This window comes from Lonsdalea quercina subsp. quercina, assembly GCF_000688695.1.
Lineage (GTDB): Bacteria > Pseudomonadota > Gammaproteobacteria > Enterobacterales > Enterobacteriaceae > Lonsdalea > Lonsdalea quercina_D.
On sequence record NZ_JIBQ01000005.1, the window covers coordinates 402,136 to 459,806 of the forward strand.

The 57,671-nt window shown below is 58.4% G+C and carries 36 protein-coding genes, 4 tRNA genes and 1 pseudogene (2 of these 41 only partly in view); 27 read left to right on the top strand and 14 right to left on the bottom strand.

Annotated features, from left to right (window positions below; genetic code table 11):
* From deoA to deoD, 3 genes and pseudogenes are all read left to right on the top strand, one after another.
* Positions 1-432 (top strand): annotated as a pseudogene (deoA, locus tag SB13_RS06925) (thymidine phosphorylase); its annotated part reaches 885 nt to the left of the window's first position; the annotation flags it as partial.
* Between the two features lie 71 nt (positions 433-503).
* The gene (deoB, locus tag SB13_RS06930) at positions 504-1,727 is read left to right on the top strand and encodes a phosphopentomutase (protein WP_026739655.1); all 1,224 of its coding nucleotides are present in this window, start codon (positions 504-506) and stop codon (positions 1,725-1,727) included.
* Positions 1,728-1,783: 56 nt separating this feature from the next.
* Positions 1,784-2,503: a purine-nucleoside phosphorylase gene (deoD, locus tag SB13_RS06935; protein WP_026739656.1), complete on the top strand. Its 720-nt coding sequence runs from the start codon at positions 1,784-1,786 to the stop codon at positions 2,501-2,503.
* Between the two features lie 133 nt (positions 2,504-2,636).
* Here the strand turns inward: deoD and SB13_RS06940 are convergent, their stop codons facing one another.
* From SB13_RS06940 to SB13_RS06970, 7 genes are all read right to left on the bottom strand, one after another.
* Positions 2,637-3,557: a DMT family transporter gene (locus SB13_RS06940; protein WP_026739657.1), complete on the bottom strand. Its 921-nt coding sequence runs from the start codon at positions 3,555-3,557 to the stop codon at positions 2,637-2,639.
* A 250-nt stretch (positions 3,558-3,807) separates the two neighbouring features.
* Positions 3,808-5,481, bottom strand: a complete 1,674-nt coding sequence (locus tag SB13_RS06945; RefSeq protein WP_026739658.1) for an ABC transporter ATP-binding protein/permease — start codon at positions 5,479-5,481, stop codon at positions 3,808-3,810.
* A 36-nt stretch (positions 5,482-5,517) separates the two neighbouring features.
* Positions 5,518-7,944 (bottom strand): TonB-dependent siderophore receptor, encoded by a 2,427-nt coding sequence (locus tag SB13_RS06950; RefSeq protein WP_036149984.1) that lies wholly within the window; start codon positions 7,942-7,944, stop codon positions 5,518-5,520.
* 98 nt (positions 7,945-8,042) lie between these two features.
* Entirely contained in the window at positions 8,043-9,032 is a 990-nt protein-coding gene (locus SB13_RS06955) for a FecR domain-containing protein (RefSeq protein WP_026739660.1), read from the bottom strand.
* A gap of 20 nt (positions 9,033-9,052) precedes the next feature.
* Positions 9,053-9,595, bottom strand: coding sequence for a sigma-70 family RNA polymerase sigma factor (locus tag SB13_RS06960; RefSeq protein WP_026739661.1), 543 nt, complete (start codon positions 9,593-9,595; stop codon positions 9,053-9,055).
* A 137-nt stretch (positions 9,596-9,732) separates the two neighbouring features.
* A complete protein-coding gene (rimI, locus tag SB13_RS06965; protein ID WP_026739662.1) occupies positions 9,733-10,176 on the bottom strand; it encodes a ribosomal protein S18-alanine N-acetyltransferase in 444 nt (147 codons plus the stop codon).
* A complete protein-coding gene (locus SB13_RS06970; RefSeq protein WP_026739663.1) occupies positions 10,121-10,558 on the bottom strand; it encodes a DNA polymerase III subunit psi in 438 nt (145 codons plus the stop codon). Before SB13_RS06970 ends, rimI begins: the two co-directional genes overlap by 56 nt.
* Positions 10,559-10,670: 112 nt before the next feature.
* Here SB13_RS06970 and rsmC point away from each other — a divergent pair, with 112 nt between their 5' ends.
* Positions 10,671-11,711 carry a 16S rRNA (guanine(1207)-N(2))-methyltransferase RsmC gene (gene rsmC, locus SB13_RS06975; protein WP_026739664.1) on the top strand — a complete coding sequence of 347 codons (1,041 nt, stop codon included), beginning with the start codon at positions 10,671-10,673 and terminating at the stop codon, positions 11,709-11,711.
* 50 nt (positions 11,712-11,761) lie between these two features.
* On the opposite strand, the gene SB13_RS06980 is transcribed toward rsmC, so the two are convergent.
* Positions 11,762-12,757 (bottom strand): aldo/keto reductase, encoded by a 996-nt coding sequence (locus tag SB13_RS06980; RefSeq protein WP_026739665.1) that lies wholly within the window; start codon positions 12,755-12,757, stop codon positions 11,762-11,764.
* A gap of 116 nt (positions 12,758-12,873) precedes the next feature.
* On the opposite strand from SB13_RS06980, the gene SB13_RS06985 reads away from it, so the two are divergent.
* From SB13_RS06985 to SB13_RS07000, 4 genes are all read left to right on the top strand, one after another.
* Positions 12,874-13,776 (top strand): LysR family transcriptional regulator, encoded by a 903-nt coding sequence (locus SB13_RS06985; RefSeq protein ID WP_026739666.1) that lies wholly within the window; start codon positions 12,874-12,876, stop codon positions 13,774-13,776.
* A 115-nt stretch (positions 13,777-13,891) separates the two neighbouring features.
* Positions 13,892-13,978 (top strand) — tRNA-Leu (locus SB13_RS06990).
* A gap of 33 nt (positions 13,979-14,011) precedes the next feature.
* A tRNA-Leu gene (locus SB13_RS06995) sits at positions 14,012-14,098 on the top strand.
* Positions 14,099-14,147: 49 nt separating this feature from the next.
* Positions 14,148-14,234, top strand: a tRNA-Leu gene (locus SB13_RS07000).
* 83 nt (positions 14,235-14,317) lie between these two features.
* On the opposite strand, the gene SB13_RS07005 is transcribed toward SB13_RS07000, so the two are convergent.
* Positions 14,318-14,602, bottom strand: a complete 285-nt coding sequence (locus SB13_RS07005; protein ID WP_026739667.1) for a DUF1435 domain-containing protein — start codon at positions 14,600-14,602, stop codon at positions 14,318-14,320.
* Between the two features lie 331 nt (positions 14,603-14,933).
* Here SB13_RS07005 and SB13_RS07010 point away from each other — a divergent pair, with 331 nt between their 5' ends.
* Positions 14,934-17,051: a TonB-dependent siderophore receptor gene (locus SB13_RS07010; RefSeq protein ID WP_026739668.1), complete on the top strand. Its 2,118-nt coding sequence runs from the start codon at positions 14,934-14,936 to the stop codon at positions 17,049-17,051.
* 82 nt (positions 17,052-17,133) lie between these two features.
* Here SB13_RS07010 and SB13_RS07015 read toward each other — a convergent pair whose 3' ends face one another.
* Positions 17,134-18,027, bottom strand: a complete 894-nt coding sequence (locus tag SB13_RS07015; RefSeq protein WP_026739669.1) for a LysR family transcriptional regulator — start codon at positions 18,025-18,027, stop codon at positions 17,134-17,136.
* A 147-nt stretch (positions 18,028-18,174) separates the two neighbouring features.
* On the opposite strand from SB13_RS07015, the gene budA reads away from it, so the two are divergent.
* The 6 genes from budA (at position 18,175) to SB13_RS07045 (ending at position 27,603) form a co-directional block, all read left to right on the top strand.
* A complete protein-coding gene (gene budA, locus SB13_RS07020) occupies positions 18,175-18,927 on the top strand; it encodes an acetolactate decarboxylase (protein WP_394296367.1) in 753 nt (250 codons plus the stop codon).
* Between the two features lie 51 nt (positions 18,928-18,978).
* Positions 18,979-20,658: an acetolactate synthase AlsS gene (alsS, locus tag SB13_RS07025; RefSeq protein ID WP_026739671.1), complete on the top strand. Its 1,680-nt coding sequence runs from the start codon at positions 18,979-18,981 to the stop codon at positions 20,656-20,658.
* Positions 20,659-21,215: 557 nt separating this feature from the next.
* Positions 21,216-22,316 carry a glycine cleavage system aminomethyltransferase GcvT gene (gene gcvT, locus SB13_RS07030; protein WP_026739672.1) on the top strand — a complete coding sequence of 367 codons (1,101 nt, stop codon included), beginning with the start codon at positions 21,216-21,218 and terminating at the stop codon, positions 22,314-22,316.
* A gap of 28 nt (positions 22,317-22,344) precedes the next feature.
* On the top strand, positions 22,345-22,746 hold the full coding sequence (gene gcvH, locus SB13_RS07035) for a glycine cleavage system protein GcvH (protein ID WP_026739673.1): 402 nt from the start codon (positions 22,345-22,347) through the stop codon (positions 22,744-22,746).
* An 83-nt stretch (positions 22,747-22,829) separates the two neighbouring features.
* Positions 22,830-25,703 (top strand): aminomethyl-transferring glycine dehydrogenase, encoded by a 2,874-nt coding sequence (gene gcvP, locus SB13_RS07040; RefSeq protein ID WP_026739674.1) that lies wholly within the window; start codon positions 22,830-22,832, stop codon positions 25,701-25,703.
* 577 nt (positions 25,704-26,280) lie between these two features.
* Positions 26,281-27,603, top strand: coding sequence for an MFS transporter (locus tag SB13_RS07045; RefSeq protein WP_026739675.1), 1,323 nt, complete (start codon positions 26,281-26,283; stop codon positions 27,601-27,603).
* Positions 27,604-27,662: 59 nt separating this feature from the next.
* On the opposite strand, the gene SB13_RS07050 is transcribed toward SB13_RS07045, so the two are convergent.
* A complete protein-coding gene (locus tag SB13_RS07050) occupies positions 27,663-28,265 on the bottom strand; it encodes an HD domain-containing protein (RefSeq protein WP_026739676.1) in 603 nt (200 codons plus the stop codon).
* A gap of 234 nt (positions 28,266-28,499) precedes the next feature.
* On the opposite strand from SB13_RS07050, the gene trhA reads away from it, so the two are divergent.
* On the top strand, positions 28,500-29,147 hold the full coding sequence (gene trhA, locus SB13_RS07055; protein WP_394296364.1) for a PAQR family membrane homeostasis protein TrhA: 648 nt from the start codon (positions 28,500-28,502) through the stop codon (positions 29,145-29,147).
* Between the two features lie 300 nt (positions 29,148-29,447).
* Here trhA and ygfZ read toward each other — a convergent pair whose 3' ends face one another.
* On the bottom strand, positions 29,448-30,428 hold the full coding sequence (gene ygfZ / locus SB13_RS07060; protein ID WP_026739678.1) for a tRNA-modifying protein YgfZ: 981 nt from the start codon (positions 30,426-30,428) through the stop codon (positions 29,448-29,450).
* Between the two features lie 232 nt (positions 30,429-30,660).
* Between ygfZ and sdhE the strand changes: the two genes are divergently transcribed.
* From sdhE to rlmF, 3 genes are all read left to right on the top strand, one after another.
* Positions 30,661-30,927: an FAD assembly factor SdhE gene (gene sdhE / locus SB13_RS07065; protein WP_026739679.1), complete on the top strand. Its 267-nt coding sequence runs from the start codon at positions 30,661-30,663 to the stop codon at positions 30,925-30,927.
* Complete coding sequence (locus SB13_RS07070) at positions 30,908-31,324, top strand: protein YgfX (protein WP_026739680.1); 417 nt, start codon at positions 30,908-30,910, stop codon at positions 31,322-31,324. Before sdhE ends, SB13_RS07070 begins: the two co-directional genes overlap by 20 nt.
* 291 nt (positions 31,325-31,615) lie before the next feature.
* Positions 31,616-32,569: a 23S rRNA (adenine(1618)-N(6))-methyltransferase RlmF gene (rlmF, locus tag SB13_RS07075; RefSeq protein ID WP_026739681.1), complete on the top strand. Its 954-nt coding sequence runs from the start codon at positions 31,616-31,618 to the stop codon at positions 32,567-32,569.
* 60 nt (positions 32,570-32,629) lie between these two features.
* Here rlmF and fldB read toward each other — a convergent pair whose 3' ends face one another.
* Both fldB and SB13_RS07085 read right to left on the bottom strand, forming a co-directional pair.
* Complete coding sequence (fldB, locus tag SB13_RS07080) at positions 32,630-33,163, bottom strand: flavodoxin FldB (protein WP_026739682.1); 534 nt, start codon at positions 33,161-33,163, stop codon at positions 32,630-32,632.
* A gap of 157 nt (positions 33,164-33,320) precedes the next feature.
* Positions 33,321-34,649 (bottom strand): MFS transporter, encoded by a 1,329-nt coding sequence (locus SB13_RS07085; RefSeq protein WP_026739683.1) that lies wholly within the window; start codon positions 34,647-34,649, stop codon positions 33,321-33,323.
* Between the two features lie 252 nt (positions 34,650-34,901).
* On the opposite strand from SB13_RS07085, the gene xerD reads away from it, so the two are divergent.
* The 8 genes from xerD to SB13_RS07130 all read left to right on the top strand — a co-directional run.
* Positions 34,902-35,801 (top strand): site-specific tyrosine recombinase XerD, encoded by a 900-nt coding sequence (gene xerD, locus SB13_RS07090; protein ID WP_026739684.1) that lies wholly within the window; start codon positions 34,902-34,904, stop codon positions 35,799-35,801.
* Positions 35,802-35,881: 80 nt separating this feature from the next.
* Entirely contained in the window at positions 35,882-36,592 is a 711-nt protein-coding gene (gene dsbC, locus SB13_RS07095; RefSeq protein WP_026739685.1) for a bifunctional protein-disulfide isomerase/oxidoreductase DsbC, read from the top strand.
* A gap of 7 nt (positions 36,593-36,599) precedes the next feature.
* Positions 36,600-38,333, top strand: coding sequence for a single-stranded-DNA-specific exonuclease RecJ (recJ, locus tag SB13_RS07100; protein ID WP_026739686.1), 1,734 nt, complete (start codon positions 36,600-36,602; stop codon positions 38,331-38,333).
* Positions 38,334-38,494: 161 nt separating this feature from the next.
* A protein-coding gene (gene prfB, locus SB13_RS07110; RefSeq protein ID WP_152545926.1) for a peptide chain release factor 2 occupies positions 38,495-39,593 on the top strand; the annotation gives its coding sequence in 2 pieces (ribosomal slippage) (positions 38,495-38,569 and positions 38,571-39,593; 1,098 coding nt in all).
* A 9-nt stretch (positions 39,594-39,602) separates the two neighbouring features.
* Positions 39,603-41,120, top strand: coding sequence for a lysine--tRNA ligase (lysS, locus tag SB13_RS07115; RefSeq protein ID WP_026739689.1), 1,518 nt, complete (start codon positions 39,603-39,605; stop codon positions 41,118-41,120).
* Between the two features lie 389 nt (positions 41,121-41,509).
* Positions 41,510-41,583, top strand: a tRNA-Gly gene (locus SB13_RS07120).
* A 1,453-nt stretch (positions 41,584-43,036) separates the two neighbouring features.
* On the top strand, positions 43,037-52,561 hold the full coding sequence (locus tag SB13_RS07125) for a non-ribosomal peptide synthetase (protein WP_463605547.1): 9,525 nt from the start codon (positions 43,037-43,039) through the stop codon (positions 52,559-52,561).
* Between the two features lie 152 nt (positions 52,562-52,713).
* Positions 52,714-57,671 carry the beginning of a non-ribosomal peptide synthetase gene (locus SB13_RS07130; protein ID WP_463605548.1) on the top strand. It continues 6,085 nt past the right edge of the window, so the window shows 4,958 of its 11,043 coding nt (coding positions 1-4,958); it begins with the start codon at positions 52,714-52,716; its stop codon lies beyond the right edge, outside the window.

Here is a 57,671-nt window from a genome sequence, read left to right on the forward strand (position 1 = left end):
GCCCGGCGCCAGCTCATGGCCGTACTGGAAAACGGCCGGGCGGCGGAGGTCTTCGGCCGCATGGTCGCAGCACAAGGTGGCCCGACCGATTTCGTTGAACACTATGAGCGCTACTTGCTACCCGCCACGCTCAGTAAACCCGTTTTCGCCGAACGTGAGGGTGTGATTGCCTCCATGGACACCCGCGCTATAGGTATGGCGGTGGTATCCCTGGGTGGTGGTCGCCTGCGGCCAGATGATACTATTGACCACAGCGTGGGATTGAGCGACATGGTTAGCCTGGGAGAACAGGTGGATTCTCAGCGTCCACTGGCCATTATTCATGCCAATACCGAAGTGCAATGGCAGCAGGCCGCACAGCAAATTCAGGCGGCGGTGACGGTGAGCGACCGGGCATCGGAGGCGCACCCGATGATTTATCGCCGGTTGAACATCTCTGATGTCGACGCTGCCGAAGCGTGTGTGGAGCATGGCCCCCAGAAAAGAACGCAGGAGAGAGTGAAATGAAACGTGCATTTATTATGGTGCTGGATTCGTTTGGTATCGGCAGCGCCGCCGACGCCGAGCGGTTCGGAGACGTCGGCTCGGATACGTTGGGCCACATCGCGCAGGCCTGTGCGGAAGGCCGCGCCGATCAAGGACGTCAGGGACCGCTGTCTTTACCGAATCTGAGCCGCCTGGGTCTGGGCAAGGCGGCGGAAGCATCAACCGGTCGTTTCCCGGCCGGCCTGGATGCGCAAGCGGACATCATCGGGGCTTATGCCCACGCCAGCGAAATCTCTTCGGGGAAAGATACGCCGTCGGGTCATTGGGAAATTGCGGGCGTCCCCGTCCTGTTCGACTGGGGCTATTTCCACGACACGCAGAACAGTTTTCCTCAGCCGCTGCTGGATCTGCTGGTTGAGCGCGCCAACCTGCCCGGTTATCTCGGCAACTGTCACTCCTCCGGAACGGTGATTCTGGATGAGCTGGGTGAAGAGCACATGAAGACCGGCAAGCCGATTTTCTACACCTCGGCGGATTCGGTATTCCAAATCGCCTGCCATGAAGAAACCTACGGGCTGGACAACCTGTACGCGCTATGCGAAATCGCGCGTGAAGCCCTGACCGAGGGCGGCTACAACATTGGCCGGGTGATTGCGCGCCCATTCGTGGGGGATAAAGCGGGCAACTTCCAGCGGACGGGTAACCGTCACGATCTGGCTGTCGAGCCACCGGCGCCCACCGTGCTGAAAAAGCTGGTGGATGAAAAAAAAGGCCACGTCGTATCGGTCGGCAAGATTGCCGATATTTACGCCAACGTCGGCATCACCAAAAAGGTCAAGGCCACCGGTCTGGACGCGCTGTTTGATGCAACGCTGAAAGAAATGGATGCCGCTGGCGACGAGACGATCGTGTTTACCAACTTTGTCGACTTCGACTCCTCTTATGGCCATCGCCGCGACGTGCCAGGCTATGCCGCCGCGCTGGAGCTATTCGACCGCCGGTTGCCTGAGCTGATGGCGAAGGTCGGTGAAGGCGATATCCTGATCCTGACGGCGGATCACGGCTGCGATCCCACCTGGCCAGGCACAGATCATACGCGTGAACACGTACCGGTACTGATTTATGGTCCGCAGGTTCAGCCGGGATCGCGCGGTCATCGCACGACCTTCGCGGATATCGGGCAGACGGTGGCAAGCTATTTCGGCGTGTCGCCGATGGACTATGGAACCTCAATGCTGTGAGCCGGTAGGCTGACGGAACAACCACTATTTATGCTGATGAAAAAGGAACAATAAGGATGGCTACGCCTCACATTAATGCTGAAATGGGTGATTTTGCGGACGTGGTACTGATGCCGGGCGATCCGCTGCGCGCAAAATACATTGCCGACACCTTTCTGGAAGACGCGGTGGAAGTGAATAACGTGCGCGGCATGTTGGGCTTCACCGGCACCTATAAAGGCCGCCGTATTTCGGTGATGGGACACGGCATGGGCATCCCGTCTTGCTCCATCTATGCGAAAGAACTGATCACCGAGTTCGGCGTGGAAAAAATTATCCGCATCGGCTCCTGCGGCGCGGTCAGCGAAAACGTGAAAATTCGCGATGTGGTGATCGGCATGGGCGCCTGCACCGACTCCAAAGTGAACCGCATGCGTTTCAAGGATCACGACTTCGCGGCGATCGCCGACTACGATCTGCTGCGTCATGCGGTCGACGCGGCCAACACCCGCGGCGTTAAAGTACGCGTGGGCAACCTGTTCTCCGCCGATCTGTTCTACACGCCGGATCCGCAGATGTTCGACGTGATGGAGAAATACGGCGTGCTGGGCGTGGAGATGGAAGCGGCGGGCATCTACGGTGTTGCCGCTGAATTCGGCGCCAAGGCGCTGGCGATCTGCACCGTGTCCGACCATATCCGTACTCAGGAAGTCACCACGGCGGAAGAGCGTCAGACCACGTTCAATGAGATGATCGAAATCGCGCTCGAATCCGTTCTGCTGGGCGACAAAGACTAATTTTGTCGTCTTGAAATGGGACCGGCTTTCGCCGACCCCCATTCCCTTCAGGCGCTCCGCTTCGGCGGGGCGCCTGTGTTTTAGCCAGCACTTCCCGCCTTATCCTTTATCCCACTCTGTTTTTCTGACCTGACTAACGCGCTATCGATTGGCGGCTTGCCAGCGTGATGCCTGCAAAAATGGTGGCGACCCCCACCAGATGATAAAGATGGATTTGTTCGCCCAGAAACAGTACCGACAGGGCCACGCCGAACACGGGAATCAGGTGGATGGTCAGCCCGGCTCGCGCCGCGCCGATTAGCGTTACGCCGCGGCCAAACAGCAAGTAGGCCACAAAAGACGGAAAGATCCCCAGATAGAGCACGGCTGACAGCGTGGTGCGATCCCAAACCGCGCTCGCGCCGCTGCGGCTCTCCCACAGCCAGAAGGGAAATATGACGATTAGCGAGATAATCACCTGCACGCCCAGCAGCCCCAGACGGCTGACCTCGGGCGGAATTTTTTTCAGCCACAGCGTATAAAGCGAGAAGCTGGCCATCGCGCCCAGCAGCATCAGGTCGCCGGACGAAAAGGACAGCGACAGCAACCCCGCCATATCGCCGTGGAAAATAATGGCCAGTACGCCGCAGAATGAAATCAACAGGCCTGTCGCCTGCAAGAGCCTCAGCGGCTGACCGTAAAACAGACCGGCGAACAGCATGATTAACACCGGGATACAGGAGTTGAGCAGCAGCGCATTCGTGCCGGAAGTGTGATGCAGTCCGATATAGGTCAGCAGACTGAAGAACACGATCCCGCTGAGGGATATGGCGACGATACGGAGAGGAAACGCCCGATAGCGTCCGGCATCGCGGCGAATATATTTCCATGCAAAAGGCAGGATGCAGACCAGCGCGATAAGCCAGCGCACCAGAGTCAGCGTCACCGGCGGGATCTCGTTGCGCACCGCGCGTCCGATGATGAAGTTGCCAGCCCACAGCAGCGGCGGGAGGGTCAGAATAAAAAAGGCGATCAGCCGCGATGGCTGAGCGCCCGCAGAAGGGGACTGAGACATAGCTTCGTTTCCTGGAGAAAAGCTGCCGGTCATACGCTAACGGCAAGTGTGCATGAGTGCTGGGTTGGACCGCAAAATGCACGATCTGTCCCTGGCGAAGCCGGGTAATTGAATTGCCGATTATGAAAGCCCGCAAGCAGAAAATCTATCATCGCGTGCGTCTGCATGCGGGTTCGAGGTGGTTAATCGCGGAGAAGCTGACTCTTGCGCTGACGGCCGGACAGCGGAATCGCTATCCGGCTTCGCCAGATTACGGCGGGGACGCAGGTTGGAGATGGATTTGAGTTTCGAACAGCGGATTCAGCACCGACTGATGCGTGACGGAGAGCACGATGGTGCCCGGCAAATGTCGGCGCAGCCGTTTCATGACCTCTATCGCGGTCTCCTCATCCAACTGGCTGGTTGCCTCATCCAGACACAGCAGCGTCGGTTTCATCAGGATCGCCCGAATGAGCGAAAGCCGCTGTTGCTCGCCGCCGGACAGCCGTTGCGCCCAAGGCTCATCGGCATCCAGCTCTGTGCTCAGATGCCCCAGATGCATATCGACCAGCGCTTCCTGCAACACCGCATCGCTGAACTCTTTTGTTTGCGGATAGGTCAATGCCTGCCGCAGCGTACCCTGCGGCAGATAGGGCTTCTGAGGCAGAAACAGCACGCGCCCAGACGGCAGATACCAGCGTCCGGTCGTATAAGGCCACAGTCCCGCGAGCGCCCGCAGCAGCGTGGTTTTGCCGATCCCGCTGGCGCCTTGCAGGCTACACCACTCGCCCGGTTTCACCCGCGCGGAGCAGGGGGCGAGCAGCGCCCGGCCTTGCGGCCGCAGCACGGTCAACTGGTGAATTTGCAGCGCTTCGCCTTGAGGCGTGCGCGTCGTCGTTGTCGGCAACGCCTCTAACCGCTGTTGCAGCTGCCAAAGACGTTCGATCGTGGCAGACCAACGCGCCAACTGGCGATAACTGTCGACGAACCAGCCGAAAGCGTCCAGCACGTAGCCGAAGGCGGTTTTGGCCTGCATGATCGCGCCCAACGAGACCTTATGGGCGAGATACAGCGGAAGCACCGCGAAAACCGGCACGATCAGGCTGAAACGAAAATAGCTGACCGTGAAGCTTTCCAATCGAAACTCTTGCCCCATCAGACGGTAGCCGGTGGCGAGCACGGCGCGGAAGCGGTCGCGCAGCCGCCTGTTTTCGATTTCATCGCCCTGATAAAAAGCGATTTGTTCGCTGTGGTTGTTGACCCGGATCAGGCTGGCGCGATAGTCGGCCTCGACTTTCTGCATCTGATGGTTGGTGCGATGCAGGGGAAAGCCAAGTGCGTGGGTAAGAATGCTGCCGACCAGGGCGTAGATCAAAGCAATCCAGACCAGATAACCGTGGATCGTGACGGTATGCCCGCCGATCGTGAACGTCTGTACCCCGGAGATGCCCCATAGGATGGCGATAAAGGACAGCAGGCCGACCATGTTTTTCAGCAGCGACAGCAGCAGTTCCAGACTTTGCTCGCAAAGCAGGCGGATATCTTCGGCAATACGCTGGTCCGGGTTATCCGGCGTGCCGGAGGGATCCTGTTGCAGCCGATAATGCGCATGATCCCGTAGCCACTGTGTTTCATAGTGCTGGGTCATCATGTCGCGCCAGCGCAAGATCAGCGCTTTTTTCAGCCAGTTGCCGCTGATAATCACCAGGACGAACAGCGCGGTATACCCGAGATAGCGCCAAATCAGATCGGCGACCGAGGCGTGCTGGAAGAAGTCCGCCAGCGCATCGTAAAAGTCCTTGCTCCAGTTGTTGTAGAGCACGCTGATGCCTACGACGGACAGCGTCAGCGCAACCACGACCAGCAACAGCAGCCACAGCACTATCGCCTGCGCCGATAACCACAACGGCGCGACCAGTTGATAAAAACGTTTAAGCGTCTGCATGGCGTAACACGTTAAAAGAGTGAGTCATCAACGTCATTAGAAGTCCCACTTCGCCGTCAGCATGAAGTTACGCGGATCGCCATAGTAGTTATTCCCGTTAATGATGCGGTTATTCAGCGTCCGGTAGTACTCTTTATTCGTCAGGTTGTTGCCCACCAGATTAAAGCTGAGGTGCTTGTTGTACTGATAGCTGATGTTGGCGTTATACAGCGTGTAACCGCCTTGCTGGATATCGTAGTTCGAGCTGGTGTCGGTTTGCGCTGTCATCCCGACGCCAACACTCCATTGATTGAGACGTCCCGGTAATTTGTAGCTGCTGTACAATTTAAACATGTGCTGTGGCGTATAGCGGTTGTAGGTCTGTCCTTTTTCGCCCTCTTCGCCTTCCAAATATTTAGTGTTGGTCAGCGTGTAGCCTGCAAACAGTTGCCATCCTTCCGCCAGTTTGCCCGAGGCTTCCAGTTCTACCCCTTGGCTGCGCACTTTGCCTTGTGAACGATAGCAGTATTCGCTGGTGAGGCAGTTAGTGTCCTCCACGGCACGATTGGCTTGAATGATGCGATAGAGAGCGACAGACGTGTTCAGATCGCCGTCGAAGAACTCGCCCTTGATCCCCGTTTCGTAGTTTTTTCCTGTCACCGCAGGCAGCATGTTGCCTGAGCGATCAATATCTTCCTGTGGTTTGAAGATATCGCTGTAGCTGGCATACCACGTGTAATGATCGCTGAAGTCCCACAATAGCCCGCCGAAGGGGATCAGTTTATCGCGCACTTTGTAGCCGCTGCTGTGATTGGTGACGTCCGTAGTTCGATTCGTAGAGTACATGTCATAGCTGTAGGCGCTATAGCGGCTGCCGAGAATGAGCTTCCAGTGATCCGCCAGCTCCAGTCGGGTCGTGGCGAACAATGCGCGTTGGTAGAGGTTATAACGGTAGCGATTGGTGTAGTCCGGCCATTCCGGCTCGGCCAGTTCGCTGGCGTTCCAATGGTAAATATCTACTGCGTCGGTTTTGAGGATTCGGCCGTAGAGGTTGTCAAAGTTCTCTTTCTGATATTCGCCGCCAATCACCAGTTCGTGGGAGCGGCCCAGTAATTCGAAAGGTCCTTTTAGACTGAGATTATAACTCCACTGGTCGGATTGATTATCACGTTGGAGAGCGTTATTGAGTTTCGGAGTTACACTACCGTAGCTCCCGATGGTTTTACTTTTCGCTTCGGCGTGTGTGTAATTCAGCGTGCTTTTCAGCGCCCAGTCATTTTCGAACTTATGCTCAAATTCGATGAAAGGATTGATTTTATCAAACTCGATACGGTTCCAACTCGCGCCGAGGAACGTCGAGTGTGAAAGGCCGAGGCTACTGCCGTCGCTGCTCATCGGTATGCCGTACAGATCGGGCACCGTATGGGTTTTCTGCCAGTTGACTCCGGTCGTCAGCGTGGTATTAGGGGTGATATCCCATGCCAGCGTCCCATATAGCACGCTGCGGTCGCTATCGACGTAATCCACCGCGCTTTGCTTATCCTGATAAACGCCGACGAAGCGCCCACGTAGAGTGGCATCGTCGTTCAGAGGACCGGAAACGTCGATTTCGTTGCGGTAATTGTCCCAAGAACCCGCGCCGGCGCTGACGTAGCCTTGGAAGTTATAGGTGGGCTTTTTACGCACCAGATTAACGGTGCCGCCCGGTTCTCCATTACCTTGCGTCAGGCCGGAAGCGCCTCGAAGGACCTCGACATGATCGTAGATCGCCAGATCGGGCGATTCGGAGGACGCCTCGGAGTACCCCATGCCTGACACGCTGTTTTGAGAGGAGGAGTTCGCGCCGTCCTCTTTGATGTTGTCCATCGTGAAGCCGCGCGACTGGAATTGCACCTGATAGGAACTATTGTTCACCACATTGACGCCGGTGGTCTGACCCATCGCTTCATCCAGCGAGGTCATGTGCTGCTCATTCATCCGAGAGCGGGTAACGACGCTGACCGACTGGGGGGTTTCTCTTGGCGAAAGGGTCAGCTCCGTTGCCGTGCTCATGCTGTCGGTGGTGTAGGAACCGGTGCCTTCCGTCATCCCCTGATGGTTCACCTGCGCCACCACCACCAATTCGTCCTCTGTCGGCGCCTTTTGCAGCAGGAAGCTGCCGTCTGCCTGTTTCACCGCCTGCAAACCGTGGCTTTGCAGCAACGTTGCCAGACCGCTTTCCACATCATAATCGCCGTTCAGCGCTTTGCCGTTCAGACCCTGGGTCAGCGCCGCATCGGCCGCGAGATCGATGCCGGACTGGCGCGCGAACTGATTAAGCTGTTCGCTTAGCGAACCCGCGACAATGGCATAGTGCTGCACGGCGGCGTTTTCCGCCGCGCTGGCAGGCGCAGTAGTTAGAACGATAGCCGGTGAGCCCAGAACAAAAAGACGGGCGGCCAGAGCCAACGGCCGGAGAGCGCGAGGTGGTGCGGTGAATAACATAGGAATAGCCTTTAATACCCAGAGTCAAAAGAAATAAAGCCTGTTTTTATACTGAATCGAACGAGCGGTTAAAAAGGGAACCAAAACGGAAGCCACCGCTACACTTTTTTTTCTACCGTCACCCACCAGGAAAAACGTCGATGAATGCGGATCGGCAGCGCCCGGGACATCATATCCAGCGCCTTGTCGGTGTTGTCCAGCGGGAAGGTTCCCACCAGCCGGAGCGCGGCGATATCCGGATCGCAGGACAGATAACCGCGTCTGTAGCGGGACAAACGGGCAATCACCTCGCCAAGCGGGGTATCGTCCGCGCTTAATTTACCCCGTCGCCAGTCGGCGTCGGCGCTGTCCAAACGATCGATCGTTCCCAGACCGTCGGCGGTGAAACGCCATTGCTGACCGGCGTTGACGCGGCGCGTGGCACCATTCTGTCGGGGCGTGACGGCGACGATGCCGTCGTAGACGTTGAGCTGCGTGCTCTCGTCCTGCTGGCTGACGCTGAAGCGTGTGCCCAGCGCCTGAATCCTGCCTTGTTCGCTGACCACGACAAAAGGCCGCAGGGGGTCAGGCGCGGTGGCGATGAATATTTGGCCGGCGCGCAGAAACAACTGCCGCTCCGCCGTCGTATAGCGAATATCCATGGCGCTGGCGGTATCCAGCCAGATACGCGAACCATCGGTCAGCGTCATGGGTTTTATCTCGCCGGTCACGGTGCGACTGTCGGCGGTCATCGCCAGCAGCGACTCGCGCAGCGGGGTATAGCGATAACCCATCCAGGACAGCAGCCCGCCGGACGTCAGCAACGCCGTCAGCTTCAGCGCCCGGCGGCGGCTGACGCGCGGCGAGCGCAGAAGAGCCTCCGTGCTCGGCTGATGCAGTTCGCCCCGCAGCGGCTGAAAGCGCTGGCTAATTGTCTGCACGTAAATCCAGGCTTCCCGATGTTCGGCGCTTTCATCCAGCCAGCGTTGCCAGCGTTGACGCAGCGCACTGTGCTCCCCGTCGTCCTCCAACAATTGCGCATACCAGTCCGCCGCCTCTTGCAGAGACTCGAAGCCGGGCTTGGGTGGCGGGGAAGGGGGGAAAGGCATGGGCGATCGACCTGCCTGACTCAGCTGCGCCGGGTCGGCGGCGCGACGTCGGTGTCTGTTTCGATAAGAATGCAGTGCAGCATGGCCTGCGCCATATACTTTTTCACCATACGTTCAGACACGTGCAAGACGGAGGCGATTTGCGCGTAGGTCATCCCCTGAATTTGCGACATCACGAATGCCGAACGCGTTTTTTCAGGGAGATGACGCAGCATGCTGTCCACTTGAAACAGCGTTTCCAGCACGATGGAGTGCTGTTCGGCTGACAGGGAGGCGTCCGTCGCATGATGCTGCAACGACTCCAGCCAGGCCTGTTCCAGCGCCTTGCGTCGCCAGAGATCGACGCACATTCCCTGCGCCATAACGCTTAAATAAGCGCGGGTGCCGTGGTGACTGTCGAACTCGCGGGGTTTCATCAGTAACTGCAGAAAGACTTCCTGCGCCAGATCCGCTGCGTCGCACAGGTTTCCCAGGCGTTTGCGCAGCAGGCTCTGCAGCCAACCGTGATGCTGCTGGTAGAGCTGACAAAAATCGGGCGAGGTCGGTACGTTAACCGCAGACATAATGAATATCGAGTTCCTTCAGTCCCTGAATATAAAAAAGAGGTCGGCATTCTAATTGAGAATAATTTGCATTTCAATTTTTATGCCAAGTTGGGAAGAATTCGTTACTCGCCTGCCAGAGCATGTCTGACAGGGGATTATCCCAGCGGCAGGGCCATAATGATGGCGTCTTCACGACCTTCCTTCGTGGGATAGTAATTCCGCCTGATGGAGACCTCATTAAAACCCAAAAACTGATACAACGCGATAGCCTGTTGATTTGACGCGCGGACTTCGAGCCACAGCGTCAGGATGCCGCGCTGCTCCAGCTCGGCGATCAGGTGTTCCATGAGCGAACGGCCGTAGCCGAGACGCTGATGCTCGGGATGCACCGCAATATTGAACAGCGTGGCTTCGTCCAGCACGATCTGCGTTATCGCGAAGGCGACCATTTGTTCGTCATGGCTCAGTTTTAGGTTGAAGTAACGTTCGCCTTGGTTGCTGAGAAAGGTCTTTTCCGTCCACGGAAAGGCGTGGCTTAGGCGCTCAATCTGAAAGGCTGTCGTCAGATCGGCGGAGGTCAGGGTAGAGATCGTGTTCATATTGACAAATTTGCCGCCACAGCGCGCGCTTGGCGTCCGGGTTATGGTCAAGCTCGGACAACGCCGGGCTGGAAAGCTGCACGTCTTGCGACGGCTGCATGGGGGAGGCGCCCAGCCACCAGGCCGGGCAATCGCGGGTGTCCGGCAACATTTCTACCTGCTGCGGCAGCAGGCTGTAGATCTGTTCGGGGGTTAATTGCAGACTTCTGAGTACATCCTGCAATAGCGGATCATCGGTCGCAGGGAGCGGATCGGCGACGATCAGCAGACGAACCGTCGACGGCAGACTGATGGCGATTTCGCCCTGCAGCGCGGCGGGGCGGCGCAATGTCCACTGCGTAATGCCCAATTGCTGTAGCAGCCTGTCCCGATGTGATGTCATGCCTTACCTTGTCCGGAGCGCGAGTATGCGCCGCTATGCTAGCAAACCCATCGAACATGCGGCAACAAACCTCTATAATCGTCGCTCAGTTAATTGAGGAGTTTGAAGCCTGATGTCCGCATTTACCCCCGCCAGTGAAGTGATACTGCGTCACAGCGATGATTTTTCCACCCGCCGAGTGCTGTTTGCCGGTGATTTGCAAGATACCTTGCCCGCCCAGTTTGAGGCGGAAGACGTCCGCGTGCACACGATGCAGTACCACCACTGGCAGCAGCTAAACCGGACGATGGGCGAGGCGGCGCATTTCGCCCTGCTGGCCGACGCTGACACGGTGGCGGGTTGCGATACCCTGATTTACTACTGGCCGAAAAGCAAGCAGGAAGCCCAGTTCCAGCTGTCCAATCTGCTATCGCTGCTGCCTGTCGGCTGCGATATCTTCGTGGTGGGCGAGAACCGCTGCGGCGTACGCAGCGCGGAAACGCTGCTGGCGGACTTCACCGCGCTGACCAAAATCGACAGCGCGCGTCGCTGTGGTTTATATCACGGTCGTCTGGAACAGACGCCGACCTTCGAGCTGGAACGCTGGTGGCATGAATATGATGTGGACGGCGTACCGGTACGTACGCTGCCGGGCGTGTTCAGCCGCGATGGGCTGGATAATGGTAGCCAGCTGCTGCTTGGCACGCTGGAACCGCATTCGAAAGGGAAAGTGCTGGATATTGCCTGCGGCGCGGGCGTTCTGGCCGTGGCGTTTGCCCAGCGCGCGCCGAAAATCCGTCTGACGCTGAGCGATGTGAACGCCGCTGCGCTGGAAGCCAGCCGGGCGACGCTGGCGCGTAACGAGCTGGAAGGCGCCGTCATCGCCAGCAACGTCTACTCGGATGTTGCCGGTCGTTTCGACATGATCATTTCCAACCCGCCCTTCCATGACGGGATGCAAACCAGCCTGCACGCGGCGGAAGCCTTGATCCGCGGCGCGGCGGCGCATCTGAACATCGGCGGCAAGCTGCGCATTGTCGCTAACGCCTTCCTGCCTTATCCGGCGCTGCTGGATGAGACGTTTGGCAGCCACGAAGTGCTGGCGCAGAATGGCCGTTTCCGGGTGTATCAGGCGATTATGGGACGCGGCGCTAAAGCCAAGTCGCGTGCTTAAATGTGCATGACCCCCTGCGGCGGCAGGCCGCAGGGGATCGCGGAGAGGGGCTAGTCGTTATCGATGGTGTTCATGCCTTCGACGCCATAGCGCTCGCCCGCAGCGGCCTGTAGCGGAAACAGGCTGTCGATGGCTGACAGCTCCGCAGCAGTCAATATCACATCCAACGCGCCGATGTTCTCTTCCAGATAACGGCGTCGTTTGGTGCCGGGGATCGGCACGATGTGTTCCCCTTGCGCCAACACCCAGGCCAGCGCCAGCTGTGCGGACGTCACCCCTTTCACCTTCGCCAACGCCTCCACATGTTCGACCAGACGCAGGTTTCTGGTGAAATTATCGCCGTGAAAACGCGGGTTTTTGAGACGGAAGTCGTCGTCAGACAGCGTGTCGAGATCCCGGATCGCGCCGGTCAGAAAACCGCGGCCCAACGGACTGTAGGGAACGAAACCGACCCCCAGCCTACGGCAGGTCGGCAGGATTTGTGTTTCCACATCCCGCGTCCATAGCGAATATTCGCTTTGCAGCGCGGTGATGGGATGAACGCGGTGCGCACGCTCCAGCGTGGCGGCGGAAGCCTCGCTTAATCCGAGAAAACGAATCTTGCCCTCTTTCACGAGGTCGGCCATCGCGCCGACGGTGTCTTCAATCGGCACCGTCGGGTCGACCCGGTGCTGATAGTAAAGATCGATGGTCTCTACCCCAAGCCGTTTCAGGCTGCCTTCCACCGACTGCCGCACATNCTCCGGTCTGCCGCAGATACCACGCTCATCCAGATTGACGGTATCGCGGACGATCCCGAATTTGGTCGCCAGAAAGACACGATCGCGTTTGCCCTTGATCGCTTTTCCCACCAGTTGCTCATTGGTATACGGACCGTACATGTCGGCGGTATCCAGCAGAGTGATACCCCGTTCGAGCGCGCGGTGCAGGGTGGCAAGGGATTCGTTGGCGTCCTGATGGGTGGAATAGAAATCGCTCATACCCATACAGCCCAGTCCCAGAGCGGAAACCTGCGGCCCCCGGGGCCCTAATGTTCTCTGTTGCATGCTGATGTCCTCGATAGGTGATGGGAATGCCAGTGTGGTTGTTTGCTCAACAAAGATAAATCACACGTTTTATGCAACACTGTTTGTAAATCACAAACAATCCTGCGGGCGGGTTCATGGATCACATACAGGCGATGCGCGTGTTCGTCCGCATTGTGGAAACGGAAAACTTCAGTCGAACGGCCGAAGGGCTAAGGCTTCCGCGAGCTACGGTTAGCCAGACGCTGAAACGGCTGGAGCTGCGGCTGGGCGTCAGGTTGGCGGAACGGACGACGCGTCAGGTACGCATCACGGATGAAGGGCGGCTTTACTATCAGCGCTGCACGCAGCTGTTATCCGCTTTCGATGAAAGCGACGCCATGTTCACCCGGCAGCAACAGCAACCCAGCGGACAGGTGCGTATCGACATGCCGCACTCGATGGCCCGAGAACTCGTTATTCCCGCGCTGCCAGCGTTTTATCGCCAGTATCCGCGCATCCGGCTGGTGCTGAGCGCCAACGACGCGGCGATTAACGTCCAGCGTGAGGGCGTAGATTGCGTGGTGCGGGCGTGGCAGTTGGAGGATGATTCGCTCTCCGCTCGGCAATTGCCGCCGTTGCCGCAGCTCTCCTGCGCCTCCGCTGAGTATTGCGCTGAGCACGGATTACCGTCTTCTCTGGCCGAGCTGGCGGGTCATCGGATGGTCGGCTATTTTTCTCTGCGCAACCTGCACCGCTATCCCCTTGAGTTCGTTCAGGATGGACAGTTGCTCACGCAGAGCCTGCCCACGTGGGTGGACGTCAGCGGCGTAGATGCGTATATCGCCGCCGCGCAGGCCGGGCTGGGTATTATTCAGGGGCCGCGCAGGAGTCTCAGACCGTTGATTGAACGGGGAGAGCTGGTGGAGATCCTGCCAGACATGCCGCCTCCGCCCATGCCGCTGTACATCATGTTCCCCGCCGGACGCTTCCTGGCCCCGCGTATTCAGGTTGTCGTCGACTGGTTGCAGGCGTGTATCGCGCCGGCTCCGGTGGATTGAACGCCGCTTTTTGCAGCAAACCCTCGCACGGAGGGGAAATAATCATTGACCTCGGCCGTAAAATCTCTAGAATTCGCCTCCGTGGTGACATTGCGTGACGTTATGTCCCTGGTTTGCGAAGGTGGCGGAATTGGTAGACGCGCTAGCTTCAGGTGTTAGTGCCTTAACGGGCGTGAGGGTTCAAGTCCCTCTCTTCGCACCACCTCACCACAATGATTTGTATTGCACAGTACCTGCGAAGGTGGCGGAATTGGTAGACGCGCTAGCTTCAGGTGTTAGTGTCTTAACGGACGTGAGGGTTCAAGTCCCTCTCTTCGCACCAAGCTGGTGATACAGATCGCGCAGTACTGAATACGTAGAAAATTTCATGTGCGAAGGTGGCGGAATTGGTAGACGCGCTAGCTTCAGGTGTTAGTGTCTTAACGGACGTGAGGGTTCAAGTCCCTCTCTTCGCACCACGTATCACTCTCCCGGTTTTATCCTTTCGATTTTCCCTCTCATTTTATTATTTCGATTTCCATTCTTTATATTGCTTTACAGCCTAGATGCCGCGCAGCGTCACGGAGAGCGTCGTCAGTCCGCCTACCAGCGCTATGCAGGACGGCAGCAGCAGATAGTGGCGTAGCCGCTGATGAAACAGCATCCCGAGCGTTACCAACATAGCCAGCGTGACGATGTATTTCAGAGAATGCAGGTCTATGCCGGGCAGCATCAGTAAAGGCATCAACGTAACAGGAACCAGAATCCCCCAGGCGCTGGAAAGCGGTTTGCCGAAGTACCAGGTGATTCCCCATAGCCCGCAGGCGGCAATCATCGCGGTCAACATAGTCTCTTACCATGACGATAATGATAATTACTATCATATAGAAAACCTTTCCGAATACAACTTCTGCCGGACAGCGCCATAGCCCACCTATGACGACCTGAATATTCGCCCCCGAGAACGTTGCCAAAAAAGCAACACAATAATCAGAAAACCGCAAACTTTACGGGTTGAATGTGAAAATAATAATGGTAATAATTATTATTACCTTTAACTGTTTTTTTGCGCTTTCCGATCGATAGGTTTCCGCCTGGTGTGATGCACTTTTCGCTATATGCGCACAGTGACTGAAAAGGAAGCCGACAGTTCAGGCGCTTATTCAGGAACCTATCGTATGTCCCCCCTTCCTTTATTACGTTATTACGGCGTGATTGTGGCACTGACCACGCCCGCCTTCGTTCTGGCTGCCGAAGATGTCATTGAGGTGTCCGCTCAACCCGAGGAGTCAGCACTGTCGCCGACCGCGGGTTACGCCGCGACGACCTCTCAGGCAGCCACCAAAACCGATAAGCCGCTCGTGGTGACGCCGCAGTCGGTCTCTGTGGTGACTCGCCAGCAAATGCGCGACCAGAATGTGACGACGCTGAATGAGGCGCTGAACTATACGCCGGGCGTCTTCACCAATTTCTCCGGTGGGGCGACGCGATTTGATACGGTTTCCTTGCGTGGATTTCACGGCGCGGATGTGAACAACACCTTCCTTGACGGCCTGCGCGTACTCAGCGACAGCGGCAGCCATAATAGCCTGCAGATCGATCCCTGGTTCCTAGAGCGTATCGACGTCATCAAGGGCCCTTCGTCTTCACTGTATGGACAAAGCGTTCCCGGCGGTCTGGTGATGATGACGTCCAAACGCCCGCAGTTTATTCCTGAAGGGCACTTTCGCCTCAGCGCCGGCACCCAAAACGATCGGGGCGCGGCGTTCGACTTCACGCAGGGCATCAACGACAACTGGGCTTTTCGTGTGACGGGGCTGACACACAGCAGCAACACCATGTATGACGGTCCGCGCGAGGAGCGCTATGCGATTGCGCCTTCGCTCCTGTGGCAGCCTGATGAAGACACCACGCTGTTGCTGAAGGCTTATTTGCAGAAAGATCCGGCGGGCGGTTATCACGGCTCGGTGCCGGCGGCGGGCAGCGTCTATGCCTATCAGGGTCGCAAGATCGCGCGCGGCACGTTCGACGGCGAAGAAAGTTTGGATGATTACAAACGCCGTCAGCAGATGTATGGCTACGAGTTCTCCCACCGGTTCAACGACACCTGGGCATTCAGGCAAAACGCTAGTTACACCCACTCCAACATCGATATTCATCAGATCTATCAGTATGGTTGGAGCGGCGTGGAGGCGGACACGCTGACGCGCTATTACACGGGGGAGTCGTCGTCGTTGGACGCCTATGCGGTCGATAATCAGCTGGAGGCGGATTTCGATACCGGCGACGTGAAACACAAAACTCTCTTCGGGGTGGATTTCCAGTATTTCACCAACACCTTGTGGGACGCGTCGGGCTCGGCTCCGGGGCTGGATCCGTTTACCGGCCTGTCGGGCGGGGATGCAGTCACTAATTATTATCGCTTCGACTCACAGCGGCGCTACAAGCAGACGGGCGTTTATTTACAAGACGATATGCAGTGGCAGCGCTGGTATCTGACGCTCTCCGGCCGCTACGACGCCATCAAATTCGACAATAAAAACCTGACTACGGACAGCCGTGGCCAGAGTGAAGATGAGCGCTTCAGCGGGCGGGCCGCGCTGCTGTATGCCTTTAATAACGGCATTTCGCCTTATGTCAGCTACAGTCAGGCCGTGACGCCCGCGCTGTACGCGGACTCGCAGGGAAATCCGCTCAAGCCGATGAGCAGCGAGCAGGTTGAGGGCGGGATTAAATACCAGCCGCCGGGCACCAAGGCGTTATATACCGCGGCGGTGTACGATCTGACGCAAAGCGACGTCGCCACCCGCAACATCGTGGGCAACTACTATGAGCCGGTCGGCAAGGTGCAGTCCCAGGGTCTGGAGCTGGAAGCCAGGACGCCTATCACCGAACGACTGAGCGTCATCGCGGGTTACACCTATAACAAGGTGAAATACAAAGAGACCGTGGATGGCAATGACGGCAACACGCCGGTGCTGGCGCCAAAGCAGATGGCTTCGCTGTGGACTCAGTATGATGCGGGCGCAGGCATCCATCTGGGCGTTGGCGTGCGCCACATCGGCAAGCAATGGGCCGACGATGCCAATACGCTGCAGCTGCCCTCCGTGACGCTGTTTGATGCCTCTGCCCGGGCCGATCTGGGAAGCTGGAATCCCTCGCTCAAAGGCGCATACGTCCAGGTCAACGTCAACAATCTGACGGACAGAACTTACATCGCCTCCTGCTATGAGCTGAGAACCTGCTACTGGGGCGCTGAACGTTCCGTCATCGCCACCGTCGGCTACGATTTCTGACGGATCGACGTGCAAAAGAGGGCGAGCCTGAATCTCAGGCTCGCCTCGCTCACGTTTCGTGGGTATCAGCGACCGATATCGCTTACTTTTNCTGTTCGTGGCCGTGCAGCAATTGCACCATATTGTGCAGGGTGGCTGACGTATCATGCTTGCGCCAAATCACCGCAATCTGCGTGTTGAGATGGGGCGTGTCGATTTCGTGATACGTCACATTTCCGGTCTGAATGCAGGACAGGGACTCCGGAATGAACGTAATGCCGAAGCCGGAAGCGACCATGCTGATCGTCGCCGTGATATGCGGCGCCAGCGGGTTGATTTTAGGCTGGTAACCCGCCAGATAGCAGGCGCGAATGATCATGTCGTGCAGACTGGGGCAGAGTTCGCGTGGGAAAATAATCAGCGGTTCTGATTCCATCTGGCTGAGATGCACTTCCTGCTGATCGCTGAGTGGATGGCTGTCCGGCAACACCAGCCGCATATCCTCTTCTACCAAAATTTCCCCGTCGAACTCGTCGCCGATATCACAGGGCAGACGTACAAAGGCGATATCCGTGCTGCGATTGCGCAGGCTCTCCAGAATCTCATTGATATGCTCTTCCTGCGGCTGCATTTGCACGTTCGGGAAGCGCTGGCGAAAAAGCCGCAGCATTTTCAGTACCAGCGGGTGGAAGGTCACTGCGCAAGAAAACCCCACATTAATGGCGCCGCTCTCTCCGCGAGCGATACAACGCACCCTTTCCATGGCGGCGTCGGTCAGTTCGAGTATCTGCTTGGCATCCTGGTAAAAGGCCTCTCCGGCTTCGGTCATCTCCACGCCGCGCGTCATTCGTTTCAACAACGGCGTGCCAATTTCACGTTCAAGCTTTTGTATTTGTTGGCTAAGCGGAGGTTGCGATATCCCTAGTGATTCAGCTGCGCGGGTAAAGTGCCGAGTGGATGCAACGGCGACGAAATAGCGCAGATAACGTAACTCCATATATTTTAGATCTCCAAATAGTCACGTTTTTATATTGGAACTTTGAATCTCACGGGAGCAATATTCAAGGGAAACATTAATTAAATTTATGTCGTACCTCGTCGGAAGAGAAGGGATATGAAAGATTCCAACTGCGTTGACCCCTGTATGGCAGAGCTTGCCAACTTCGTCCATCAGCACCAAAAACACCACCCAGAGTGTCAGATCTATCAAACCTCACTGATGAGCGGGTTGATAAATGGCGTGTACGAAGGCAGTACAACCATGGCGGATCTGCTTGAACATGGTGATTTCGGATTAGGCACGTTTAACGATCTTGACGGAGAGCTGGTTGCAATGGAAAGCCGTATTTTCCAGCTGCGCTCCGATGGCAGCGCTCGCGCCGCCAAGCCCGATCAGAAAACGCCTTTTGCCGTGATGACCTTCTTCCGTCCGACTGAAAAAATACAGTTTGACCATGCGATCAGTCGTGAGGACCTTCATCAGCGTATTGATGATTTTGTTGCAACAGACAATCTTTTTTGTGCTTTACGAATCGATGGCTGCTTTAGCTACGTCGAAACTCGTACGGTACCTCGCCAGGAACGACCTTATAAACCGATGCTGGAAGCTATCGCCCAGCAACCCACTTTCCGTTTCGACAACTGCAAGGGCAACGTAATCGGTTTTCGTAGCCCAGCTTATGTTCAGGGGATCAATGTCGCCGGCTATCACGAGCATTTTATCACTGATAGCCGACAGGGCGGCGGACATATCCTTGATTACCGCCTGGAGAACGGCGTGCTTCAATTTGGCACCATCGCCAAATTGATCATCGACCTGCCTCTGGATAAGGATTTTCTGCGAGCCGACTTGTCCCCTGAAGATCTCGATAGCGTCATCCACAGTGTGGAAAGCTAAAGTTCATCAAGGTACTGAAAAGAAAGCACAAAAATGCATAGGAAAAAAGTTATGGAAAATAAGGATGGTCAACAGCACTGGGCTTGCGGTGCGGATCTGATCGTAAAACATCTGGAGCAGGAAGGGGTCAAATACGTCTTCGGTATTCCTGGCGCAAAAGTCGACCGCGTTTTTGATTCTCTTGTTGACTCATCAATCCAGACCATCCCCGTACGCCATGAAGCCAACGGCGCTTTTATGGCATCGGCGATCGGCCGTCTAACGGGGAAAGCGGGCGTTACGATGGTGACTTCCGGTCCGGGCTGTTCCAACCTGGTCACAGGTCTGGCGACGGCGACCTCAGAAGGCGACCCGATTGTTGCGCTGGGTGGTGCGGTGAAACGCGCCGACCGACTGAAGCTGACGCACCAAAGCCTGGATACTGTCAGCCTGTTCAAGCCGGTCACCAAGTTCAGCGCGGAAATTCCAGTTTCCTCCGCTATTTCTGAAGTGATGGCCAATGCATTCCGCGCCGCCGAATTCGGCCGTCCGGGCGCTTCGTTTATCAGCCTGCCGGAAGACATCGTCAACGATCCGGTCACCAGCCCTGTGCTGGCCGCGACAAACCTGCCTACGCTGAACAGCGCGCCTCTGGCGGACGTCAAACGCGTTGCGCAGATGATCGAAAAAGCGAAAAACCCGATTCTGCTGCTGGGTCTGATGGCCAGCCAGCCGAAGAATGCCGATGCGTTGCGCCGCCTGCTACACCGCAGCCAGCTGCCGGTCACCAGCACCTATCAGGCTGCCGGCGTTATCGATCAACAGCACTTCGACCATTTTGCCGGTCGTGTCGGTCTGTTCAACAACCAGGCAGGCGACAAACTGTTGCAGCAAGCCGACCTGATCATCACCGTCGGTTACAGCCCGGTTGAATACGCGCCGGCGCTGTGGAACACCGGCAATGCGACGCTGGTGCACATCGACGTGCTGCCGTCCGAGCTGGAATGCGACTACCGTCCGGATCTGGAGCTGGTAGGGGACATCTGCATCACCATCGATATGCTGAACGAGCAGCTGAATTCGCCGATTAGCTTGTCTTCCGGCGCCATCAATATTCTGGAAGAGCGTCGCGAACTGCGTCATCAGCTGGCGACTCACGCCATCAACATGAACGGCTTCGCCATCCATCCGCTGCGTCTGGTTCGTGCGATGCAGGATCTGGTGAACAAAGACGTCACGCTGTGTGTCGATATGGGCAGCTTCCATATCTGGCTGGCGCGTTACCTGTACAGCTTCCGCGCACGTCAGGTGCTGATGACCAACGGTCAGCAGACCATGGGTGTGGCGCTGCCGTGGGCGATTGCGGCCGCGTTGGTGAATCCGAACCAGAAAGTGCTGTCGGTATCCGGTGACGGTGGCTTCATGCAGTCCAGTATGGAACTGGAAACGGCGGTTCGTCTGAACTGTAATGTCCTGCATATCATCTGGGTGGATAACGCCTACAACATGGTTGAAATTCAGGAACAGAAGAAATACAACCGCGGCTCTTGCGTTAAGTTCGGACCGATTGATTTCAAAGCGTATGCGGAAGCCTTCGGCGCGAAAGGTTTTGCGGTTGAGTCGTCTGAAGAGCTGATTCCAAAACTGCATCAGGCGATGGATGTCGACGGACCGGCGGTGATCGCGATTCCGGTGGATTACTCCGACAACCACTATCTGATGGAAAACGTCAACATCGCGCATCTGATCTAAGTCAGTCGCATTTGTTGCGGGCGGCACATCACGGTCATGACAGACCGGCGGTGCGCCGCCTTTTTATTTGCCTGTTTCCACTCACTTCTTCCCCTTATTCACGATCGCGCTCGGGCGCTCTCTTTCTGGATGGCAACAAAGCGTGATGGGGATCGCATCGCGATCGTTAGCGACCAGAAAGTCCGTCGGCTGACCACTCTGCGCCGCCTCATCCTTGCCTGAAATAATCTAATTTTACGCACTTTTTCGCATTACATTATCTAATGTATTTTGTTTGTGAGGTGTATTGAGAAATAGGGGGGATGCGGGGGTTTTTATAATTTTTGAGTAATAAGTCGAACATGTGCGTTTGTATCTGCTGATAAATGCCTTTTTAATAGCGAAAAAAGTGGATGTGGTGGAAGGATAATCACACTTTTATTAGACGTTATTATATAGATTTACTTATGGCATGTCGTGTGGTTAAGAACCCACATCGGTGGTAAGTTCAAAGGAAGAGAGCACGTTTGCGTTGGACGCATCCGCTGTAACCAACACGGTTAACGTAGAGGGAAAAGATGGCAAAGCAAACCCCGCTGTATGAACAACATTTGGCCGACGGCGCCAAAATGGTGGATTTTCATGGCTGGATGATGCCGCTGCACTACGGCTCACAGCTGGAGGAACATCACGCGGTGCGCAAGCGCGCCGGAATGTTCGATGTATCGCACATGACTATCGTTGATTTGCATGGCGCTCGCGTACGCGAGTTTTTACGCCATCTACTGGCGAACGACGTGGCCCGACTGACGCAGACCGGTAAAGCGCTCTACACCGCCATGCTGACCCCCTCTGCCGGCGTGATAGACGATTTGATCGTCTACTTTCTTAAGGAAGACTTTTTCCGGATGGTGGTCAACTCGGCCACTCGCGAAAAAGATTTGGCCTGGATAGAAGAGCAGGCCAAACCTTTCATGGTGCAAATTCAGGAGCGTGACGATCTGGCGCTGATCGCGATTCAGGGGCCGCTGGCTCAGGAAAAGGTACAGCGACTGCTGACGTCGCAGCAGCGCAAAGATACGGCCGGTATGAAGCCGTTTTTCGGCGTACAGAGCGGCGACTGGTTTATCGCCNCCACCGGGTATACCGGCGAGTCCGGCTATGAAATCGCGCTGCCGAAAGCACACGCGGTCGGCCTGTGGCAACAGCTGCTGGCGGAGGGCGTTCAGCCCGCGGGGCTGGGCGCGCGCGATACCCTGCGTCTCGAATCCGGCATGAATTTGTATGGACAGGATATGGATGAAGGCGTTTCTCCCTTGGCGGCGAATATGGGGTGGACGATCGTCTGGGAGCCGGAAGATCGTCAGTTTATCGGTCGTGAAGCTTTGGAGCGTCAACGTGCCCACGGCACCGAGCAACTGGTCGGGCTGGTCATGACGGAAAAAGGCGTATTGCGCAACGGCCTGCCGGTGCATTTCACCGATGCCAGCGGCGCGGTTCGCGAAGGCGTGATCACCAGCGGTTCGTTCTCGCCCACCTTGGGCGTCAGCATCGCGTTGGCTCGCGTCCCGCAAGGCATCGGTGAACAGGCGGTGGTGCGTATCCGCCAGCGCGAAGTCCCCGTCCGGGTGACGAAGCCTCATTTTGTCCGTGCAGGAAAAGCCCTGATTGAGATTTAACCGTTTTGTCTAAAAGGAGAAGGTGGCAATGAGCAATGTACCGACGGAATTGAAATATACCCCGTCCCATGAATGGGTCGCGGCGGACGAGGACGGCACCTATCGTGTCGGGATCACCGAGCATGCGCAGGCGCTGCTGGGCGACATGGTGTTTATCGACTTGCCCGATGTGGGCAGCCAGTTTAACGCCGGAGACGAGTGCGCCGTGGCGGAGTCGGTCAAAGCCGCATCGGATGTCTACACCCCGTTGAGCGGCGAAGTGGTGGAAGTCAACGGCGAGCTGGAAGGCGCGCCGGAACAGGTTAACAGCGATCCCTACGGCAGCGGCTGGTTATTTCGTATTAAGCCCGCCGATAGCGCAGAGTGGGACAATCTATTGGATGCCGCCGCTTATCAGACGCTGCTGGATGAAGAAGACGACGGGCACTAGTCGTCGTGGGCGCCCGGCCGGGCGATCTTTCGGGGCGCCGCTGACGGCGCTCGCTTGATGTGGTTTGATGCAGGAATGTCGTAATGACCCAGACTCTCAGTCAACTTGAACACCCTAGCGCTTTCGTCGAACGTCATATCGGTCCCACCGCCGCGCAGCAAAGAGAGATGCTGGCGGCGGTCGGCGCAGAATCGCTGGATCGACTGATTCAGCAGATCGTCCCGCCGGATATCCAACTGCCCAGCCCTCCCGCCGTCGGGGATGCCGTCACGGAACATCAGGCGCTGGCGGAGCTGAAGGCGATCGCCAGCCGTAATCAGATCTACAAAAGCTACATCGGCATGGGTTACTACGGCGTCGAGATGCCGCCGGTGCTGCTGCGTAACGTACTGGAAAATCCGGGTTGGTACACCGCCTACACGCCTTATCAGCCCGAGGTGTCTCAGGGTCGGCTCGAAGCCTTGCTCAATTTCCAGCAGGTGACGCAGGACCTGACCGGTCTGCCGGTGGCCTCCGCTTCGCTGCTGGACGAGGCTACCGCGGCGGCGGAAGCGATGGCGATGGCCAAACGCGTCAGCAAGCTAAAACAAGCCCNCCGTTTCTTCGTCGCGAACGACGTGCATCCTCAAACGCTGGATGTCATGCGGACGCGCGCCGAGACCTTCGGCTTTGACATCGTGACCGGAGATCCGCAGGACGCGCTGAACGATGACGGCATCTTCGGCGTTCTGGTGCAGCAGCTGGGCACGACCGGCGAACTGCACGACTATCGGACGCTGCTGAGCGAACTGCGCAAACGTAAAGTTATCACCTGCGTCGCGGCGGATCTGCTGGCGCTGGTACTGCTCGATGCGCCCGGCGCTCAAGGGGCGGACATTGTCTTTGGCTCCGCGCAGCGCTTCGGCGTGCCAATGGGATACGGCGGCCCGCATGCGGCATTCTTCGCCAGTCGCGAAGAGTACAAACGCGCGACGCCGGGCCGCATTATCGGCGTCTCCCGCGACGCCGCGGGCAACACTGCGCTGCGTATGGCGATGCAGACTCGCGAACAGCACATTCGCCGTGAAAAGGCTAACTCCAACATCTGTACATCCCAAGTATTGTTAGCAAACTTGGCGGGCATGTATGCGGTGTACCACGGCCCGGAAGGGCTTAAACGCATCGCCCGACGCATTCACCGCCTTACCGATATTCTGGCCGCCGGGCTGCAGCAGCGCGGCGCCACCTTATGGCATACCCGCTGGTTCGATACGCTGACCGTCTCGGTCACGGACAAGGCGACGACGCTGAGCCGGGCGTTAAGTTTCGGCGTAAACCTGCGCGGCGATCTGGACGGCGCGGTCGGGATCTCGCTGGATGAAACCACGACGCGCGATGATGTGCAGGCGTTGTTTGCGATCCTGCTGGGGGACGAGCACGGTCTGGATATCGATGCGCTGGATCGCGAGGTCAGCGCGCGATCGGACTCGTTGCCTGCCGCGCTGCTGCGGACGGACGACATCCTGACGCACCCGGTGTTTAACCGCTATCACAGTGAAACCGAGATGATGCGCTATCTGCATCGTCTGGAGAGACAGGATCTGGCGCTCAATCAGGCTATGATCCCGCTAGGCTCCTGCACCATGAAACTCAACGCGGCGGCGGAAATGCTGCCGATCACCTGGCCCGAATTTGCGGAGTTGCACCCGTTTTGCCCGCCGGTGCAGGCGCAGGGCTACCGCCAGATGATCGCTATGTTGAGCGAGTGGCTGGTGCTGCTGACCGGCTATGACGCCGTCTGCATGCAGCCGAACTCCGGTGCGCAGGGCGAATATGCCGGTCTGCTGACCATCCGTCGTTATCATGAAAGCCGCAATCAGCCGCAGCGCCTAATCTGCCTGATCCCCAGCTCCGCGCACGGCACTAACCCCGCTTCCGCGCACATGGCGGGGATGGAGGTGGTGGTGGTCGCCTGCGACAAACAGGGCAACATCGACCTGCACGATCTGCGGGAGAAAGCGGCTCAGGCCGCAGAGCGGCTGGCCTGCATCATGGTGACCTATCCGTCGACTCATGGCGTCTACGAAGAGACCATCCGTGAAGTGTGTCAGGTTGTGCACCAGTACGGCGGCCAGGTCTATCTTGACGGGGCCAATATGAACGCGCAGGTGGGCATCACCTCGCCCGGTTTTATCGGCGCGGACGTGTCTCACCTCAACCTGCACAAAACCTTCTGTATCCCTCACGGCGGCGGCGGTCCGGGGATGGGGCCGATAGGCGTGAAAGCGCATCTGGCGCCGTTTGTGCCGGGGCATCAGGTCGTGAAGATCGCTGACGTGCTGACCGCGCAGGGCGCTGTATCCGCCGCGCCGTTCGGCAGCGCCTCAATCCTGCCTATTAGCTGGATGTACATCCGCATGATGGGCGCAGAGGGGCTGAAACAGGCCAGTCAGATCGCCATTCTTAACGCAAACTACGTGGCGGCGCGACTACAGTCGGCGTTCCCGGTGCTCTACAGCGGCCTCGGTGGCCGGGTTGCGCACGAATGCATTTTGGACATCCGACCCTTGAAGGAAATCAGCGGGATCAGCGAACTGGATATCGCCAAACGGCTGATCGACTACGGTTTTCATGCGCCAACCATGTCGTTTCCGGTCGCGGGGACATTGATGATTGAACCCACAGAGNCGGAAAGTCAGGTAGAGCTGGATCGCTTTATCGACGCGATGCTGGCGATACGGGAAGAGGTCGACCGCGTAGCGCGCGGGGAGTGGCCGCTGGACGATAACCCGCTGGTCAACGCCCCGCATGTCCAAACCGAGTTGGTCACCGAATGGACCCACCCTTACGGGCGTGAACTGGCGGTGTTCCCGGCGGGCGCCGCGAACAAGTTCTGGCCGACCGTGAAACGCCTGGACGACGTGTACGGCGACCGCAACCTGTTTTGCTCTTGTGTCCCTATCAGCGACGACGTCTGACGGCGTCTTGCCTTCGCTGCTCATGGGCTGATTTGAAGGGAAGGACGGGGACTTGCTGTGAGGTCAGTCCCCGTCGCGTCTTGGGTACGACAGATGTCATGACTGTGTTGCCGAAACCGGTGGTCGACGTCCGACGGCACGCGTACGCGTTCAGAGCGACTTACGCTGCTCCTCTTACCGCATCGACGTATTTACCGAAGGGAGTCGCGCCTCGGGCTAAGGCGTGGCTTACTTCGTATCTCTCACCTCTCACCTCTTATTTATTTCCTTATATTTCTGCTTCCCGGTAGTGCAACCAAGGGTGTCGTATGGGTATAGCGCATTTACATATGAATTTGATACGCGCCGGGTTTATAGGGGGCACCACCTGCACCTATCGTTACCGGACACGGCGCTAAGCACGCCGCGATGCTGAGTCGCTTCTTAAATCACGGTTCAATTGTTATCACCCCCGGTGGGCATGCCCAGCAACGTTGCGGGTGAGCTGGGCTGGCGGCACAAACCTTGCTAGTCATTTCCTGATGATTTTTCGTATGGGGGCCATGAATCGGCCATTTATCGCACAGGAGGTGAAAAGATGACGACCGTGACGACCAAAACGTCGACAGAGGACAAGTCGCTCGATGCTGTAATGCTAAATACCGGCAAGCTGGCGGCGGCCAGTTCTATAGGCACCGCGCTGGAGTGGTATGACTTCACCGTCTACAACATCATGGCGGCGCTCGTTTTTAACCATATTTTCTTCCCGTCGTTCGACCCGTTGGTAGGGACGATTCTGGCCTTTTCCACCTATGCCGTCGGGTATATTTCGCGGCCAATCGGCGGGGTCATCTTCGGCCATTTGGGCGATGTGCTGGGGCGGCGTTTCGTGCTCGTTGCCACACTGGTGATCATGGGAGTGACGACGGCGTTAATGGGCCTGCTGCCCGACTATGCGCACTGGGGGATCTGGAGCCCGCTGCTGCTGGTCACGCTGCGTTTCATTCAAGGGATCGCGCTCGGCGGTGAATGGGCCGGCGCGGTGTTGCTGTCGATGGAGCACGGCAGACCGCATCAGCGCGGGCGCAACGCCTCGTTTGCTCAGGTGGGACCTTCCTGCGGCACGCTCATCGGCACGGGGCTGATTACGCTGGTGACGCTCGCCATGTCGCCGGACAGCTTCCAGGCGTGGGGATGGCGTATTCCTTTCTTGCTGAGTCTGGTGCTGGTCGTGTTCGGCCTGTGGCTGCGCAGCGGCGTCGGCGAAACGCCCGCCTTTCTCAAGCTGGAGAAAAGTAAACACATCACGCAGGCGCCGGTCCGCGCGGTCTTCAGTCAGCATCTGCGTTCGCTGTTGATTGCGGGGGGCTCGCGCATCGGTTCCGACGTGTTGTATGCGCTGGTGGTGGTGTTTACCCTGACCTATGTGACGACGGTGCTGAGTCTGCCGCGGCCGCTGGCGTTAACCGCCACCATGCTGGGCGCGGTCGGCAATGCCATCGCGGTCCCGCTATTCGGCATGCTGTCCGATCGCTTTGGACGACGACCTGTCTGTATGGGCGGCGCGTTGGCGGCGATCCTCTGGGCATTTGTCTTTTTCGCGTTGCTGGATAGTACGCAGCCGGTGCAGATATGTCTGGCGGTGGTGGTCGGACTGCTGATCCATGCGTCGATGTACGGGCCGCAGGCGGCGTTTATCACTGAGCAATTTCCTACGCAGGTGCGCTATGCGGGATCGTCGTTGGCCTATACGCTGGCGGGGATCGTCGGCGGCGGCTTCGCGCCATTGATTATCACGTACCTGTTTGCGTCTTACGGCACGTCGCTGGCGGTTTCGCTGTATGTGACGTTGGCGCTGTTTTTTACGCTATGGGCCGTGTGGTCGGCGAAAGAAACGGCCCATAAGCCGCTGAAAGACTGAGAAGCGCGTCGGTCTGTTGCGCGTTTGACGTCACAAACAACAGACCGGGGAGCCAATGGTTACTTCAGCCAGCCTTTGCTCTTCGCGACTTCCAGGTGATGACTGAGATAGCCCCACAGTTCCGGATACACTTCGCTGATGAAGTCATTGCGCGACAGCACTTGTTCCAGACGAATGCCGTGCTCCACCCAACTCTGACCGCCGTTGTGGAGGTTCATCAGCACTGGCATCAGGCGGTCAATCAACAGCGCGAAGCGGGCGTCCGGCGTTTCGCTTGCCTCATATTCCAGCCACAGCTGGTGGAAGCGGGTGCGTTGCGGTTCCGGCAGTAGACCGAACAGCCGTATGGCCGCCGCGACTTCGCGATCGTGCGCATCGGCGCGTCCCTGAAGATCGTAAACCAGCACGTCGCCCGCATCGACCTCGACGATATCGTGGATCAGCGCCATCTGGATGACACGCTGAATATCGACGTCTTCTCCCGCGTATGGTGCGAGGCTCATCGCCGCCAGAGCGAAGTGCCAGCTGTGCTCGGCAGAATCTTCCTGACGGTCAGTGCCAATCACTTTGGAACGGCGTTTCACGCTTTTGAGCTTATCGACTTCCATCAAGAATGCGACGACGTCAGTCAGGGGACCGAAGTCCAGTACGGCAAGGGACATCTGAATAATCTCCAGAAAGGAAAGTGCCCAATTGTAAGGCAACGCTGGCGACATTGAAATGCAGAATCAGAGGCAAGCGCGGTCATATTCGTAAGGACTATAATTATTTCAGCGTACGCGTGTACACTGAAATAATTCTCCGTTACTCTGGTTGCAGTGACATCATCCGCCTAGGCTTTTTGCATGATAAAAGTCCTCGCTGCGCGGCGAAAAGGATCTTTCAAGAGGTAGATCATGAAGAAGCAGGTATTGGATTCGGGTTATTCGCTGGCGGAAGAAATCGCCAATAGCATCAGCCACGGCGTCGGTTTAGTGTTGGGAATCATCGGGCTGGTTTTACTGTTGACGCAGGCGGAGAAAAACGGCGCCGATGCCACGGCCATTGTCAGTTATAGCCTCTACGGCGGCACGGTGATTCTGCTGTTTCTGGCTTCCACGCTCTACCACGCCATTCCCAATCAGGACGCCAAACGCTGGCTGAAAAAATTCGACCACTGTGCGATTTACCTGCTGATTGCCGGCACTTATACGCCGTTCCTGATGGTGGGGCTGAAATCGCCGTTGGCGTATGGATTGATGATTGCCATCTGGTGTCTGGCGCTACTGGGCGTCATCTTCAAAATGGTGTTTGCGCACCGGTTTGAGATCCTCTCACTGGTGACGTATTTGGTCATGGGTTGGCTATCGCTGATCGTGATTTATGAGCTGGCGGTGACGCTCTCCCTCGGCGGCGTGGTGCTGCTGGCGGTTGGCGGGGCGGTGTATACGCTGGGCGTGATTTTCTATTCCAGCAAGCGGATCCCTTTTAACCATGCCATCTGGCATGGTTTCGTGCTGGGGGGCAGCTTGTGTCATTTTCTGGCGATTTATCTTTATGTCTAACCCCGCAGGGGCGATGCCGCCCACATCGGACGTCGTTGAGGATGTCGTCAGCCTTGCTGATATCGGACATCTACGCTTGAAAATGAAGGCTAGAGCATGTCTTTTGGCGTGAGTCGAGGTCGCGCTCGTCGAACAACGTCTTGAATCCGTCTGACTCAAAATGCAGAAAATATCGGTGTCGTGCCGGCTCTGCCTTCGTGTATGGCGGCCAGTGGCAGGCGCACGGCGATATCCTCTAAGGCTATTCCTTCCCCCGATCTAGGCGGCGCGCCGTTTCCCGGCGGCCGCACACGCGGTCGGCTACTCCTCCAGCGAGTAGGGCAGCGGCTGAATTGACAGTGCGCTGGCGCTATCGTCGCGTACGCGCAGCTCGCTGTTGGCTTCCAAATCATTGTTTAACACCGCCTGCACCCACAGCTGGCCGTCGTGCAAACGCGCGGACGCCAGCACGGTCCCGGTACGACGCCAGTTGTCTCCCAGCTTAAGCTCGAGATCGTCTCCTGCCGCCGGTTCAGTGGTCGACGTGCCGGCCAGCCAGTACAGCGCGCGCTTATTGGCGCCGCGATACTTGGCGCGCGCCACCATTTCCTGCCCCGCATAGCACCCCTTCAGGAAACTAATACCCTGTAAAGCCTGCAGATTTGTTGCCTGCGGAATGAACTGCGCGCTATTTGCCGTGTCAATCACGGGGTAGCCCGCTTCGATGTCGAGCGCCAGCCACTGTTTGCCGTCATTACGCTGCGTTTTAGCCTCCAGCGTGTTTAGCAAGGTGGCCGCGCGTTCGGCTGACAGCACCAACAGGAAACGCTCGTCCGGATGCGTGAAATGCAGGAGCGTCGCGCCCGACTCCTGTACCACGGCGTTGTCGGCATCCGGTAATGCTGCAAACAACGGGGCGAGTTGTTCCCGGATGCTTTGCCCGGCGGCGCCCAGCAGTACGCTATCGTCGTCCGCCGCAATCGTGGTTTTGGAGAAGACCGCGTACTTTTTCAGCTCGGTCAGCTGCGCGTCGCGCACGCTGCGGCGTTCGATATAGGCCAGTCCCTCGCCGTGGTGAAACAGGCGCAGGGCGCTCCACATTTTACCTTTGGCGTCGCAGTGGGCGCACAGCACATGCTGGTTAGCCTGCAGCGCCGTCACGTCGGTGGTCACCTGCCCCTGAACATAGCTCACGGTGTCGGGTCCAATCAGGGTGACCAGTCCCCAGTCGTCCAGCGTCATTAGCGTGGCGGGAAGGGCGGATGACGGGAATAACGGGTGTGATGGAATTGTATTAGCCATGGTTACAGTCCTGCTATGAGGGGGATTCAGCAATCGCCTAATGGTAAAAGAGCGGCAAGGGTTTGCAAGCGCTTATTGGGCGGAGATGTCGAATGCGCGAAGCGCTACGCAGAGTGAGCGATGCCGATGCGGTTCCTGCGCTAAAATATGTCAAAGTATTACTATTGGTTTAATATCATCGAACAAAATAGGGTTACACTGAAGTCTATGACTGAACAAAGTGAGCGATCATATGGATATCAATGATAAATCCCGCATCCACTGGGCCTGTCGGCGCGGCATGCGTGAGCTGGATATTTCCATCATGCCGTTTTTCGAGCATGACTACGATGCGTTGAACGATAGCGACAAAAGCGCTTTTGTCCGCCTGCTGCAGTGCGACGATCCCGATCTGTTCAACTGGCTGATGAATCACGGCGAGCCTTCAGATCAGGAGCTTAAACGCATGGTTTCCCTTATTCAGACGCGAAATAAACACCGTGGCCCAGTGGCAATGTGATCTCAAAGTTTCCTGGCGCATGCAGCTGTTCTCTCTGCTGGCGCACGGCATTATGGTGTTCTTGATTCTGCTGGCCCCGTGGCCGAGCGGTTATGCGCCGCTATGGCTGGGTCTGGTGTCGCTGGTGATGTTTGGATTTATTCGCAGCCAGCGCAATATTAAATCCCGCCATGGCGCAATCTCGCTGTACGGCGAACATCATCTGCGCTGGCAGCAGCGTGAGTGGCGTATCGTCAAACGCCCGTGGATGCTCAAAAACGGTATTTTGCTGTCGCTGCGCGCGGCGGACGGTGCGGCGCTGGAACAGCGTCTATGGCTCTCTTCGGACAGTATGGGGCGGGACGAGTGGCGGCACCTGCGTCAGCTTTTGCTGCGAAAGGACCACTGCGCCGGGTAATCGCCCAGACTGTGACGCCTGCTCTGGGCGCTGACGGCCTCGAGCGGAGCGCCCCCGCGTCGGGAGCTGAACCCAAAACAGCTCGTCCTTTGCGCCGTGATGCTTGGGCAATCCTGTCGTCGTTTTATCGCTCCTCACCTTTCGCGGCATCTATCGAACGTCTCTCATGGGGCCAATAGGTGGAGACAACCGTCGCCGCCGGTCAGTCGCTGCGCGAGAAAAATGCCCGCAGCGATTTACGGGATTTGCCGCAGCGGGTATCTTACGCGTCGTTCAACAAGAGAGAAGCTGATGACCACGCCTGCACAAAAACGCGCCGCGCAGAAAAACATGCTGCATCCACGCAACCGCCATCGCGGCCGCTACGATTTTACCGCCCTGAAACTCACGCACCCTGCGCTGATCCCATTCGTTCATGTGAACGACTATGGCGATGAGTCGATCGATTTCGCCGATCCGGACGCGGTCAAAATGCTGAATCAGGCGCTGTTGCATGAGTTCTATCAGATTGAACACTGGTTTTTACCCGAGGGGTTCCTTTGCCCGCCGATCCCCGGACGGGCGGACTATGTTCATCACCTCGCGGATCTGCTGGCCGAGGATAATCAGTCTCAGGTGCCGCGCGACGCCTCCGTACTGGATATCGGATGCGGCGCCAACTGCATTTACCCGCTGATCGGTCACCGAGAATACGACTGGCGCTTTACCGGCAGCGAAATCAATGCGCAGGCCATGCAGGCGGCCAACGCGACCATTGCCGCCAACCCCGGCCTGAGCCGGGCTATCCGTCTGCGCCGTCAGAAAGACAATCAGGCCATCCTCAACGGCATCATCCATAAAAATGAGATTTTTGACGCGACGCTGTGCAATCCGCCTTTCCATGCTTCGGCAAACGAGGCGAAGCAGGGGTCACGCCGGAAGCTGCATAACCTCGGTCTGGACAAACGGTCGCCGCTCAATTTCGGCGGGCAGGAGGATGAATTGTGGTGTGAAGGCGGAGAGAAAGCGTTTATCACGCAAATGATCCGCGAAAGCGCGGTCTTTTCACGTCAATGCCTGTGGTTCACGTCGCTGGTTTCGCGCAAAGAGAATCTGCCGGATTTGTATCGCGTGTTGGATGAGGNCGGTGCCGAGAGCGTTAAAACCGTGGATATGGCGCAGGGACAGAAGCAGAGCCGCTTTGTCGCCTGGAGTTTCTTCACGCCAGCCGCTCGCACCAAGTGGTGGGCGCAGAAGCGTCGCTAACCATCTCAAAAGCGTGTCGGGCGACGGTTTATCGAGACAACCATCGCCCGACGAAGCACGTCACGCCTGTTCGGATTGGCGTAGCGCTTTAAGTTCCTGCAGGATTTGCTCACACCATTGCTGGATGCGATCTTCACTCATGTCGTACTGATTTACCTCGTCCAGCGCCAGTCCGACGAAGTGCTTGCCGTCGGGCGTCAGAGGCTTGGTGCTGATGAAATCATACTCGTCGGTCGGCCAGTAGCCGATGAAGCGCACGCCCAGCGGTTGTAGCTGCTCATGCAGCATACCCAGCGCATCTAGAAACCACTCGCTGTATCCCAACTGATCGCCCATGCCATAGAGTGCGACGATCTTCCCCTGTAGTTTCAGCGTTGGCAGGTGCTGCCAAATGGCTTCCCAATCTTCCTGAATTTCGCCGAAGTCCCAGGTCGGAATGCCGAGGATCAGCGCTTCATAGTCTTCCATACGTTGGGGATCGACGTCTTTGACGTTGTTCAGTTCGATCATATCCGCACCCAGGATGTCGCGGATTTTCTCTGCCGCCATTTCGGTGTAGCAGGTGCTGGAGCCGTAAAAAAGTCCTATCTTCATAAGCCGTCAGTGTGTTGGGAAAGTGAATGTAAGGCGATGCCGCAGCGCCGCACCGCACAGTCAGGGCGTTAGTCTGGCGAAGTATACTACGCCCGTAAAGCACAAATGACTGTGGGGAAAGCATCGGGGCGAAGACAGACGCCTTCGCCCGTGATGTTTAATCGAGGGACTGGTGACGTGTTTCTTTGACGAGCAGCAGCGCAATCAGCGTCAACGTGGCCATGGCGGCCAGGTAGACGCCGACGTAGAACAGCCCGTAGTTGCTGGTCAGCCAGGCGGCGATATAAGGCGCGACCGAGGCGCCCAGAATCGAGGACACGTTATAGGAGAAGGAAGCGCCGGTGTAACGGACTTCCGTCGGGAAGAGTTCTGGCAGCAGCGCGCCCATGGGCCCGAACGTAAAGCCCATCATGCTCAGACCCAGCACTAAGAACGCCATCACTAACCCCTGTTCGCCGGAACCCAGCAGGTAGGGGAATACGAAGGCGAACACCAGCATGCTGCAGGTCACCACAATCATGGTGCGGCGGCGGCCGTAGATGTCGGCCAGGTAGCCGGCGACCGGGATCATCAGACCGAAGCCAATCACCGCGATCATCAGCATCCACAGGAAATTGTTGCGCGGAATACCTAATCCAGCCGGGATCGGCGAAGTGCCGTAGGTCATGGAGTAAACGGTCATGATGTAAAACAGCGTGTAGGTCGCCAACATGATGAACGTGCCGAGGATCGTCGCTTTCAGATGTTTGCTCAGCAGCGTTCCCATCGGGATCCGCACTTTCTTACCCGCCTGTTCGGCTTTGGCGAAGACCGGCGATTCGTGCAGCGAAACGCGGACATACAGCCCGATCAGTACCAGAATCGCAGAGAAAATAAACGGTACGCGCCAGCCCCACTGCATGAACTGTTCATCGGTCAGCAGCCAGGACAGCAGCAGGAAAGTGCCGTTGGCGAAGAAGAAGCCAATCGGCGCGCCCAGCTGGGGGAAAGAGCCGTACAAGGCGCGCTTGTGCGCCGGCGCGTTCTCCGTCGCGAGCAGCGCCGCGCCGCCCCATTCCCCGCCGAGACCAAGACCCTGACCAAAGCGAGCCAGCGCCAGCAGCATCGGCGCCAGGATACCGATCGTTTCGTAGCTCGGCAGCAGGCCGATTGCGACGGTGGAAATCCCCATCGTCAGCAGCGAAGCCACCAGCGTGGCTTTTCGTCCGACACGGTCCCCAAAGTGCCCGAAGAGGGCGGAACCGATGGGGCGAGCGATAAAGGCAATCGCGAACGTCGCCAGGGACTGGAGTGTTGCGGCAGTGTTATCACCCTGTGGGAAAAAGATGTGCGGGAAAATCAGCACCGCGGCGGTAGCATAGATATAAAAATCAAAGAATTCGATGGCAGTGCCGACCAGAGAAGCAACCACAACCTTATTACGGGAGTTTACGGGGGCGTCTGGTATCTGATTGTCATCAACAGTGGATGCGACGGAGGATTGCATAGTTTTTTCAGTTTTTTAACAACAAGAATGCGTATTCTATGCATAGAAAATGCTTATTTTCAAACCACCAAGCCGCGTCTGGCGCGGGCTGCGCTGGGAACTGTCCCGCTTTTCCCGCGATTCATGAGATATAATCCCTTAGGCCGCATTTTTTGCCGCAGGATATGACAAAAATAAAAGCAATTACCGAATTGTACCCCGTTCACGCGCTGTCAGGCATAATAGTCCCAGCATGAAACAGAGGAGGCCGCCATGCAGACACCGGATCACCCCCTGATCGAACAGTTTCTGGATGCGTTGTGGCTGGAGCGAAATCTGGCGGAAAACACGTTGGCTTCCTACCGACAGGATCTGCGTTCTTTGGCGGACTGGCTGGCGCACCATGATAATAGCCTGTTGCAGGCGGAAGCCGTCGACCTGCAGGCCTTTCTGGCAGAGCGTCTGGAAGGCGGTTACAAGGCGACCAGCTCTGCGCGTTTGCTAAGCGCCACCCGGCGACTTTTTCAGTATCTTTACCGCGAAAAGCAACGCTCGGACGATCCCAGCGCGACGCTCTCGTCGCCTAAACTGCCGCAGCGATTGCCGAAGGATTTAACGGAGGCGCAGGTCGATGCGCTGCTCAATGCCCCCTGTGTCGATAAACCCCTTGAACTGCGCGACAAAGCGATGCTGGAAGTCCTGTACGCCACCGGCCTGCGCGTCTCGGAGCTGGTAGGGCTAACCATCAGCGACGTCAGCCTGCGTCAGGGCGTGGTTCGTGTGATCGGCAAAGGCAACAAAGAGCGTCTGGTGCCGCTGGGAGAAGAGGCGGTGCACTGGATGGAACAGTATCTGGAATACGGTCGCCCCTGGCTTATCAACGATAAGCCGATCGATGTGATGTTTCCCAGCAGCCGGGGGCAGCAGATGACCCGCCAGACCTTCTGGCATCGCATCAAACACTATGCGGTCATCGCCGCTATTGACAGCGCCAAACTTTCTCCGCATGTTTTGCGTCATGCTTTTGCCACGCACTTACTGAACCACGGCGCGGATTTACGCGTAGTACAAATGCTGTTGGGCCACAGCGACCTGTCCACCACGCAGATCTACACGCACGTCGCCACGGCACGCCTGAAGCAGCTGCACCAGCAGCATCATCCCCGGGCGTGATTGACAGATGAATCATGGGGTGGGGCGGCGTCAGCCATGTCGGCTGCATACGAGGCCTCATCCAATAACAGGATCAATTTATGAAAAAGAGTGCATTACTGCTTTCTCTGCTTGTCGTCGCCATGAGCGCCAGCGCGGACGATGCCGCCATCCAACAGTCACTGACCCGTCTGGGTATGCAAAATGCGGAAATTCAGGCTGCGCCTATCCCAGGAATGAAGACCTTGCTGACCGATAACGGCGTGCTGTACATCACCAATGATGGCAAACACCTGTTGCAAGGTCCGTTGTATGACGTGAGCGGTAAAAATCCGGTCAACGTCACCAACGCTATTCTGATAGGTAAGCTGGAAGCGCTGAAGGATCAGATGATTGTTTACAAGGCGGCGCAGGAAAAGCATGTGATCACGGTGTTTACCGATATCACCTGCGGCTACTGCCGCAAACTGCATGAGCAGATGAACGACTACAATGCGCTGGGCATCACTGTCCGCTATCTGGCTTTCCCGCGTCAGGGCGCAGGCTCTCAGACGGAAAAGGATATGCAATCCATCTGGTGCGTAGCCGATCGCAAAAAAGCGTTTGATGCGGCGATGAAAGGCGACGATATCTCGCCCGCGACCTGCAAAACCGATATTTCCGCGCACTATCAGCTCGGCATCTTGTTCGGCGTTCAGGGAACGCCAGCCATCGTGCTGGACGACGGCTCGCTGATCCCGGGTTATCAGGATCCGAAAGAGATGGCCGCCATGCTGCAGGCGCATAAAGCCGCCCAGAAGTCGGGTGGTTAAGCGCCCTGTGACTTTCGTAACTCAGCTCTGCCGCCGTCCGGCGGTTGAGAGTCATCATCTTCCCGACACGTTGCCGCCGCTGCTGCGCCGGCTTTACGCCCAGCGCGGCGTTCAGGCTGCGCAGGAGCTGGAACGCAGCCTGCGCGGTCTGCTGGACTACCGGCAACTGTCCGGGATCGAAAAAGCGGTGGACTGTCTGCAAGCGGCGCTGGCGAATCAGCGACGTATTGTGATTGTCGGCGACTTCGACGCGGACGGCGCGACCAGTACAGCCCTGACCGTGCTGGCGCTGCGTCGGATGGGCGGTCAGCATATCGACTTCCTGGTGCCTAACCGTTTTGAAGACGGCTACGGCCTCAGCCCCGAGGTGGTCGCCCAGGCGGCGGCCAAAGGCGCGCAGCTGATCGTCACCGTCGACAATGGGATCTCTTCCCATGCAGGCGTAGACGATGCGCATCAGCGCGGGATTGATGTGCTGGTGACGGATCACCATCTGCCGGGTGAAACCTTGCCCGCGGCGGAGGCTATCATCAACCCTAATCTGGCGGATTGCGCCTTCCCGTCCAAGGCCCTCGCGGGCGTGGGGGTGGCGTTCTATCTGATGATGGCGCTGCGGGCGCGGCTGCGCGACGGCGGCTGGTTTGAACAGCACGGCTTGCCTGAGCCCAATCTGGCAGAGCTGCTGGATCTGGTGGCGCTGGGTACGGTGGCGGACGTGGTGCCGCTGGATGCCAACAACCGGATCCTCGTGGCTCAGGGCCTGAACCGCATCCGCGCGGGTAAATGCCGACCCGGTATTCGCGCGCTGCTGGAAGTCTCAAACCGCGAGGCGACTCAGCTCGTCGCCAGCGATTTAGGCTTTGCCCTCGGGCCGCGCCTGAACGCCGCCGGACGGCTGGATGATATGTCCGTCGGCGTGGCGCTGCTGCTGTGTGAGGACATCGTTCAGGCGCGGATGCTGGCGAGCGATCTCGACGCGCTCAATCAGACCCGGCGCGAGATCGAGCAGGGGATGCAGGTCGAGGCGCTGCAACTGTGCGAACAATTGGAACGCAGCAGCGAGACGCTGCCCTGCGGGCTGGCGATGTACCATCCGGAGTGGCATCAGGGCGTCGTCGGCATTCTGGCGTCTCGCATCAAAGAGCGTTTCCATCGCCCGGTTATTGCGTTCGCCCCTGCGGGCGACGGCATTCTGAAAGGCTCGGGCCGCTCGGTTGCCGGCCTGCACCTGCGCGACGCGCTGGAGCGGTTGGACACCACCTGTCCCGGCCTGATGATGAAGTTCGGCGGGCATGCGATGGCCGCCGGGCTGTCGCTGGAAGAAGCGCGTTTTGAGGAGTTTCGCCAGCGCTTCGGCGAGCTGGTCGGCGAGTGGCTGGATGCCTCTCAGCTACAGGGCGTCATCTGGTCCGACGGCGAACTGGCCGCCCCCGAGCTGACGCTGAGTACTGCACAGCTGCTACGGGAAGCCGGTCCCTGGGGGCAGACGTTCCCCGAGCCGACATTTGACGGTCGCTTCCGCCTGTTGCAACAGCGTCTGGTGGGGGAGCGCCACCTCAAGGTGATGGTGGAACCGCTCGCGGGGGGCCCGCTGCTGGACGGCATCGCGTTCAATGTGGATACCACGCAGTGGCCGGACAGCAGCGTCCGGCAGGTGGAATTGGCCTACAAGCTGGATGTGAACGAGTATCGCGGCAAGCGTTCGGTGCAGCTGCTTATCGAACATTTGTGGCCGCTGTAGCGCGAGCTTTTGTCTGAATCCGGCGGGGCGGCGACATTTTTTGGTCGCGCGCGTCCGCCGGTAAAAACTGAACGGATCGCTATAAACCCCGACGTGGATCCGTTACAATTCGCCGTTTAAATACACGTCGTCCCTTTGACCAACAAAAGATCTTAAACATCATGTTTGAAATTAATCCGGTAAAAAACCGAATTCAGGACCTGTCTGAACGGACAGTCGTTCTGAGGGGGTATCTTTGACTACGATGCCAAGAAAGAACGCCTCGAAGAAGTAAACGCCGAGCTGGAACAGCCGGACGTTTGGAACGAGCCCGAACGCGCTCAGGCGCTGGGTAAAGAACGCTCCTCTCTGGAAGCGATCGTCGATACCATCGACCAAATGACGCAGGGGCTGGAAGATGTCTCCGGCCTGCTGGAACTGGCGGTGGAAGAAGACGACGAAGACACCTTCAACGAAACCTGCGCCGAACTCGACGGTCTGGAAAATAAACTCGGCCAGCTTGAATTTCGCCGCATGTTCTCCGGCGAGTACGACAGCGCCGACTGCTATCTCGACATTCAGGCGGGCTCCGGCGGTACGGAAGCGCAGGACTGGGCCAGCATGCTGGTACGTATGTACCTGCGCTGGGCGGAAGCCAAGGGCTTCAAAACCGAGGTGATCGAAGAGTCCGACGGTGAAGTCGCCGGGATTAAATCCGCGACCCTCAAAATCATCGGCGATTACGCCTTCGGTTGGCTGCGGACGGAAACCGGCGTGCATCGCCTGGTGCGTAAAAGCCCGTTCGACTCCGGCGGCCGTCGTCACACGTCCTTCAGCTCGGCTTTCGTTTATCCCGAAGTGGACGACGATATCGATATCGAAATCAACCCGGCCGACCTGCGTATCGACGTCTATCGTGCCTCTGGCGCTGGTGGTCAGCACGTCAACCGAACCGAGTCGGCGGTGCGTATTACCCATATACCCACCAACATCGTTACCCAGTGTCAGAACGACCGTTCGCAGCATAAAAACAAAGATCAGGCGATGAAACAGCTGAAAGCCAAGCTGTACGAGTTTGAGATGCAAAAGAAAAATGCTGAAAAACAGGCGCTGGAAGACAACAAGTCCGACATTGGCTGGGGAAGCCAGATCCGTTCTTATGTGCTGGATGATTCGCGCATCAAAGACCTGCGTACCGGGGTGGAAACACGCAACACCCAGGCGGTGCTCGACGGCGATCTGGACAAATTTATTGAAGCAAGTTTAAAAGCGGGGCTATAAGGAATCCACATGTCTGAACCACAATCTCAGGGTGCCGAACAGGCGCAGGATCTTAATAACGAACTCAAGGCGCGTCGCGAAAAGCTGTCCGCTCTGCGTGAAACTGGCGTGGCCTTCCCGAACGATTTTCGTCGTGATACGACCTCCGATCTGCTGCACGCCAGCTACGATGATAAAGACAATGAAGAGCTGGAGCCGCTGGGTCTGGAAGTGACCGTCGCCGGGCGCATGATGACCCGCCGTATCATGGGCAAAGCCTCTTTTGTGACGCTGCAGGACGTGGGCGGCCGCATTCAGCTGTACGTTTCCCGTGATGACCTGCCGGAAGGCGTTTACAACACGCAGTTCAAAAAGTGGGACCTGGGCGATATCCTGGGCGCGCGCGGTAAACTGTTCAAAACCAAGACCGGCGAGCTGTCCATTCACTGTACTGAACTGCGTTTGTTGACCAAGTCGCTGCGCCCGCTGCCGGACAAATTCCACGGTCTGGCCGATCAGGAAACGCGCTACCGTCAGCGTTATCTGGATCTGATCGCCAACGATGAATCCCGCAATACGTTCCGCATTCGCTCTCAGGTGATGGCGTCTATCCGCCGTTTCATGGTCGAAAAAGGCTTCATGGAAGTGGAAACGCCGATGATGCAGGTGATCCCGGGCGGTGCCTCCGCGCGTCCGTTTATCACGCATCACAACGCGCTGGACATCGATATGTATCTGCGTATCGCGCCTGAGCTGTACCTGAAACGTCTGGTGGTCGGCGGGTTCGAACGCGTATTCGAAATCAACCGTAACTTCCGTAACGAAGGGATTTCGCCGCGTCACAACCCTGAATTCACCATGATGGAACTTTATATGGCCTACGCCGACTATAAAGACCTGATTGTGTTGACGGAAACGCTGTTCCGCACCCTGACTCAGGACGTGCTAGGCACCACCACGGTGGAATACGGCGACCAGACCTTCGATTTCGGCAAGCCGTTTGAGAAACTGACGATGCGCGAAGCGATCTGCAAATACCGCCCTGAAACCAACGTGGCGGATTTGGACGATCTGGACAAAGCCACGGCGATTGCGCAGTCCCTGGGCATCAAGATCGAGAAAAGCTGGGGTCTGGGCCGCATCGTGACCGAGATCTTCGAAGAAACGGCGGAAAGCAACCTGATCCAGCCGACCTTCATCACCGAATATCCAGCGGAAGTGTCGCCGCTGGCGCGCCGTAACGACGAAAATCCGGAAATCACCGACCGCTTTGAATTCTTCATCGGCGGCCGTGAGATCGGCAACGGCTTCTCCGAGCTGAACGATGCGGAAGATCAGGCGGAGCGTTTCGCTCAGCAGGTTAGCGCGAAGGATGCCGGCGACGACGAAGCGATGTTCTATGACGAAGACTATGTCACCGCGCTGGAGCACGGCATGCCGCCGACGGCGGGTTTGGGCATCGGTATCGACCGTATGGTAATGCTGTTCACCAACAGCCACACCATCCGCGACGTGATTCTGTTCCCGGCTATGCGCCCGCAAAAATAATGACGCTCACGGCCTCACACTGAGGCCGTGAGTTCAGCACGGTGTGATGAACGCCCTGCTGTTACGAACGTCTCAGCCCCACGTCATGCGTGGGGTTTTTCTTTTTTGGGCTAAGCAGGCACGCTTGCGGGATCGTCTTTACGGTGAGTCTGTGCATGCGGGCTTGTGACGGAATATCGCTGTGGGTTGCGACTATCAAAGTAGAGAAAAAGAAGTCACAGGACGAGGAGGGCGATGATGGCTGCTGTCCTGCGTTGCCGACTCTCCGTCGCAACCCGCCGTATCTTAGATTTTTTTCAGCGAATTTAATTGATTAAAACGCAGTCAGTTTGACGGGTTTTTATCTTGCCCGGCAATCAGATAGCGCTATAATGCGGGCACTTCTCCGTGCGGGCGTAGTTCAATGGTAGAACGAGAGCTTCCCAAGCTCTATACGAGGGTTCGATTCCCTTCGCCCGCTCCAGTTCCATAGATGTCCCTTCATGACTGCAATCCCTTGAAAAGTTTTTCCCTCATTCATACCCATCACGTCCACTGAAAACGGCGACATCGGGCACTTTTCAATCCCTTTTTAATTCCTTGAATATAAACGCTGCGTTTTTCGGATGGATCTCTGATCCTACGCGGGCAGTCCACGCATCGTGCGATGGGCAGATTGAACAGACCTTGCGCATGAGGACGATGTGAGGATATCCGCCGTTCAGGCATATCCGTCGCGACCTGTGGCAGCAATCCACCCACCCTGCGCGCGAGCCATCAGTCTGCTCATGACGGTGAATTCATATTCGGTACGTCCCATCGGCGGCCCATTGTGGGTAAGCCGCCTGCGTTGACAGTGCCCTGGCTGGCACATCACCCCTGGCGATACAGACTTTAAGCACCCTGAACAGCTGTTTCAGTGCAAGGATGTCGTCGATTCAGTTGGCCGGCGCGGGCTGTACGAATGCGTCGAAATCCACGTCATCGAATTTCTACATGCGAAAGATAGCCTGTCCTCACCTTATTTCACTCGTTGTTTCGTTTCTTAATTTGGATACCTTTTACGGACAAATTCATAACCTTTTAATGCTTCCTAGGGCATCAACGTTACCAATAACGGTTGGTAAGGGACGACAACCGGGGGGCGTCATTTGTCAAACAGGCGTTATATATGTAGTTTTATTTCTTAAAAAGTTTCCCTAATAAAATGAAAATCAAATAATGCAAGATGGTTATTTATAGTTATGTGTTTCATAAATGGACTTTCAGATAAAGACTATTTTTTATTTCTATAATCCTGGTTTTAGCCAATTTAAGTTGCCGCGAAAAATAGAAATTTTTCTTAAATGGGGTTGTTTTTATTAATTGCATACTATTTAATAGCGCAGGCTGAATTTCATATATATAAAAGAGAATAAAAGACCTCGTTCATGGCCCATATTTTTCTGGGTTAAATGTTACTTATTGTTTTTTGACCTTTTTTTGTTGGTTTTTTTGTTTTTTTACATGAGTTTTTGAATGTTATTGTAAGGCTGTCGTTATGGTGGAAATTAAATGGGAGTGATGAATTCATCATTTATTCAGTTATCTCAGTTTATCTTTTTAGCATTTTCTATTAGCGGTGATTTTATATAAAGCGAAAGTAACTTTATGATAAGCGCTATATGACATGTGTCGCTGTCTCGTCCACGGATCCTATTTTTGCTTTAGCCAATAGTTCTATATTGTCCACTGTGACCGTTTTCCCTATGTCTCATTATTGAGGCGATTTTTGTTATTTATAGGATCTTTATCTCGCACCATTAATTAATGTGGAAATAATGATTCATAAGGTAATGATTATCGACGGAATGATGGGAATGAGTGAATTAATGACGATTTTTTGGTTTGTGATCTAATTAACGATGTAAGAAAGGAGTCCTATGTCAAATGTTGATATGCAGCCTTGCCTGACACGGGAAGCGCAGTCCATCCATCCCCTCAACCACGCTCAGCAAGGTCTTTGGTTTGCTCAGCATCTCAATCCTGAAGCGAAAGCCAAAGTTTTTAACGTTGCCGAATATCTTGAGATACCGGTGGCGCTAAACCTACCGCGATTTGAAATGGCGTTAAGAACCGCCGTTCAGGAAACAGAATCCCTGCGAGTGCGTTTACACGTTTCGTCCTTTGACATTACGCAGTCGACGGATGTGACGTCATCCTGGCCTTTCCCTGTGCTCGACTTTCGTCAGGAAAGCGATCCGCTGGGGAAAGCGAAGCAGTGGATGGAGGATGCTTGCAACAGGTCATTTGACCTGGAGCAGGGGCCGCTTTTTTCGTTCGCGCTGATTCAGCTAGCGGAGGAACATTTTCTCTTTTACCAGTGTCACCACCATATCGTCATGGATGGTTATAGCATCACGTTGTTCGTTCAGCGGGTCGCGGAGCGCTACGCCGCGTTCGCGAGCGGGGAATTGGTTTCGGACCTCAACTTTCTCGGGCTTGCACAAGCCAAGAGGGTTGAGCAGGACTACGACGCCTCATCCCGCTTATGCCGTGATCGCGAATACTGGCTGGAACAGCTCGCGAATCGACCGGACCCGGTGAGTATCTCCGGCAGACAGGCCCGTTGCGTAGATATACTGCATCGGCAGCGCTATCTCCCCGAGCAGACCCATCAGCTGCTGCGGGATGTGGCGGAGCAGCATAAAGCTTCGTTGCCGGAATTGTTGATCACGCTGGTCGCGTTCTACTTATACCGGATCACGGGACAGGAGGATCTGCTGCTGGGGATGCCGATGACGGCCCGTGTCGGCAAGGCATTGCGGCGTTACCCCGGCATGATGAGCAATGTGCTGCCGTTGCGGTTGCGCGTGAATCCGACAACCACGTTGTCCGCAGGACTCGAACAGACAAAACGCACTGTGCTTGAAGTATCGCGGCATCAACGCTATCGGTATGAGACGTTGAAGGCCGATCAGGGGATGGCTGCCGGGCGTGAAACGCTGTTTTCCACACTGATTAATATCCTTCCTTGCCATAACGATTCGCTGACTTTCGAGGGCGCGAAAGCCAAAGTCCACAATCTCTTGCTGGGACCGGTCGACGATCTCTCCATTACGCTGTTCGACCGGGGGGTAAACGAAGGCATTGAGCTGTGTTTGAATGCCAATGCCGCGCTCTACCATGAACGAGAGTTAGCATGGCATCTGCGACGCATTAGCCACTTTCTCAGTTCGGCGGCGACTGAGCTGAGTCGGCCTGTCGCAGAACTGCCGGTGACGTTGCCTGAAGAACTGGCCTTAATGCGCCAGTGGCATTCCGCATCCGCGCCAGCGTCGTCCTCCCCATTCTGTCTTCACGAGCTGTTCGAGCAGCAGGCCAAGGCGCGCCCCGATGCGGTAGCGGTGAGTTTTGAAGGCGACTCGCTGAGCTACGACGAGCTGAACCGTCGCGCCAACCCGTTGGCCCGCGAGTTGATAGCGCAGGGCGTACAACCCGACAGCCGAGTGGCGATTGCACTGCCGCGCGGCAGCGATCTTATCGTCGCGATTCTGGCGGTGCTCAAGGCGGGCGCGGGCTATGTGCCGCTGGACCCGAGCTACCCGCAGGCGCGTTTACAGTACATGCTGAAAGACAGTACGCCCGAAGTATTAATTACCCACAGCAGCAGCCTGCCGTCGCTGGGTGAGCTGCCGCAGAGGTTGTCGCTGATGGTGCTGGACGGCGACGCCCCTCCCTGGACGCGTCATTCGGATGAAAATATTTCCGCCGCATCGCTTGGCCTGACGCCGCATCATCTGGCCTACATTATTTACACCTCCGGCTCGACCGGCCAGCCCAAGGGCGTGATGGTTGAGCACCGCAACGTTACCCGCCTCCTGAGCTCGACGCAGGCACTCTTCGACTTCGACCATCGGGACATCTGGACGCTGTTCCATTCCTATGCATTTGACTTCTCGGTGTGGGAAATCTGGGGCGCTCTGCTGCAGGGCGGACGTCTGGTGGTGGTGCCACAGGCGGTGACGCGCTCGCCGCAGTCGTTGTATCAGCTGGTGTGCCGCGAAGGGGTAACGGTGTTAAATCAGACGCCGGGGGTATTCCGCCAACTGACGGCGGCGCAGGCGGACAGCCCTGAGCGTCATTCGCTGCGCTACGTGATTTTCGGGGGAGAGGCGCTGGACGTGGCGGCGCTGACGCCGTGGTATCAGCAGAACCCGGACGTAGATACGCAACTGGTGAATATGTACGGCATCACCGAAACGACGGTGCATGTGACGCACTGTCCGTTAACGGCGGGGATGCCAACGGGAGAGAGCCCGATAGGCCGGCCGCTGCCGGACCTGCGGCTGTACATACTGGACGGTCATGGCGAGCCGGTGCCGTTAGGCGTGCCGGGCGAGCTGTACGTCGGCGGCGCCGGGGTGACGCGCGGCTACCTGAATCAGCCTGCGCTGACGGAAGCGCGATTCCCGCTCGACCCGTTCGATGGCGAGGCGGGAGCACGGATGTACCGCACCGGCGATCTGGGCCGTTGGCGTGAAGACGGCACGGTGGAGTATCTCGGCCGCAATGATTTTCAGGTGAAGATCCGCGGGTTCCGCATCGAGCTTGGGGAGATCGAGTCTGCGCTCCAGGCCTGTGAGGGCGTAAAACAAGCCGTGGTCACGGCGACAGGCACGGAGACGCAGGATAAACGGCTGATCGCTTACTATGTTGCGGATGAGCGGGGACAGGCTCCGACGACGGAAGCGCTCAAGGCTCAGCTCGGTAAACGCTTACCGGCATTTATGGTCCCGGCGGCCTACGTGGCGTTGGACTCCGTGCCGCTGACGGCGAACGGTAAAGTGGATCGCCCATCGCTGCCGTCCCCGGATCTTGAGGCCTTCGAGCATCAGATTTATGAGGCGCCGCGCGGCGATACGGAAACGACGCTGGCGTCGATCTGGCGCTCGGTATTGGGCGTGGAGCGAGTCGGGCGCCACGACAGCTTCTTTGCGCTGGGCGGTCACTCGCTGCTGGCGGTGCAGCTGATTTCCCGCGTGCGTAGCGAACTCCAGCGGGAGCTGTCGGTCGCGACATTGTTTGACTGTCCGGTGCTGCATGAACTGGCGGCCACGTTGGACATCGCGCCGACCGACGGGCATCTGCCCGACATCGTGCCGTTGGCGGAGGGCGTTCATCCTCCGCTGTCTTTGGCTCAGCAACGACTGTGGTTTCTGTCGCGCATGGATGACACCGCGCGGGCGGCATACCTCATCGCATTTACGATCCGGATCGAGGGCGAGCTTAACGTCACGGCGCTAGCGCAGGCGCTCGATCGTATCGTGGATCGTCACGCCGCGCTGCGCACTTGTATTGCCGAGCGTGACGGCGCGCCGGTGCAGGTTATCGCTTCTGACGGCAGTGGATTCCCGCTTCGACAGACAACCTTGGACGCGCCGATAGCGACGCCGGATACGGCATCTGAGTCCGCCTCGGACGCCTTGGCGCACGGCGAGCTCATCGCGGTCGGCGCGCAGGAGCACCACCTGCGTTTGTCGTTTCACCATTTGGTCGCCGACGGTTGGTCGGTCGGCATTTTTCTTCAGGAACTGCAAAGCCTGTACACCGCGTTTAGTCAGGGCAGCGGCGATCCGTTACCACCGCTGGCTATCCAATTCGGTGACTACGCGGCCTGGCAGCAGCAACACATGCAGGGAGAGGTGCTGCGCGCCCAGCAGGCGTATTGGGAAAAACAGCTGAGCGGGATCCCGGATTGCCTGACGCTGCCCAGCGACCGGCCGCGTCAGCCGATGCAGGACTATCGCGGCGCCAGCTTGGACATTGAGCTGGATCCGTCGTTGACGCAGGATCTGAAGTCGCTGAGTCAGCGTCATGGCGCGACGCTGTTCATGATACTGCTGGCGGGCTGGTCGGCGCTGATGAGCCGTTTGTCCGGTCAGGAGGACGTCGTGATCGGCAGCCCGGTCGCTGGCCGCGGCCGTCAGGAGCTTGAGCCGCTGATCGGCATGTTCGTCAATACGCTGGCGCTGCGCGTCAATTTGTCGGAACAGCCGGATACCGTCGCGCTGCTCGCGCAGGTGAAGGCGATGACGCTGGCGGCGCAGGAACATCCGGATCTTCCCTTCGAGCAGGTGGTGGAGATGCTGGCGCCTGCCCGCAGTCTGTCTCACAGCCCGGTATTTCAGGTGATGCTGGCGTTGCAGAATACGCCGGAGGTGGCGTTTACGCTTCCTGGACTGAAAGCCTCCTTGATTGCTGATCCCGTGGAGACGGCCCAATTCGATCTGAGTCTGGATCTCCGTGAGGCCGACGGTCGGATCACCGGACGGCTCTACTACGCCACCGCACTGTTTGACGCCGCGACGGCCCGGCGCTATCTGGACTACTGGCATGCGCTGTTGCGGGGGATGACGGCGGATCCGCATCAGCCGGTGCAGACGCTGCCGCTGTTACCCGACGACGAACGCCGCCAGCTGTTGTTCGGCTTCAACGCCACGCGTGCCGACTATCCGGCCGAAAATGCCCTGCATACGCTGTTCGAAGAGCAGGCGGAGCGACAGCCGGACGCGGCGGCGGTGGAGTGCGACGGAGAACGCCTGAGCTACGGCGAGCTGAACCGGCGCGCTAACCAACTGGCCCACTGGCTGATGGCACAGGGCGTCCGGCCGGATGGCCGAGTGGCGATAGTGCTGGAGCGCAGCTGCGATCTGATCGTCGCGATGCTGGCGACGCTGAAGGCCGGCGGGGCCTATGTGCCGATTGATCCGGCGACGCCTACTGAACGTCTGGCTTATCTGCTGGAAGATAGCGGGCCGCAGGCCATCATCACCGAACGCGCGCTACGCAGTCGACTGGGGGAACTGTCGCACCATCCTCATACGCTCGTCATTGACGCCGCCGCCCGTCCGTGGACGCGCTACCCGCAGGACAACATTCCGCTTGCGGCGGTAGGGCTGACGTCGTTTCATCTGGCGTACCTCATTTACACCTCGGGTTCGACGGGTCGCCCGAAAGGCGTCATGGTCGAGCATCGCAATATCATCAATTTGGTGCATTGGCACTGCGAGGCCTTCGCCCTGCGCTCACGGGACTGCGTTTCCAGCGTGGCGGGTCTGGGCTTCGACGCGGCCGCCTGGGAGATCTGGCCCGCACTATCGGTGGGCGCGCGATTACTGCTGCCCTCGCCGGTGATCTCCCGCGATCCGGATCAACTGCTGGCGTGGTGGTGCGCGCAGCCGCTTGACGTGAGTTTTCTGCCGACGCCCATCGCTGAACTGGCGTTTGTCCGCGAGGCCGCGCCGGCCACGCTGCGCACGCTGCTGGTCGGCGGCGATCGGCTGAATCGCCAGCCGTTTGCCGGGGCGCGCTTCACCCTGATGAACAACTACGGCCCGACCGAAAACACCGTGGTGGCGACTTCCGGAGACATCAGCGCCGATGAAGCGCTGCTGCACATCGGCCGTCCCATCGCCAACACCCAAACCTATATTCTGAATGCGCGAATGCAGCCTGTTCCGGTAGGGGTGTGCGGAGAACTGTATATCGGCGGCGCGCAGGTGGCGCGAGGGTATCTCAACCGTCAGGATCTCACTACTGAGCGCTTTATTCCCGACCCGTTCTCCTCCGAGCCGCATGCGCGACTGTACCGTACCGGCGATTTGGGGCGCTGGCGTGCCAACGGCACGATCGAGTTTCTGGGACGCAGCGACTTCCAGGTGAAGATCCGCGGCTTTCGCATCGAGCTCGGCGAAATCGAAGATGCCTTGTTGCACTGCGAGGGGATCCAGCAGGCCGTGGTGGTTGCGCAGGGGGGCGCCGCTCAGGAAAAACGTCTGATCGCCTACTATCTGGCGGAGAAAGGGACGAATGCACCTTCTATTGATGCGCTGCGAGAACAGCTGCTGGCGCGATTGCCTGAATACATGGTGCCGATGGCCTGGGTGCCGCTGGAAAGCCTGCCTCTGACGGCCAATGGCAAGGTTGACCGGCGTGCGCTACCTGAGCCGGATGACTCCGCATTTATAAGACAGCACTATGAAGCGCCGCAGGGCAAGGTGGAGCTGGCGTTAGCCGCCATCTGGCAAACGTTGCTGCGCGTGGAGACGGTGGGGCGCCGGGATAACTTCTTCCTGTTGGGCGGGCACTCGCTGCTGGCGGTGCAGTTGATCTCGCGTATCCGCAGCGAAATGCAGCGGGAGCTGGACCTGAAAACGCTGTTCATGCATCCCACGCTGTGCGAGATGGCGCAGGCGTTGGGCGAGAAGGCGGTACCGCCTTTACCGGCGATTTCTCCCCTGGCGGCGGCTGAGCCTCCGCTGTCGCTGGCGCAGCAACGCCTCTGGTTGTTGGTGCAAATGGATCCGGCGGCAAGCGCGGCCTATATGATCACCGGCGGGATACGACTACAGGGAAATCTGAACCCCGCCGCGTTGCAACAGGCGTTGGATCGCATCGTGCTGCGTCATGCGGCACTGCGCACGCACATCGTTCACCGAGACGGCGTCGACGTGCAGGCGATTGCTCCCGCGGAGAGCGGTTTCCCCCTGCACCGGCTGGATATGAGCGGCAGCCAGGATCGCCCGGAACCGTTCACGCCGTCAGTGTCCATCACGACCGGCCCGCTGGCGCAGGGGCAACTGCTCCGTATTTCCCCGCAGGAACACTGGCTGAGGTTGGCGCTGCACCACATCATCGCCGACGGCTGGTCAGTCGGCATTCTGATGCGCGAGCTAGGTACCCTCTATAGCGCATTGAGTCAGGGACAGCCCGACCCGCTGCCGCCGCTGCCTATCCAATACGGCGACTATGCCGCTTGGCAGCGACAACATTTGCAGGGCGAGCGAATGCAGGAGCAGCAACGCTACTGGGTCGAACAGCTGCGCGGCGCGCCTGACAATCTGATGTTGCCGACGGACCGACCCCGTCCGCCGTTGCAGAGCTTTACCGGGGCGTATAAAACCCTGACGCTGGACGCCGACCTGACGCAGGCGTTGAAAACGTTAGGTCAGCAACACGGCTGTACGCTGTATATGACGCTGTTAGCCGGTTGGTCTGCGTTGATGAGCCGCCTTTCCGGGCAGGATGACATCGTGATCGGGTCGCCTATCGCCGGGCGCGATCGACAGGAAATCGAACCGCTGATCGGGATGTTCGTCAACACGCTCGCGCTGCGGGTTGCCGTGACGCCAGAGATGGACACGGCGGCGCTTCTGGCGCAGGTCAGGCGCACCACACTGGCGGCGCAGAGCCACGCCGATATTCCGTTCGAACAGGTGGTTGAAGCCGTCGCGCCGGTGCGCACGCTGTCCCACAGTCCAATCTTCCAGGTGATGATGGCGCTGCACAATCTGCCTGAAATGGCGATTGAGTTACCTGAGCTTCGTGTGTCGCCGTTGCCTAATGAGACGGCGACCTGCCAGTTCGATTTGAATCTGGAATTACGTGAGACGAACGGGCTGCTGGAAGGCACGCTGTATTACGCGACCGCGCTGTTTGATGAGGATACCGCCCAGCGTTATCTGGACTACTGGCAGCGTTTGTTGCGGGGGATGGTCGCCTCCGCCGCGCAGCCGGTAGCCACGCTGCCGCTGGTCTCCGCCGATGAGCGGCAGCGGGTGCTCACGGCGTTCAACGCCACGGAGTCCGCCTATCCGGCCGACCGTTGTCTGCATGAACTGTTTGAGATACAGGCGCATCGGCAGCCGACAGCAACGGCGCTGGTCAGCGGCGAACGGCGACTGAGTTACGGCGAGCTGAACGAGCGGGCTAACCAACTGGCGCACTGGCTGATGGCTGAGGGCGTGCGTCCGGACGATCGCGTGGCGATCTGCGTCACACGAGGTCCGGACATGGTCGTGGCGCTGCTGGGGATCCTGAAAGCCGGCGGCGCTTATGTGCCACTTGATCCTCTCTATCCTACCGAGCGTTTGGCTCACATGATCGCCGACTGCACGCCGCTGGCGGTACTGTGTGACGACGTCGGTCGCTCTTCGCTGGCGTCTTGTTCCGCGTTGCCGCCAATCCTCGACCTGAGTGCGGATGAGCCGCTGTGGGCCAAGTCAGAGCGCAGCGATCCGGATCCGCAACGTATCGGACTGACCCCGCGTCATCTGGCTTACACCATCTATACCTCCGGCTCGACCGGTCGCCCCAAAGGCGTGGCGATGCCGCACGCGCCGCTGGTCAATTTGGTTCATTGGCAGAATCAGCGTCCCGCCGGCGTCACGCTGCAGTTCGCTTCTTTTGGTTTCGATGTGGCGAGCCAGGAGATCCTCAGCGCGTTGACCGGCGGGGGGCGGTTGATCATTGTCCCAGACGATGTGCGGCTCGATATGCCGCGGCTGGCGGACTTGCTGGAGCAGCAGCACGTCGAGCGGGCCTTTATTCCGCCGTCAGTCCTGCCTGCGCTGGCGCAGATGTATCGCGCTTCGGGGCGCGNGCCGCCGTCGATGGAGATTATCGCCAGCGGCGAGGCGCTACGCCTCGGGCCTGATGTGCGGGCGTTGTTCCAGCACTCGGAGCATGTCCGGCTTCACAACCAGTACGGCCCGGCGGAAACGCACGTGGCGAGTGAATTCGTCTGTCCGGCGACATTTTCGAACGGGGTGTCCCAGCCGCCTATCGGGCGTCCTATCGCCAACAGCCGACTCTACATCCTCGATGAAAAAGGCGAACCCGTGCCCGTCGGCGTGGCGGGGGAGATCTATATCGGCGGCGTCGGCGTGGCGAGAGGTTACCTGAATCAGCCGGCGCTCACCGCCGAGCGGTTTATCCGGGATCCTTTCTCCTCTGAGGCGGACGCGCGGATGTACAAAACCGGCGACCGGGGACGTTGGCGCAAAGACGGCATCCTCGATTATCTGGGACGCAACGACGATCAGGTCAAGATCCGAGGATTCCGCATCGAGCCAGGCGAGGTGGAAGCCTGTCTGAGCGGATGTCCGGACGTTGAGGCGGCGGTGGTCGTTCCGCGTGAGTGCGGAGGAGAAAAACGGCTGGTCGCTTACTACCGGGGGAGCGCGAAAATCGAGGCGATGCGCGCTCATCTCGTGGCGCAGCTGCCTGCCTATATGGTGCCCGCGGCTTGGGTGGCATTGATCGAGTTCCCACTGTCGCCCAACGGCAAGGTGAACCGCCACGCGTTGCCGGAACCCGGTGACGATGCGTTCGCGCATGCGGCGTTCGAAGCGCCGCAGGATGAAACCGAACAGGCGGTAGCGGCAATCTGGCTGTCATTGCTGGGCGTCGAGCGCATCGGCCGGCACGACAACTTTTTCGAACTGGGAGGACACTCTCTGCTGGCAGTGCAGCTGGTGTCTCGACTACGGCTCGAGCTGGATGTCGACGTGCCGTTGGGAGAAATTTTTGCCCATCCGAGTCTGAGCGCGCTTAGCGAGCGGATCCTGGACCTGAGCATCGAAGAGTTTGATATCGCTGAGCTGCTGGATATGGCGGCATCAATGGAAGGAGAAGAATAATGCAGAACACGGAAGAAACCTCATCCTCTGTCCAGCCCCTCACGCGGGAGCAAAAGGCCAAACTGCTGGCGCTGGCAAAAGCCAAGGGACTTAAGCCGAAGGCCGCGGGCAGTCGACAACCGATCCCTCTCGCGCCGCGCGTCGAAGGCGGGATGCCGCTGGCGCCCGTCCAGCGCGGGCTGTGGTTTATGTCGCAAATGGAGTCTCAAGCGCCGGAGCGTTATCTCCTGAGCATGGCCTATCGGTTCAGCGGGCAGGTGAATACGGTGGCGCTGCAGGCGGCGCTGGATCGCATCGTCGCCCGTCATGAAATTCTACGGACGCGGGTGGTTAACGTGGCGGGGACGCCACGTCAGCTCATCGCTTCCGCCGACAGCGGCTTCGCGCTGGAAATCCGGACGTTATCGAATGCCTCGGAACCGCTGCCGGATTTCACGCTGCGGCCCGATCCGGAAGCGGGCCTGCTGCTGGGCGGACAGCTGGTATGTCTGGGCGAAGGGGAGTGCCTGCTGCGCATTGCGCTGCATCACTTGATTGCCGACGGATGGTCGCTCGGGATTTTTCTGCATGAGTTGAACGCCCTTTATACGGCGTTTAGCGAGGGACAGGCCGATCCTTTGCCGCCGCTGCCAATTCAATATGCCGACTATGCGGCGTGGCAGCATGCGCAACTGAGCGGCGAGGCGCTGGAAACGCAGCGCGACTACTGGCGGACGCAACTCCGGGGCGCGCCGACGTGTCTGGCGCTGCCGACCGATCGCCCGCGTCCGCGGATACAGGATTACGACGGCGCCTGCGCGTCAGTGACGCTGGACGCGAAGTTGCTGGGCGAGATGAAAGCGCTGGCGCGGCGCCACGGTTGTACGCTGTTCATGACGCTGTTGGCGGGGTGGGCGGCGTTAATGAGCCGTTTGTCCGCTCAGGACGACATCGTCATCGGCGTACCGACGGCCGGACGTCACCGCAGCGAGGTCGAATCGCTGATCGGCATGTTCGTCAATACGCAGGCGCTGAGAATCGATCTCTCGGATCCGTTGGATACGCCCGCGTTGCTGATGCAGGNGCGGGACACGGCGCTGGCGGCCCAGCGCTACGCCGACATCCCTTTGGAGCAGGNGGTGGAAGCGGTCGCGCCGACCCGTAGCCTGTCTCACAGCCCGCTGTTTCAGGTGATGCTATCGCTGCAAAATACGCCGCAGCAGCCGTTTACCCTGCCCGGCGTCGTGGCCTCGCCGTTGGAGGGCGAAGCCACGATGGCGCAGGTCGATTTGAATCTGACGTTGACGGAAACCGACGGGGGATGCGAAGGGACGCTGTGCTATGCGAAGGCCCTGTTCGATGCGGACACGGTGCGGCGTTATCTGAGCTACTGGCTGCGGATACTGCGCGGCATGGCGCAGCAGCCTGACTGCGCGGTGCAGTCGCTGCCGCTACTGTCTGCTGATGAGCGGCGACAGGTTCTGGACGAGGTTAATGCGACGCAGGTGGACTACCCCCGCGACGCCTGCGTCCACGAATTGGTCGAATATCAGGCCGCCGCGCAACCTGAGGCGCTGGCGGTGGTCTCCGACGAACGGACGCTGAGCTACGGCGAACTTAACCGCATGGCTAACCAATTGGCGCACTGGCTCGTGGCGCACGGAGCCGGCCCGGAGACCCGGGTGGCCGTGGCGCTGCCGCGCGGTCCTGAGCTGATTGCCTCGCTGCTGGCGGTGCTTAAGGCGGGCGCGGCCTATGTGCCCTTGGACCCGGCCCAGCCGTCGGCGCGACTTAACGCGTTACTGCATGACTGCGCGCCTATCGCGGTGATCGCTTCGCAAACAACGCGCGGGACGCTGGGCGAGCTGCCTGACTCGGCCACGTTGCTGGAGTGCGATGATGCAACCGGTCCGTGGACGCGGTGCGCCGAGGCCAATCTGGCCCCGGTTTCGCGTGGGCTGACGGCGAAGCATCCGGCTTATCTCATTTATACCTCCGGCTCGACCGGCCGTCCCAAAGGCGTGACGGTGCCGCACCGGGCCGTCGTGAATTTCCTGCACAGTCAGCGACATCAGCATCAGGCGGCGTCGCATACCCGAGTGCTGGCGGTCACGACCGTCTCCTTTGATATCCACGTTCTGGAAATTTACCTGCCGTTAATCGCGGGCGGTCAACTGCATCTGGCGAGCGACGCCCTGCGCCGGGACGGCGAACGGCTGGGGCATTACCTGAACGCGCAGGCGATCTCGCTGTTTCAGGCCACGCCGGCGACGTGGAAACTGTTGCTGGCCGCCGGTTGGGAAGGCGCGCCCGGCTTGACGGGATTAATAGGCGGTGAGGCTTTTTCGCCGACGTTAGCGGCGGCGTTGATCCCGCGCGTTGACGCGCTGTGGAATATGTATGGTCCAACGGAGACCACGGTTTGGTCGACGACGTGGCGCATCGGATCTGAAGAGGTGTCGATCCCCATCGGTCATCCCATCGCCAATACGCGGGTCTACCTGTTGGACGCGGAAGGACAGCCGGTGCCGACCGGCGTGCCGGGCGAGATTTACATCGGTGGCGATGGCATCAGTCTGGGGTATTTCAACCGTCCTGACCTGACGGCGGAGCGCTTCCTGCCCGACCCCTTTTGCCGCGATACCGATGCCCGTATGTATCAAACCGGCGATCTGGGGCGCAGACGGCCCGACGGCGTGCTGGAATATCTGGGGCGTAACGACTTCCAGGTCAAGATCCGCGGTTTCCGTATCGAACTGGGCGAGATCGAGACGGCGCTGTTGGCCTGCGCGGGCGTGCGCGAGGCGGTGGTGACGGCGCTGAGCGGTGAACATGAGGAAGCCCGACTGGTCGCTTATTACGTGGCGGAAGCGGATGCGGCGCTCACCCGCGAGGGGTTGCGGACGGCGCTGAGCGAGCGTCTTCCTGACTACATGGTGCCTGCTGCCTGGGTCGCGCTGGAGAATGTGCCGTTAACGCCGAACGGCAAGGTAGACCGCAAGGCATTGCCTGCGCCGGATGAATCGGCTTATGCACAGCAGCCCTATGAAGCGCCGCAAGGGGAAACGGAGACGGCGCTGGCGGCGATTTGGCAGTCTCTGCTCGGCGTGCAGAAGGTGAGTCGTCACGACAACTTCTTCGCGCTGGGCGGGCACTCTCTGCTGGCGATGCAGCTCGTTTCCCGGGTGCAGGAAACGCTGCATCGGGCGCTACCGCTGGCGACGTTATTCGCCTATCCGTCGATCAGCGGGTTGGCCGCGTCTCTGGACGCCGCGTCGCAGGAGACGCTGACCGAAATCCTTCCTCTGAAAGACGGCGAAGATGCTCCGCTCTCTTTGGCGCAACGGCGAATTTGGGTGTTAAGCCAGATGGACGCGGCGGCGGGGGACGCCTACGTGCTGGCGGGCGGCCTGAAGCTTGAAGGGCCGCTGAATACGGCGGCGCTGCGCCAGGCGCTGGATCGCGTTTATGCGCGGCATGACGTGTTACGTACGCATATCGAGGTTCGCGACGGCACGCCGGTTCAGGTGATTGAGGCGGAGAACCGCAGTTTTCCGCTCAGCGTGGTCGGGCTAGACGACCCGCGCGATCCACCGAGCTTCCAGCCGACGTTCGATCTGAGGGCTGGGCCGCTGGCGCAGGCTCAACTGGTCACGGTATCGGAAAAAGAGCACTGGCTGAGACTGGCGCTGCACCACATCATCGCCGACGGTTGGTCTATCGGCGTGCTGATGAAGGAGATTGGAACGCTGTATGCCGCGTTTAATCAGCACCAGGACGATCCACTGCCCGCGCTGCCGATCCAGTACGGCGATTATGCCGCCTGGCAGCAACACTATCTGTGCGGCGACCGGATGCAGGCGCAGCAGCACTACTGGACGGAGCAGCTGCGCGGCGCGCCCGAATGTCTGACGCTGCCGACCGATCGTTCCAGGCCGCAGACGCAAGATTATCGAGGCGGCCGCGTGGCGGTGTCGCTGGACGCCGGACTCACACAGTCGCTGAAGGCGCTGAGCCAGCGTGGGAATGCCACGCTGTATATGACGCTGATGGCGGGCTGGGCGGCATTGATGAGTCGGTTGTCCGGTCAGGAGGATGTGGTGATCGGTTCTCCTAACGCTGGCCGTCATCGCCGCGAGGTCGAGCCATTAATCGGCATGTTCGTCAACACGCAGGCGCTGCGCGTTGACCTGTCGGCCCAACCGGATGCCGTGACGCTGTTGGAACAGGTGAAAGCGACCGCACAGGCGGCGCAGACGCACGCCGATATTCCGTTCGAGCAGGTCGTGGAGACGCTGGCTCCGTCCCGAAGCCTGTCTCACAGCCCGATCTTTCAGGTCATGATGACGCTGCAAAATACGCCGGAAGGGGCGCTGACGCTGCCCGGCATGACGGTGACGGAGCTGCAGGACGAGGCGACGGTGTCGCCGTTCGATCTCAGTCTGGTCCTGAGCGAACAGGGCGATGAGCTCAGCGGAGGGCTGTATTTTGCCCGCGCGCTGTTCGATGAAAGCACGGTGCGCCGTTATTTGGGCTATTGGCAGCGGCTGCTCGCCGGCATGGTTTCTTCGCCGACAACGCCTGTGACGGCGTTGCCGCTATTGTCGGAAGAGGAGCGCCGTCAGGTACTGTGCGACTTCAATGCCACGCACGCCGACTATCCAACCGGGTGCAGTCTGCATTCGCTGTTCGAAACGCAGGCGGCCCGTCAACCGGATGCGCAGGCGGTGCTGTGCGGCGGCCTGAGCCTGCGCTATGGCGAATTGAATGCTCAGGCTAATCAGCTGGCGCACTGGCTGAAGGCGCAGGGCGTGAGACCGGGCGATCGGGTGGCTATCGCGCTGGATCGCGGTTGCGATCTGATTGTCGCGCTGCTGGCGGCGTTGAAGTCAGGGGCCGCCTACGTGCCGCTGGACCCGGCGCTGCCGACGAAACGACTGGCCTATATTCTGGAAGACAGCGCGCCGCAGGCGGTGGTGACCAGCCGCGACGTGCGCGAGCGTTTGGGGGCGCTGCCGTCAGCGGTAACCCTGGTCTTGCTGGAGGGGGAGAACCGGCCTTGGGCGCAGTTGTCTCGGGACAATCTTCCGATAGAAGCGCTTGGGCTGACGCCTCATCACCCGGCCTATCT

What these genes read in the sequence shown, in the direction of transcription:
- deoB (WP_026739655.1), top strand. Translation starts at nt 504, where the DNA reads ATGAAACGTGCATTTATTATGGTGCTGGATTCGTTTGGTATCGGCAGC.
- deoD (WP_026739656.1), top strand. Translation starts at nt 1,784, where the DNA reads ATGGCTACGCCTCACATTAATGCTGAAATGGGTGATTTTGCGGACGTG.
- SB13_RS06940 (WP_026739657.1), bottom strand. Translation starts at nt 3,557, where the DNA reads ATGTCTCAGTCCCCTTCTGCGGGCGCTCAGCCATCGCGGCTGATCGCC.
- SB13_RS06945 (WP_026739658.1), bottom strand. Translation starts at nt 5,481, where the DNA reads ATGCAGACGCTTAAACGTTTTTATCAACTGGTCGCGCCGTTGTGGTTA.
- SB13_RS06950 (WP_036149984.1), bottom strand. Translation starts at nt 7,944, where the DNA reads ATGTTATTCACCGCACCACCTCGCGCTCTCCGGCCGTTGGCTCTGGCC.
- SB13_RS06955 (WP_026739660.1), bottom strand. Translation starts at nt 9,032, where the DNA reads ATGCCTTTCCCCCCTTCCCCGCCACCCAAGCCCGGCTTCGAGTCTCTG.
- SB13_RS06960 (WP_026739661.1), bottom strand. Translation starts at nt 9,595, where the DNA reads ATGTCTGCGGTTAACGTACCGACCTCGCCCGATTTTTGTCAGCTCTAC.
- rimI (WP_026739662.1), bottom strand. Translation starts at nt 10,176, where the DNA reads ATGAACACGATCTCTACCCTGACCTCCGCCGATCTGACGACAGCCTTT.
- SB13_RS06970 (WP_026739663.1), bottom strand. Translation starts at nt 10,558, where the DNA reads ATGACATCACATCGGGACAGGCTGCTACAGCAATTGGGCATTACGCAG.
- rsmC (WP_026739664.1), top strand. Translation starts at nt 10,671, where the DNA reads ATGTCCGCATTTACCCCCGCCAGTGAAGTGATACTGCGTCACAGCGAT.
- SB13_RS06985 (WP_026739666.1), top strand. Translation starts at nt 12,874, where the DNA reads ATGGATCACATACAGGCGATGCGCGTGTTCGTCCGCATTGTGGAAACG.
- SB13_RS07005 (WP_026739667.1), bottom strand. Translation starts at nt 14,602, where the DNA reads ATGTTGACCGCGATGATTGCCGCCTGCGGGCTATGGGGAATCACCTGG.
- SB13_RS07010 (WP_026739668.1), top strand. Translation starts at nt 14,934, where the DNA reads ATGTCCCCCCTTCCTTTATTACGTTATTACGGCGTGATTGTGGCACTG.
- budA (WP_394296367.1), top strand. Translation starts at nt 18,175, where the DNA reads ATGGCAGAGCTTGCCAACTTCGTCCATCAGCACCAAAAACACCACCCA.
- alsS (WP_026739671.1), top strand. Translation starts at nt 18,979, where the DNA reads ATGGAAAATAAGGATGGTCAACAGCACTGGGCTTGCGGTGCGGATCTG.
- gcvH (WP_026739673.1), top strand. Translation starts at nt 22,345, where the DNA reads ATGAGCAATGTACCGACGGAATTGAAATATACCCCGTCCCATGAATGG.
- SB13_RS07045 (WP_026739675.1), top strand. Translation starts at nt 26,281, where the DNA reads ATGACGACCGTGACGACCAAAACGTCGACAGAGGACAAGTCGCTCGAT.
- SB13_RS07050 (WP_026739676.1), bottom strand. Translation starts at nt 28,265, where the DNA reads ATGTCCCTTGCCGTACTGGACTTCGGTCCCCTGACTGACGTCGTCGCA.
- trhA (WP_394296364.1), top strand. Translation starts at nt 28,500, where the DNA reads ATGAAGAAGCAGGTATTGGATTCGGGTTATTCGCTGGCGGAAGAAATC.
- ygfZ (WP_026739678.1), bottom strand. Translation starts at nt 30,428, where the DNA reads ATGGCTAATACAATTCCATCACACCCGTTATTCCCGTCATCCGCCCTT.
- sdhE (WP_026739679.1), top strand. Translation starts at nt 30,661, where the DNA reads ATGGATATCAATGATAAATCCCGCATCCACTGGGCCTGTCGGCGCGGC.
- fldB (WP_026739682.1), bottom strand. Translation starts at nt 33,163, where the DNA reads ATGAAGATAGGACTTTTTTACGGCTCCAGCACCTGCTACACCGAAATG.
- SB13_RS07085 (WP_026739683.1), bottom strand. Translation starts at nt 34,649, where the DNA reads ATGCAATCCTCCGTCGCATCCACTGTTGATGACAATCAGATACCAGAC.
- xerD (WP_026739684.1), top strand. Translation starts at nt 34,902, where the DNA reads ATGCAGACACCGGATCACCCCCTGATCGAACAGTTTCTGGATGCGTTG.
- dsbC (WP_026739685.1), top strand. Translation starts at nt 35,882, where the DNA reads ATGAAAAAGAGTGCATTACTGCTTTCTCTGCTTGTCGTCGCCATGAGC.
- lysS (WP_026739689.1), top strand. Translation starts at nt 39,603, where the DNA reads ATGTCTGAACCACAATCTCAGGGTGCCGAACAGGCGCAGGATCTTAAT.